Below are 57671 nucleotides of genomic sequence, written 5' to 3'. Positions count from 1 at the left end.
TGAAAGGTTTCGGTGCCAGCATGACCGATTCGTCCGCCTGGCTGATAGAAAATAAATTAACTACCAGCCAGCGGGATAATCTCATGAAAGGTTTATTTGACCATGAGAAAGGAATTGGGATCAGTTATGTCCGCCTGCCAATGGGAGCTACTGATTTTTCACTAGATAACTATACTTATAATGATCTGCCGGAAGGACAAACAGATCCTGAAATGAATAATTTTTCAATCAAATATGCTCGAAGCTATATCATTCCAGCGCTTCAAAAAGCAAAGGCAATCAATCCAGAATTGAAGATCATGGGGACTCCTTGGAGCGCGCCGGCATGGATGAAGACAACAGGTACACTAAATAAAGGAAAATTAAAAGAAGATGCTTACCAGGCATACGCCCTCTATTTTAAGAAATTTATAGAAGCTTATGAAAAAGAAGGGCTGCCAATTGACGCGATTACCGTCCAGAATGAACCTCATCACGAAACACCAGGCTACCCGAGTATGAGGATGGAAGCGTCAGAACAAGCAAACTTTATTAAAAATCATCTTGGCCCTGTCTTTGAAGAAAACAACGTCGATACAAAAATTATCGCCTGGGATCATAACTGGGATGAATATGACTATCCAATCGAGGTATTAAACGATCCTGAAGCGAAAAAGTATATTGCAGGGTCTGCTTTTCACGGTTACGCAGGTAATGTGCAAAATCAACAGTACGTAAAAGATGCCCATCCGGAAAAAGATATTTACTTTACAGAGAGTTCAGGAGGCGAATGGGCTACTGATTTTGGCGGGAATCTTCAATGGGACCTGCAGAATCTAATCATCGGGGCGACAAGAAATTGGGCAAAGACTGTATTAAAATGGAATATTGCCCTCGATGAGTCTTTTGGACCAACGAATGGTGGATGCTCCAATTGCCGTGGAATTGTTACCATTGATCAGGAGACAGGCAAAGTAACGAAAAATGTAGAGTATTATGCGTTTGGGCACGCAAGTAAATTCGTCATGCCAGGTGCCCACCGGATTGCCTCTAACACATTTGGTGATGGCAATATTGAAAATGTAGCTTTCAAGAACCCAGACGGATCGAAAGTGCTGATTGCGCTGAATTCTTCAAAGAAAATGAAGGACTTTAAAGTCCGCTCCGGAAAAAATTCGTTCTCCTACACGCTGCCGGCTGGGGCTGCTGCTACCTTTGTCTGGTCGAAACAACAAGCTGGAGAAAAGTTAACAAGTCCTTATAGTAAAATCGAAGCCGAGGATTACCACAAAATGTTTGGCGTTCAAACGGAAATCACCACAGATGCAGGCGGCGGGAAATATGTAGGGAAAACGGATGATAATGATTATCTGCTTTTCAAAAATGTTGAATTTGTTGATGGTACAGTAAGCTTAGATGCCAGGGTATCTGCAGAAGGAAACGGGAAAGTTGAATTTCGGACAGGAAGCAAAGATGGAACCTTAATTGGAAGTTTAAACGTTTCCAATACTGGCGGGCAGCAATCATGGAAGACTAAATCAACTGAAATAACTGGTGCTAGTGGTGTTCAAGATGTGTATGTAGTGTTTAAAGGATCGGTAAATTTAAACTGGTTCCAGTTCTCAAAGCGTTTTTGGGTGGATTCATTCAATTATTTATCAGATAACGGAGATTTTGAACAAGGAAATTTAACAAACTGGTCTGGCTGGAATCCAGAAGGACAGCCAAGTGCCCAAAAAATCGATACAGATGGGCCTCGAGGAAAATATAAACTAACGCATTGGTCTGGCAATGATTATATGCAAACCACTTACAGAACTGTACAAGTTCCGAACGGTACTTATCAAGCCTCTATTTGGGTCCGGAAAGATACCGGAAATAAGGTTAGGCTTGAAGTAAAGAAATATGGAGGAACTGACTTATTTGCGAATGCCGGAATTGAAGGGATTGGAGATTGGAAGAAAATTACCATCGATGGAATTCGTGTAACAAATGGGCAAGTTGAGATTGGGATTTTTTCCGACAGTCCAGCTGGTAAATGGGCAGCATTCGATGATGTTGAGCTTCATCCCATGACTACCGTTGCGTCTGGTACATCAAAAGGAGAGAATTCTCCGTCTGTTCCAGTCGATCTAGTCTCAACATCGAAGGAAGTGGCCTCGATTGACTTAAGTTGGAAGGGTACAGAGGATGTAGATGGCTATGTCATTTATCGATCAGTAAAAACGAATGGAGTTACAGATGTTTTTAGTGAGAGAACAATTGTTGACAGTAATGCATTAAGTTATGCCGACAAAGGGTTACAAGGCGGCGTAAACTACTGTTACAGGGTGTCTGCTTTTAATGAATCAGGCGAATCTGCGGCAGGAGAACCGGTATGCGCGATAACCGTTAATGGTCAGGATTCCGAAAGCCCGGCAGCACCAACGGGGGTGAGAGCTATGCCTGGAATTGAAAAGATAACGTTATATTGGAATCACAATGTAGAAAAAGACTTTTTACAGTACAACATTTATCAGGATGGAGTGCTGATTGGATCCATTGATCCGGTTACGACCACAACGTACACAATTGAAAATATTCCTAGTGGTAAAACCTATCAATTTGAAGTTACAGCAGTAGATATGGCAGGAAATGAATCGCCTTTAAGTGATGGAGTAAATGTTAGTCCAATTCCCCAAGGAACTCCTGTTAAGTTTCTTAATTCCGGATTTGAAGTAGGAACATTGGAAGGCTGGAGTGAGTGGCATCCTGATGGGCAGGAAATGGCAAATTTCGTTGATACAGATTTCCCGCATGAAGGTGGTGAATACAAGTTAACCCATTGGCAATCAACGGATTATAAACAAACAACCTATCGTACATTGCAAGTACCAAATGGAACATACCGATTAACCGTTTGGGCTAGAACGGGCGGTGGACAGAACACTTTCAGGCTGGAAGTCGGAGACTATGGCGGCGAAGATAAGTACGCAGATATGCGTTCCGCAGAAGGAGGAAGATGGATGCCATTTACTATTGATCCGATCACAGTGACGAATGGACAATTAAAAATCGGCGTTTATTCAGACGCAAAGGCTGGCAATTGGGCTGCGATTGACGATTTTGAATTAGTCACATATGAACCGGTAAGTATGGACTAATGGAGGGATTCTATTTCTGATTTCTCTTTTTTGGACAGAATTCACTTTTTGTGAATCTGTCCCTTTATTTAGTTTTAATTTGCTTGCTATTTGGTTATTAATTTTATTTTGATTTTTTCTGTCCATTGACATTTTTGTACTTCAAAACCGAACACGTTCCATTTAGCGAGTAAGCTTTTTTGTGTGGGGATTTGTGTGCTATTGGATTTTGCCATATTTAAATGTATTTAATTGAAACGTAATAAAACGTTGAGTTTAAAGGATTTTTAAAACCCTATTTTGAGCTGTTATATCACAAAATGAATGGGCGGCATGATGTAATAGCCGCTTTACCCCTTGATATATAAGGGATTTTAAGTAAGATCCTAACGGTTACAAAAATTAAGAGATAATTGACGGGGCTTCCCATAAGTTGAGCAAACTTTTGGGAAGCCTTTTTCTGTTGCGTACGATAGAATCATTCTGTTTTTAGGTTTCTTTTTATGTCTTGCGTCTTGTGAAGATACACATATCATTAATTTCAAATTATTATTTAAAGAGTTAAAACAAGTCGTCGAAAAAGAACTTAATTTCAAAAGTGGAACAGCTGCCCTCCTTCCCTTCCAGGAACGATTCAAAGAGTCGATTTTGGTCAAAATTCCTCACGTCTACACTGATTTATCTGCTTCTCATGTATTAGTTATGGATGGGCAGAAGGAACCAAATTTAGTAAAGTCGAAAAATTGATAAATATAGGATTTAGTTCAAATGAACTAGCTAAAAGCATAATTGAAGTATTTCTTTCTCAATAATTAGAGGTTTCTCATGGGTAATACAAACCTTGTGGGAAGCCTCTTTTTTTATTTCTTAGATATTATGAAGATAAACATTTTACATTGAAGGAATCCTCTTTCTATTGATTGATACAAATGATTATTATTAACCACCTAAACTTAAAACCAATAAGAATTCCACCTTATTAAAAGAGAAACCAATCATAAAAACAGCTATGGGAATAGTTCAAAATTACTAAATAGGATATTTTGGATGCTCTGGAAAAAATTGTTGAATTATGAATAAATATACCCTAAAATGAGGGTCATGGAATTTAAGGTTATAGATTAAGAGAAAATTCCTATACAAATAAGAGATGAAACTGTTCGAGTTCTTTCACGGCATTCTTAAGGGGGAACTAAGTTTATCAAACAAAGTATAGGATTCGAGAGGAAGCTAAGAAATCATTTTTAGAGTACATTGAGTTCCTCTATAATTCCAATTAAATCCATTCAGCATTAGCATACTTTACACTAACTATTAAAGCCAATGCTTATGCTATTTTCATAACATATGATGAAAATTATCATTTAATTAATCTGTATTGAAGGTGTAAGTAGTTGATTGAAAAAGTAAAAAGTATAAGGTTAAGGAAGAAATATCCTTGTGTGATGCAGCATGATGCTGCTGATTGTGCGGCAGCAGTTTTAGCAACAATATGTAAGCACTACAAAAAGGAATTATCCATAATGAGAATTCGTGAAGTAATTGGGACAGATGCATATGGAACGACAGTTTATGGATTGGTTAATGGCATTCAGGAATTAGGATTTAATGCGAAGGCAGTTAAGATATTAATTGAAAATGTAGTGGATAAATATACGTTACCTGCTATTGCTCATGTTGTGACGGAAGAGGGTTTATCTCACTTTGTTGTGATAAATAAAGTAACAGAGGATAACTTGATTATATCAGACCCTGCCAAAGGTGTTTTTACACAATCAAAGGAAGAATTTCAAAAGATTTTTTCAGGAGTATTGATTTTATTAGTTCCTACCAGCCAATTTGAACAATTAGACTACCAAAAGGCAACAATGCTTAGCGTTTTTAAGTCGTTAATTTTCCCACAGAAAAAATTATTGGCTGTTGTTATTTTGAGTTCTTTTGCCTTAACTGTACTTGGAATTATTTCTAGTTTATTTGCAAAGGTTTTATTTGATGAGATTATTCCCTATCAATTGAAAAATTCTCTATTCATGTATTCAATTGTATTCGGAATTATTAGCTTGGTACAAATATTTCTTTCAGCCTTTAGGCAGCATGTTTTATTATTTCTATCGAGAAAAATTGATATTCCAATTTTGTTAGGGTATTACAATCACATCCTGAAATTGCCATATAACTTTTTTTCTACAAGGAAAGTTGGAGATATCTTAACTCGCTTTCAGGATGCAATGACTATTAAGGATATTTTTTCTCAAGTATCAATTTCATTGGTATTAGATATTGTTGTAGCCTCTATTACAGGAATTGTCCTTTGGAATATAAATAGTCGACTTTTTGGGATTATATTGTTGATGGTAGCTTTTAATATTGTGTTGATTTATTTATTTAAAAAGCGCTATAAAACATTAAATTATGAGCAAATGACAGCTTCTTCTATGATGAATTCACAGTTGATAGAGTCTATTAAAAATATTGAAAGTGTAAAATCACATCATGATGAAGAACAGCAAATCGATCAGTTGGAAAATAAATTTATGAAAGTATTGAAGTTAGGTTATAAAGAAGGAGTGCTTAGTAATATTCAAGGAACAATCTCTTCAGGAGCAGGATCGATAGGAAATTTAGTTTTTATGGCACTTGGAGCACTAGCGATTATGGATGGAAAAATGAGTATAGGTGATTTGATTGTATTTCAAACACTAAGTGGATATTTTGTTGAACCAGTGCAAAACCTAGTTTCCTTACAACTAACCTTCCAAGAAGCACAAATTGCAATTCAACGTCTTAGTGAAATGATGGAAGTTGAGACGGAACAAGCGACCGATAAGAAATTATTAGCGCAACTTGATTTCCAAGGAGATATAAGTTTTCAAAATGTTACTTTTCGCTATGGCTCAAGGCCGCCAGTGCTAACTAATTTTCGGGTGAAGATTCCAGCAGGAAAGAAGGTTGCCATAGTAGGTGAAAGCGGCGCAGGAAAATCTACCTTAGCAAAATTATTATTGAAGTTTTATGAGGTAGAAGAAGGAAAAATAACTATTGATAATTATGATGTAAAAGATATTGATCCTTACCATTTGAGACAACAAATTGGCTACGTACCACAAAATGTAGAGTTATTTAGTGGAAGAGTGATTGATAATATCAAATTAGGTTGTCCAGAAGCCACTTATGAACAGGTAATTTCTGCTTGCCGCCGTGCAGGATGTGATGACTTTATTCAAAAAATCCCTGGTCGCTATTATGGTTTTATTGAAGAAGGCGGCGGGAACTTATCAGGTGGTGAGAGACAAAGGATAGCCATTGCTCGTGCCCTTCTACAAAAAAGACAGCTTTATATTTTTGATGAATCAACTAGCAGTCTTGATTCATTTAGTGAGCAGTTTATTCAAAATATGATGATTGAAAAAACAAGGGGAATTACAACTATCATCATCGCTCACCGTTTATCTACTATTATACACTGTGATGAAATTATCTTTATGGAGCAGGGACAAGTCATTGAGCAAGGTAGTCATGAAGAGTTAATCGCATTGAATGGAAAATATAAGCAGATGATAGATTTCCAATATGGAAATATAACGTTGGAAAAGAGAAAAAAAAGATTAGAAGAAACAGAGGAGGAAATGGTTTATGTCTAAACTACAAGTATTGGAAAATAAAAAACTTAAGCTTGTTAATGTCTTTACAAAGGAATTGCGCGGCATTCAAATTGAGGATGTGGAGAAAGAAATAAAAAAGTTTATTAATTTTCTTGAGATTTCTCAAATTCAAACAAGAGGACCGTTGATTACAAAAAAAGCAGGAACAACAGTGCATGATAATGGTGATATTACAATTGACTATGACATCATGGTACAGACAATGAAAAAAATGCCCAACAATGGAAGTTTTAGATTTCATGAGACTATATCTGTTGAAAATTGTGTTTACATTCACTTTGAAGGAACGAATGATGAATTGAACTACGCTCATAATAAATTAAATCTCCATTTGTGGGAAAATGATTTAGTAGAGTCTGGAGATGAGTATATGGTTCATTTATCACTTAATAATAATTGGCTTGAGGTCGATATATTTAAACCCGTGGAGCGATAAATAATGAAATTGTATAACAAGGAAGAGTTAAAAGAAAGCCGAATATTTTTTGATCAACATCCACCGAAATATTTATTTTTTCTTAATTGGTTTCTTGTCATGTTATTGGTTGTTTCACTTTTTGGTGCAAATTTTATAACAAAAAATTACATAGTAAAAGCACAAGGTACAATTGAAGCAGATGATAAGCGTTATGTAACCCCGGTTGCCAACGGAAATATTGCTGAAATCCATAAGCAAGAAGGGGCGCAAGTAAGAAAAGGTGATAAACTTCTTACTCTATCAGTAGGAATAGAAGGTGTACAAGAGGATGAGATTCAAAAACAAATAAATGATTTGGAAGCGAAGAAAGAAGTATACGAAAAATATGAAAAATCATTAATAGAAAAAACAAATTACCTAAAAAACAATGGTGATGAGCAAGCCTATTACGGAAAAGTTGCTTACTACCTAGAACAACTGCATGGAGAAGAAACGGAATCTGAGCATACATCTGAAACAATTAATCAAAAGCGATCAGAATTAGTTAAGTTAAAAGAAGAATTAGAAATAATTCAACATGAGAATCAAGAAAAATATCAAAAAGATTTAGCACGAAAGCAATCTCAATTAAAAAAGCTGCAAAAGGAATTACAAGAGTTGCAGGATAAAGAGACGAATGATGGAATCCTAGTAACTGAAAAAGAAGTAAAGGAGTCAGAAATCGATTCACTTCTTATTGAAATAGAAAATATGAAAGAAACTAGTGATGAACAATTACAATCTGAATTAGATGCAAAGAAATCAGAATTAAAAGGATTAGAGCAAGAAATAAAAGATTTAGAGAGGCAGGGAGAATCAGCACCGGTAAGTAACTCAACGTATAACCAATTAATAAGTGAGTTAGGGACAGAAAGAATCCAAACCAATGATAAAATCACAGAGCTTGAAAGTCAGCGAAATGTGAATAGTGCTAATAGCAATACTCTAACGATTACTGCTAACAAAGATGGTTACTTACACTACCTTGTACCAATAAAAACAGGGGTTGGTTTACAGTCTTTCCAACCAGTCGCACAAATAGCTAATGATAAAGAGGCTGAGTTAATTGTAGAAAGTTACATCCCAGCACAAGATGTTAGTAAAATGAATGTAAATGATCCTGTCAAGGTAGCTATTGCAGGGGTTAATCAAACAAAATTTGGAATGTTAAAGGGAAATGTAAAAGAAATAAGTAATGGTACGATTATTCAACAAGGAGAAAATAATTCGAAAGTAATGCTGTATCAAGTAACTGTTGCTTTAAAAACAAAGGAATTACAAAGTGATAAAGAAATAATCAAAGCAAGAGCTTCGATGCCAGTTGTTGCAAATATTGTTTATGACCATGAATCATACTTAGAATGGTTATTGGAACAATTGAATTTTACTAAATAATTTAGTGAGGTGTATGATATGAGAAGTTATTATTTACAGGGACGAGAACCTCCCTGTGTACAAAAAGAGTTCTAGAGGTTAACAACTAATATATCAAAGGAGATGTATAACATGCAATTAGTAATGCCAGGTAGTTATGTAGAAATGCGTGAAGATGAAATGATGTATTTGGATGGTGGAATTTCAACAAAAGATAAGGCAGCAATTATTGCAATAGCTATCGCTGGTGGAGTTGCTTTAACAGTTGCAATAGCTTATGGTCAGATTGCTCTCGGTGCTAGGATTATGGGGTGGACAATGAAGCAGTTTGTAAGAAAACTTGGTGCTGCAGGAGTTGCAACAGTTGTAGCAGGGTCCTTGGGAGTTTCGTATACAGCAACACTAGCAGTTGTAAAATTTTTAGTGTAGTTGATAGATAATATGAAAAATAAACATAGATTTGTAATGAATATCATTTTAGTAATAACATATATCATTGTTTCTAGTTTTGTATTAGTTCTATACGCTATTAAAGATGCTTTGTCGGAAGTTTATATGGCTTTTATTCCTCTAGCTATTTCTGCCATAGTTTGTATTATATTGAATAGAATTAGTAAAAATGAAGATGCTAGAACGGAATAGTATTCGGGAAATGGTCTGAATATTTAATTTTTAATAGAAATGCTAACGAAGTCCAATAAAACGAAGTAAATGAGGTTTTCCATTAGTTCTTTGAACTTTTGGGAAGCCTCTTTTTTCATTCCCTTTGAATTTGTTGATTAGTTATTAGCAAAAATTTTGATTAAACATGTTAAAAAACTTTTAGGCTGGAGATATAACTTAATTTTAAGTAATAAAACTGTTATGATTATTTAATTAGTAAGTTATACCTATGCAGCTAACTATATGATGATCAACTCATTAAGAAAGGTGGGCAGCTAAATGGTGTCGAAACGACATAAGGACATCGTGTTGTCTTTAATGAAGGAGAAAGAACCTGTTACAGCCGAATGGATAGCAAAAGAACTTGGTGTGAGTGACAGAACCATTCGCACGGAGATCAAAGAACTTCAATCACAATCCACTTCGTTAGGAATCATGATTGAATCGGTTCGGGGAAAAGGATATCTATTATATATAAAGGATTATCAAGTGTTTGAGCAGGAGTTTATTTCTAATGCGAATGATGCAGCAAATGAAAATCAATCTGATTTTTCCGAGCAGGAAATTCGGGTTTTGTATATGTTAAAACGATTTTTATTAGAAAAGGAACCAATAAAATTAGAAAGTCTTGAAGAAGAGCTATTTGTCTCCAAGCCCAAGCTTCAGAACGACTTAAAAGTTGTCCGTGAATTATTGGAGAGTTATCATTTAAAGCTAGTTTCCAGACCGCATCATGGTACCCAGGTAGAAGGCGATGAATATATGAAGCGGCTGTGTTTTTCAAATTATATTTTACGGCGAAATAGCAGCTTAAACATTGACAGTAATTCCTTTTACCTTTTGGATCAAAATCTGTTTGTAAAGATAAAAGAAACAATCATAAAAAAGGTGAATGAATATAAGATTGAGGTATCAGACATTGCACTTGAAAATTTGGCAACCCATATCACTATTGGATGCAAGAGAATTGAAACAGGATTTGTCATAGAAGACCTTGAACAAGATTTAATAGAGAAATATCCATTTGAAAAAATAGTGGCCAATGAAATTGTAAAAGAGGTAGAGGATTTTACGGGTTTGGAGTTTCCAAAATCCGAGATTGATTATATTATTGTTCACTTGTTGGGGACCAAATTAATTCATAAGAATACGTTGAATGAATTTAGTAAATTCGATGAACTAGGCACCATCATTCATTGCATGCTGCAGAGATTAAAAACCGAATTAAATTGGGATTTTCAAGATGACTCTGAATTCATTCAAGCTTTGACTTTGCACATTCGGCCTGCAATGAACAGGTTACGCTATAACATGAACATTCGAAATCCATTATTAGACGAAATTAAACGAAAATATCCTAGTGCCTTTGAGGGGGCTGCTATTGCGAGCAGATGTATCGGCGAATATTTGGAGATAGAGGTAGGAGAACACGAAATTGCTTATATTGCCTTACATATCGGTGTGGCATTAGAAAGAATGAAGACAAGGCAGAAAAAAGCAAAACGGGTACTTGTAGTATGTGCATCTGGAGTGGGGAGTGCCAAGCTATTGTTTTATCGTTTACGAAATGAATTTAAAGATGAAATTGATATTGCGGCCACAACTAATTATTACCAGTTAAAAGAATACGATCTATCATCTATTGATTTTATTGTTAGTACAATCCCCATTAAAGAAGAAATAGGCGTTCCAGTACTAGTCGTAAATACCTTTTTAGGAGAAGGAGATATTGCTAATATTCGGAAGGGAGTATCGTCTGAAATAGAGTGTGAAGGGCATAGCTATTTAGATCTATCCAGAGTTTTTATTCATAAAGACTTTGAGGATAAAGAAAGTGTTATCACTTTTATGTGTAATGAATTATACAAACAAAAACTGGTCTCCAAAGATTATGTGAATTTGGTGCTAGAAAGGGAGGCGGTCGCTCCAACCAGCTTTGGAAATCTTGTGGCCATCCCTCATCCGCTTACACCAGAAACAGAGGAAACGTTTTGGACCGTGTGCACATTAAAGAGGCCAATCGAATGGACAGACAAACATAGGGTTCAATTTATTTGCTTATTGAACATAAGAAAAGAACCTGAGGGTGATCTGGACAGGATGTATCAAAGGCTCATTGCACTAGTCGAAAACAGTACAACGATCCAAAAAGTAATAAAGAGTGAATCAGCTGAAGAAATAATAAAGATATTAGATGAAGCTTAACTCTTGCCATAGAAGAAAGAGGGAATTCCAAAAAGGAATTTCCCTTTTTTAGTTTGGGGATATTATCTAAGGATAATGAATATACAGGACATAAACTTTATTATTATTCTTTCATTATATTTCCGTTACTTACGGAAAAATCCTTTCTGTAAAATTAAACGCTTTCAACATAAACTATAAACATAAAGAGATTAAAGCACTCTTAAAAAAGTTGCTAATTAGCTGATAGATTAATTAATGCTTTGTTTTTCAAAATAACTTTTATGGATAATGGAGGAATATATCGATGAATATTTTATTATGTTGTGCAGCTGGTATGAGTACAAGTTTGTTGGTAACCAAAATGGAAAAAGCAGCTCAAGAACAAGGGTTAGAAGGAAAAATTTGGGCGGTTCCAGCAAATGCAATCAATCTACACATTGACCAGGCTGATGTGCTTCTTTTAGGGCCGCAAGTTAGATTCCTGCTTCCAAAAATGAAAGGCTTAGGTGAAGAAAAGGGAATTCCAGTGGATGCGATCAATCCAATCCACTACGGTACTTGTAATGGTCCAGAAGTTCTAAAAACAGCAATAAATCTAGTAAATAACAAATAATAAAAGGGAGAAATAGAAAATGGGGAAATTCAACAGCATTCTAGAAGAGAAGGTCATGCCTGTTGCTGCCAAGATTGGTGGACAAAGACACTTATTGGCTCTTCGTGATGGTCTTATTGCGACAATGCCATTCATTGTCATTGGTTCATTATTCTTGATCGTAGCTAACTTTCCAATTCCAGGTTATGCAGACTTTATGGCTTCTATTTTTGGTCCAACATGGGCTGCTAAATTAAGTTATCCAGTAGATGCAACTTTCAACATCATGTCAATTATTGCAGCATTCGCGGTTGCATACCGCTTAGCAGAAAGCTATAAGCTTGACGCGATGAGCGCCGGTACTATTTCGGTTGCTGCTTTCTTATTAACAACACCATTTAGTTTCACGTTTACTCCAGCTGAAGCTGACGCAGTAATGGTAACTGGTGCTATTTCAAAAGCTTACTTAAGCAGTAAAGGTTTGTTTGTAGCGTTATTTTTTGCAATATTATCAACTGAAATTTATCGTTTTATCGTTAAAAAAGATATTGTTATTAAAATGCCAGCAGGGGTGCCGCCAAGTGTTGGTAAATCATTTGCTGCATTAATTCCAGGATTCGCTGTCCTTCTTGTAGTTTGGGTCTTGCGTCTATTTGTTGAAATGACTCCATATGAAAGTATTAACAACCTAGTTACCACCCTTTTAGGTGACCCGTTGAAATTGGTTGGTCTTACTCTAGGAGGAACAATTGTTGCTGAATTCTTTGTAACGATTCTATGGTCTACTGGATTACATGGGACAAACATCGTTAAGAGTGTTATGGAACCAATTTGGTTTGGTGCCATGGGTGACAATATGACAGCATATCAAGCTGGTGAACCTCTGCCGCACATTGTCACACAACAATTCTGGGATAACTTCGTTCACATTGGTGGAACGGGTGTCACATTTGGATTAGTTCTTTCAATGGTATTGTTTGCTAGATCTCAACAAATGAAAAGTCTAAGTCGTTTGGCATTGGGGCCTAGTATCTTTAACATTAACGAGCCATTAATCTTTGGTATGCCGATCGTGTTAAACCCAATCATGATCATTCCATTCGTCGTTACTTCACTCGTTACCGTAATTGTCACTTTCATTGCGATGGATATGGGATTGGTAGCCAAACCAGTAGGTATTGCAGTACCTTGGACCATGCCGCCAATTATCTCAGGATATCTTGCTAGTGGCGGAGCTATTTCGGGTGCAGTCATGAATATTGTTAACATTCTAATTTCATTTGTAATTTATCTTCCATTCTTCAAGATTTATGACAATGCGAAGAAGAAAGAAGAAGATGCAATGAATGCAGGTGAAACGAAAGAAAATATCGCGTAAGAAATTAATCGGGCATTAGGTTGCTAGTGCCTGACTCTTATCTTTTAAAAGCATACTAGTACAACCAAAATTTCGCATTATATTCTGGAAAGAGAGCTTTCCTTTCCTAGTAATCAAATGAAAGGCTGTTAATCATCATGAATCAATTAATCATGAATAAAGAAGAACTTTATAATCACGCATTTCAATTAATCCTTCATGCTGGAAATGCAAGAAGCTTTGCGATGGAAGCAATGCAGGCTGCTAAAGAAGGGAATTTTGATGAAGCAGAAGCAAAACTTACCGAAGCAGACGAGGCATTTAATGAAGCACATCATGTTCAAACTGAGTTAATCCAAAAGGAAGCAGGCGGAGCGAAATTCGAACTTCCTCTTATTATGATTCATGCACAAGACCATTTGATGACATCAATGACTCTTAAAGATATGGCGAGAGAAATCATTGATTTGCATAAACTGATCAAAGGCCTAATAAAAAAGTGACAATGATTATTTAAACGCCCAACTTATTTTGGGCTTTTTCTATTTATACGATATCTTGAAATGATATAAAAGAACGTAATTACCCTAGAATATTTTAAACATAATAGAAAGGAAATGAACTTTAATGAAAAAAACATTCCCTGATAATTTTTTATGGGGCGGAGCCACAGCTGCAAACCAATATGAAGGCGGGTACAATGAAGGCGGAAGAGGACTTGCAACAAGCGACTTTATAACAAATGGCACTGCAGACCGCCCAAGAAAGATTACGATCAAATTAAAAGATGGGACAAAAACAATGGTAAACCGAAGGCCTACTGGGGATCCAAAAATTGATACCATACCAGAAGGCGCATATGGTTATATAGATGAGAATGTCTATTATCCAAGCCATAATGCAGTTGATTTTTACAACCATTACAAAGAAGATATTTCTCTCTATGGAGAAATGGGTTTCAAGTGTTTCCGGTTATCTCTTAGTTGGTCTCGTATTTTCCCAAAAGGTGGAATTGAAGGGGAACAACCAAATGAAGAGGGGTTGAAATTTTACGAAGATGTTTTTAAAGAGTGTAAAAAGTATAATATCGAACCATTAGTCACTCTTTATCATTTTGAAACTCCTGCGTATTTGGCAGAGAATTTCAATGGCTGGGGCGGTCGTGAGACGATTGATTGTTTTTTACGAATGTGTAAAGAAGTATTTACCAGATATAAAGATCTAGTAAAGTATTGGATCACCATTAACGAAATTAATGTATTAAATGGTTACGCATTTATGGGAACTAGGGAGGCTAATGCGCAGGTACGTTATCAAGCAAAGCATCATATGTTTGTTGCGAGTGCCCTTGCTAATAAGCTTTGTCACGAGATTATTCCTGATGCAAAGATTGGCTGTATGGTTGCATTAAGCTGCATTTATCCGAAAGATTGTAAACCGGAAAATATATTTGGAGCTTTGGATTATCGAAGAGGAGCTTTGATTTATTCTGATGTCATGATGAGGGGTTACTATCCATCTTATGCTGATCGCTTTTTTGAAGAGATGGGGGTCACCATACAAAAGGAACCAGGGGATGACGATGTTATCAAGGCGTATCCTTCGGATTATTTAGCATTCAGTTATTACCGCAGCAGTGTATACCATACTGAAATCGTACAGAATACTGATACAGGCGGACAAATGGGAGATGTAAATCCATTCGTAGAAAAAACAGAGTGGGGTTGGGCGATTGACCCTATTGGGCTTAGATACACCTTGTCTGAACTTTATGACCGATATCAAAAACCTCTCTTTATTGTTGAAAACGGAATGGGAACCATTGATAAAGCGGATGAGAATGGATATGTGGAGGATGATTATCGAATCCAATATTTCCGGGATCACATTGCAGAAATGAAAAAGGCCGTTACTTTAGACGGTGTTGACTTAATGGGCTATACACCATGGGGCTGCATTGATTTGGTTTCAGCAGGAACTGGAGAAATGAAAAAACGATATGGCTTTATTTATGTAGATATGGACGACGAAGGAAATGGAACATTAAAAAGAACAAAGAAAAAATCATTTGATTGGTATAAGAAAGTGATTGCAACGAATGGAGAAGACCTTAGCTTTTAGATTTAGAACCTTTTACAAAATGAAATTCCTAACAAAGCGGATGTTTAAAGAAGCTTCTCATAAGTAGAGTAAACTTGTGAGAAGCTTCTTTTTTCGTATCTTATGTTACAATGAAGCTGTATTTTAAATCAATACAATCATATTAGTGGATTAATGAGAGTGAGGGGCAGAAAAGAATGTACTCTGGTCTAGCATATTTTGTTACCATTTTTGTCATTGTAATATCCGTATTTACTACACTATATATCAAGAATGAACTAGAACGATTGATACGAGAAAAAAATGTGCTCCCATTTCATATATGTAATGTCATTATTATCTTAATGGTTTCTATGCTGGCACATGCTGTCATGACGATTTATATCATTGGGAATGAATTCAACTGGTTTCCACAATTAATTATTCTCATGTCCATGATCTTACCGATTTATTTTTTGGGACACATTGCATTTGAAAAATATAAATCAATTTATCGCAAATATATACCAACGGAGAACAGGAAAGTGGTTGTCCTTAACGAAAAGTATTTAAAAAAGAAAAAACTGCCTTCAAAATTCAAAGATTATAATTCTTTTTCTAAGGAATAGGAAAAAAGGAAAAACAACAACCAACATTTTTCGATATTTCCTCGACAATAATTTTTAATAAAAAAAAGATAATAGCTTGGTATAAAAGGGTTTACCGTCCTTTTAACCAAACGATTAGTTAGTATTCAAATTGCTGCTTTATGCCTGAATATGCAATTTGTTAGTTTCTATTGTCAGTTTTAATGCTAAATCCTCACACCTCCCATTTTTATTCGACAATTAATTCTGTCGTATACAGCCCAAAGTTCGTTTGTTAAAAAGGTTTGTCTGCTATTTAATCAAACGTTTAATTAGTTAATTTGGTTTTAACCAAACGTTTGATTAGAAATGGTTTATATACTGCCAAGTCTGTGTTTTAATCTCATTAGTTAGGCAAAATTTGTCGAGAAGTAGACCAGTAAAAAAGGTGGTAACAAAGGATCACAGGGGACGGTTTTCGTGGAATGAACTAGCTCCATTATGAAAAATAACACCCCCCCATGGCTTACGAAGTGATTTATGATACTATAATGACATATGAATTTGTAATGTTATGAGGTTTGAGACGATGAGTACAATACTAGATATAGCTAAGCTTGCAGGTGTGGCGAAAAGTACAGTTTCTCGATATTTAAATGGCGGCTCTGTTGGAGAAGCGACAAAGAAGAAAATTGAACAGGCCATCAAAGAAACTGGGTATTCTCCGAATCCTTTTGCGCAGAGTTTAAAAGCGAAGAAAACAAATATTATTGGCACAATTGTCCCGCGGCTTGATTCCTATGCTTCTTCACAAACATTAATTGGCATTGATGAACAATTAAAGAAAATGAATTATCAAATGCTGATTTCCAATACAAGTCAAAACTTGGAACGAGAGATTGAAAGCATTTATAGCTTCGCCAATCAAAAAATGGCAGGGATTATTTTGCTTGCTACTGAAATCACAGACCTGCATATTGAGGCATTTAAAACCCTCAAGGTTCCAGTACTGTTAATTGGACAAGAGCATGAAGACTTTCATAGCTTGATTCACGATGATTTTCATGCTGGTTTTGCGATGGGACGGTATGTCCTTAAAAAAGGATATCGAAAAATTGCCTATCTAGGCGTAACAGAACGGGATATTTCAGTAGGTGTAAAAAGAAAGCAGGGGTTTAAAAAAGCAATACAGGAAGCAGACGATTGTGATGTTCGCTTCTATGAGACACTATTCAACATTCCAGCTGCACAAGCTAGTGCAAAGCAAATTATCCATGAATTCCAACCTGAAATCTTTGTTTGTGCAACGGATAATATCGCTCTTGGCGTCTTGAAGGCATCGTATTCAGAGGGAATTGCCATACCGCAGAACTTAGCACTTACAGGTTTTGGAGGTTATGATGTGACGGGAATTATTCATCCCGGCATAACAACAGCGAAGTTCTTTTACAAAGAAGCGGGAGAAACAGCTGCAAGACATATTGTTGAGTTAGTCAATGAATTGCCTGTTGAAAAATTAACTGTTTCTAAATTTGAAATTATTGAGCGAGAAAGCGTTGACAATCTCTTTAACACTCCCCTATAATAAAAACAACGAAACCGGTTCCAATTAAGAGGACCTATCTACTTGGTAACAAGTGGACTTGGTTTCTCTTACAATATTTTTTTAGCTTTTGATGGAACCGGTTCCTATAGTGGGAGTTAATTATTTTTTTGCTCTTTTATGGAACCGGTTCCGAAAATTAGATAAATGGAGAGGGAGATTAGGATGGATCATAAAAAAATAGCTCGGGAAGTATTAGATGCCATAGGCGGTCAGGGAAACCTATCAGCTGCAGCACATTGCGCCACACGCTTACGGCTTGTTTTACATGATGAATCAATCGTTGATCAAACAGCTTTGGACAACATGGATGTCGTGAAAGGGACCTTTTCAACAGGAGGTCAGTTTCAAATTATTTTAGGATCTGGGACTGTGAATGTGGTTTATAAACACCTAGCAGAGATGTCAGGTCAAACAGAAATGTCAACGAGTGATGTAAAAGACGCAGCGACGAAGAAATTAAATCCAATTCAGCAATTCGTCAAAATGCTGTCAGACATTTTTGTTCCAATTATTCCAGCGATTGTAGCTGGCGGTTTATTAATGGGGATAAACAATGTCTTAACTGCCCCTGACTTGTTTATTGAAGGAAAGTCCTTGGTGGATGCAAATCCAGAAATGGCAGATTTAGCAGCACTTATTAATACCTTTGCAAATGCTGCCTTTGTCTTCTTACCGATATTAATTGGTTTTTCGGCAACGAAGCGGTTTGGAGGAAATCCTTTCCTTGGGGCTACTCTTGGAATGCTGATGGTTCATCCTGATTTATTGAATGGGTACGGTTATGGTGCAGCAGTACTGTCTAATGAAGTCCCAGTTTGGAATCTATTTGGTTTAGAAATAGAAAAGGTAGGCTATCAAGGAACCGTATTACCTGTGCTTGCCGCGTCTTATATTCTAGCAAAAATTGAAACTTCATTACGTAAGGTTGTTCCATCGGCTTTAGACAACCTATTAACGCCGCTATTTTCTATCTTTATTACAGGGGTTTTAACGTTTACCTTGGTAGGGCCGCTGACACGCTCAGCTGGTAATCTATTAACAGATGGGATTGTCTGGTTATATGACACAACAGGCGTCATTGGCGGGATCATATTCGGCTTATTGTATGCACCAATTGTAATTACAGGTATGCATCATAGCTTTATTGCAGTAGAAACACAGTTGCTAGCAGATATCGTAAAGACTGGTGGATCATTTATCTTTGTCATTGCTGCGATGTCAAACATTGCTCAAGGAGGAGCGACTCTTGCGGTTCTAAAGACAACGAAAAATGCCAAAATAAAAGGAACGGCTTCCGCAGCTGGGATCTCTGCATTACTTGGGATAACTGAACCAGCGATGTTTGGGGTTAATTTAAAATTACGCTATCCATTTATCGGTGCCATTATTGGTTCGGCCGTTGGATCTGGATTTGTTACTTTGTTCAAGGTTAAAGCGACTGCACTAGGGGCAGCGGGAATACCAGGAATTATCTCAATTCGTCCAGATACCATTATTTCTTATATTATTGGTATGGCCATCGCGTTTGCTGCAGCATTTATTGTTACGATTATTTTAGCGAAAAGAGAAGAGAAAAAAGCAGGTAAACAAACATCTGATCAAGCAGCAGCATAATAAAATTGGAAAGGAGAATCCCGTGATTCTCCTTTGTGTATTAGGAGTGAACAGCATGGAATGGACAAAAGAGCAGCGATATAGAACCATGGATGAGGTTTCTAAAGAGGAAATAGAGGCGTTGGCCAAACAAGTAAATCGATGTCCATGGCGTCAGTCTTTTCATATACAGCCGGTGACAGGATTGTTAAACGACCCAAATGGATTTAGTTATTTTAATGGTGAATATCATTTATTCTATCAATGGTTTCCGCTGGGACCGGTTCATGGGTTGAAACATTGGTATCATACGAAGTCTAAAGACTTGGTTCTCTGGGAAAATGTAGGGATGGCTATTAAGCCATCGAATGAGTTTGATTGTCATGGGGTGTATTCCGGTAGCGGAATTGAGCACGATGGGAAATTATACTTCATGTATACGGGCAATACGCGTGATGATGAATGGGTTCGGCATCCCTTCCAATGTTTGGCTGTTATGAGCCCAGATGGCAGTATTGTCAAAATGGAAGAGCCTGTGATTAAAGAGGTTCCAAGAGGTTATACTGATCATTTTCGCGATCCAAAGGTTTGGAAAAATGGAGACCACTTCTATGCAGTGATCGGTGCTCAAAGAGAAAATGAGACTGGAAGTGTCGTCTTATATCGCTCTTGGGATTTAAAAGATTGGCAGTTTGCAGGTGAAGTGAAGACGGGGTTAGATGAAGGTTTCGGTTATATGTGGGAATGTCCGGATTACTTTGAACTGGATGGACAAGGCATATTCCTATTCTCCCCGCAAGGGTTAAAAGCGGAAGGTGACAGCTATCAAAATATTTATCAATCAGGTTATGTAGTTGGAAGTCCAATAGATTTAGAAGAAATCGAATTAAAGCATGGACCATTTCATGAGCTAGATCATGGTTTTGATTTTTATGCACCGCAAACAACGGTGGATCATCTGAACCGCCGAATCTTAGTCGGATGGATGGGATTGCCGGAAATTGACTATCCTACGGATAAACATGGTTGGGCACACTGTCTTACCATTCCTCGTGAGTTAACAGTAAAAGAGGGAAAACTTGTTCAGCATCCAGTCGCTGAGCTGACATTGCTGCGTGGAGAAAAGGTAGAAACGAGTCAAAAAGTTGAGAATGAGAGTATTTGTTTGGATAATTTTGAGGGTGACGTGTATGAGCTTCAAGCTGAGTTCTCTGAAAGTACGGCTGAGGAGTTTGGTTTGGAACTTCGGGTTGGAGAAAATGAGAAGACCGTAATTAAATATGATGCTGTTGCGAAAAAGGTTGTGTTTGACCGGACTGAGACAGGTCAATCCTTCGGTGAGGAGTATGGTACAGTTCGAAAATGTAAATTGGAAGCTGAAGAGATTTCATTTCGAATCTTTGTTGATGTTTCCTCTGTTGAAGTGTTTGTAAATGATGGAGAGGAAGTATTTACTGGAAGGATTTTTCCTGGTGAAAATAGTAATGGAATATCTGTATTTGCACGTGGTGGACATACGAATGTGAAGGCTGTTAAATGGGATCTCAAATAATCTTTTAGACGTACTGGAGGTGACAGAATGGGAAAGTTATTTTCGATTGGTGAAGTGTTAATTGATTTTATTCCTCTTCAAAAAGGGGTTGCCTTAAAGGATGTCATTGCATTTGAGAGAGCTCCAGGGGGAGCGCCGGCAAATGTGGCAGCGGCTGTTGCCATATATGGGCAGGAGGCAGTGATGATTTCTAAATTAGGGAACGACGCGTTTGGCGACTTTTTAGTCGAAAAGCTCGTCCAGGCCGGCGTCAAGACAGATAAAATATACCGGACTAATGACGCGAACACGGCATTAGCTTTTGTCTCATTAAAAGAAAACGGGGAACGTGATTTCTCATTTTACCGTAATCCTTCTGCTGATTTACTTCTCAGTGAGGAGGAAATCGAGGAAACATGGTTCCAGGCAGGGGATATACTCCACTTTTGCTCGGTTGATCTAGTGGAAAGCCCTATGAAACAGGCTCATAAAAAAGCCATTGCCGCTGTTTCAGATGCAGATGGCTTGGTCAGCTTTGACCCAAATGTACGGCTGCCGCTTTGGAAAGATCCAAATGACTGTCGTAAGGCAATTCTTGAATTTTTACCTTTTGCAGATATTGTAAAGGTTTCGGATGAAGAGCTTGAATTTATTACGGGTATAAAGAACGAGTCAGAGGCATTACAATCCTTATTCATTGGAAACGTGAAGGCAGTTGTCTACACAAAGGGAGCTGCCGGAGCGGATTTGATATTAAACGAGCAAAAGTTTGAATCGAGCGGATACTCTGTTGAACCAATCGACACAACTGGAGCAGGTGATGCGTTCATTGGCGGATTTTTATATAAACTGCTAGAATTGAATGCCAATCCGGATAACATTGAGAATGTGCTGCGAGACCACCACACATCAATTCTTCAATTTGCCAATGCCAGCGGCGCTCTTACCACAACAGGAAAAGGAGCGATTTCCGCATTGCCGACAAACGAGGAAGTTATGGAACTTATAAGGGACCGCAAGTGACCGCGGGGACGGTTCTTGTGGACTTATTCTGGATTTATTGAAATAATTTAATAGACTTAAATCTAGTTATCAATAATAAAGTATTAAGTAAATCAAGTGAGGATTCCATTAGTTCTTTGAACTTTGGAATCCTTTTTTTAATGTCTTTTAACACATGGAGAAGATAATATTCGAGGTTAATAAAAAACGACTGGGTCTTCTGGCGTTGTTTTTTATAAATTATGGTGGACGTCCGGTACAAAATAACCAATTTCTTCTTTTTTATAGAATAATAAAAAAATAGCTTTTATAATAAATAGGAAAATAGAGGTAAATGGGAATAGGGTGACCATGGGGACGGTTCTTTTGGCAACACTAGCTATATTTGTGACCATGAGAACCGTCCCCCTGCCCCCGAAACAAAGTCGTAAAAGAGCAGGTGATGTTGTGAGTATTAATGTGAATTTGGCTGCTTCGCAGGCAAATAAGATCAACAATTATTCTTCTAAATTACTTGAAGTTAAAAATTCCTTAAATAGGGTTAAAGGAAATCTAAATAATGGCTGGAACGCACAAGAAATGATCTACATAAATCAAACGATTGATAGCATTAATCGGGAAGTGGCTGCACTTTCTTCTAGGCTAGATTCAATCGGAACGGATATTCTCTCAGGTGCTCAGCAAATTCAGCGTCAAGAAGAAGCTGAGGAAAGAAGAAAGGCAGAGGCAGAAACGAAGGCAAAAGCTGAAGCAGAGAAAAAGGCAAAGGCTATGGGTAACTAAATTAGCAGGGTAATAGGAGGTGCACTACATTGCCGCCAATAAAAATTCAAACAGAATATGTAAAACAGACTGGTGCCAGTATTGGTCCTATGTCACAAAAGGTTTCAGAGGTTAGTAACGGCCTCAGCGCTCTTAGGTATTCGATTGATCATAAAATCATGAATCGTGGGAATTTACATTCAAGATTCAATTCGGCTATCACGTCAGCTAATCAATTAGAAATGCGGATTAGAGACTTAGATCGGTTTATTATCCAATCTATGGATCGGTATTGCCAAACTGAGACGGAGTTAACAAAAAAATCGGAATCTGCTATAACCCCAGAATCGAAGAAATCAACCATCGCCAGTATATTGAATGTCTTCAATTATATCAATGGAAAGCTTAGTATTGGGGATGCAGCCCTAGTTGGGACACAGCTCTTTACTATTGCGCTTAGCGCTGGGATTTCCCGGAGGCTAAACATTCATTACATAGGCGGAAAACCAAAGTTTTGGAAGAAAATTAAAGGTGATTATAAATTTTCAGTAGGGGCTCATTCTTCCTGGAAAAGCAGAGGAAGAGGAAGATATGGCTCTAAACTGGCACGTGCTATCTATAATTTTTCAAAATCAAACCCAACCAATCCGGTCTTAAAACAACTTCATAAGGTCGTAGCTTCTTATGATAATCCCTCAGCTCTATTAAAGCATGCGGCTGGTTTTCCGAAAAATGTAAATCAGTTAAAGGCGGATACCTTATCTGGTACATTCCATAAACGAATAACTACCGGTACAAAGGAAATTGCTGAGCATGTAATTGATGCAAAGGGATGGACTAAGGCGGCAAGGAAAGTCCCTGTGGCCGGTATGGTCATTTCAGTTGCTGCCAACGCAGCAGAAATTTGGGATCCAGACAATGCGGATAAGACCCGTGGAGAAAGACTGGGACGAACATTCGCCGGCATAACAAGCGATTTAGCCGCAATCGGGGCAGGGGCTAAGCTCGGTGCAATGATTGGCAGTGTGGGAGGCCCGGCTGGAATCGTAGTCGGTGGTGCCGTTGGTGCCTTAGTTGGCGGAGTCGGAAGTATTGTCTTTGAAGACAAGATTAAAGATGTTGGCGAAAAGCTTGGAGGAGCAGTTGAAAAAGGGATAAAGGATATAGGTGAGGGGATTACGAACACCTTTAAGTCCGTTGGAAGCTGGTTTAACTAGGCAAATCTCATAATAAAGGATTAGGAAAACATGACTTTAGAAACATTAGAACTTATTGAAGAATTACTAATCTATTATCTAGGTGTTCAAGTTATTTTCAGTATCCTAGTATTCTTACTGGGCAGTATTATGCTTGATATTTATGAAGCAGGTGTTTATGAACAACCAAAAAATGTATTTCAAAAAACGTTTACGTTTGTGATTAATGCTTTATTTGGTATAGGACCATATCTAAACAAGAAATTTATAAAGTATCCTTTTTTTAAAAGGAAGTTCTTTATGTTGATTTCGATTGTTATCCAACTTTTTGCTTCTGTTATTGTCTATTATATAGTGAAGGCTCTTCTCCGGGCGATTTTTCTATAACCGCGCCATATTTGAAATTATGATAAAAAAACAGGTGCTAAAATGATAAAAGGATTGTGAAATAATGGATTATATTATGACGTGTACATCAGCAGAGCTAGCACTTTTAGTAACATTAAGCGGGTATCCTGGTGTAGCAAAGGGTATTGCTGAGGCTTCTATTGGAGAAAAGGGTCCAAAAGAATGGGAAGCGATTATGGAGGTAACTACTCAACAGTTGATCCTAAAACAGCTTTGGGATGACGAAAGAGAGTTAAAGGGAGAAATCCCATTAAAGGATGAAATCCAGCATTTTATTCAGCAATATGTCACATCGAAGTGGATGATCCGCTGCTCCAATAAAGGGCAATCGAACATTCTAATGATTCACCATATTGAAAAGGATACCTGGATGACCCATATCATTGATCGAGACATCATCCACGAATTTGCGTATATCAAAGGTGTTGATATTCCAAATATAATCCGAAACTATTATTCATTTTCGGAAGAGGGTATTGAAACAACTAGGTTGTTCCATCTCTCCGATCAGGCATTTGATTTGCTAAGTGATTATCAAAATGCGGGAAAAGTAAGGAAAATAAGCAGTTTTTCACCTGAAGAAGAACAGAGCTTTCAACTGTTTCTTGCTGACCTAGAATCTCAAGGCTGGTCCCTTTATAATATTTCCATGTTTTATCAACCAAGTATTGAAAGAGACCCGAGTCTCGAAAATATTGTTTTCTTCCTTCCTTCTGCAAAAGGAATATGGGTTGTAGAATATACAGACCATCCGGCTGTACCAGTAAAAGTTGCCTTGAAAACGTTTGAGCAGTGGTGTGATTTGTTAGAGAGTGTGGGGTTTGAAGCAACAGGTGTGAAATAGATTATATAGAAAATCCATATGAGAATTCTCATGTGGATTTTTTTGTAATGAAAAAATCCCTTCTGTGGTTCTTTCTTCATATGTGTTTTTTAAAAAAGTTGTAGGAAGAATAGTCTAGACCGGCTTTGTACCAGTCGTTGTGCAGGTGAGAGTGGATTTTGTCAAATTGTGTCTAAAGTATGACGGACCAAATTGAAAATTACTTTATAATACAAATATAGGAAATTTGTTTTCTAAAGGGCTAATTTAGCTTTGAAATAGGGAGAGAATTGTTTTGATAGTAACGCTGTTTGATAGAGGCAGAGCATTTAATCTTGTTTTACCTGAGAAAATCACGGGGAGATATATTCTCACCAGTGTTGATAGAGATGGTAATACGATTGATTTAATGGCAGTTGAAGCAGAATACGGTAAATGGTATGTAAAATCAAATAAATATGCTTATCTGAAAGGCACTGCTGGTGAAAAAGTAGGAAAAGTCCCAGTAGAGCCTTTTATGACGTATACAATCTATCGTGATCAAGATTCGTCGGCACTAATGTATGTGGAACCTGCAAGTGAAGGACGAATCGAATTTACGCGGCATATGGTTTCAGCAAACAGTATTAAAGTTGGACGGGGTAAGGATAATGATATTTGCTTCACTGAAAAATTAGTGTCCAGTTCCCACTGTACCATTGAATATGATGGGAATGGTCAAGCTGTAATCCGGGACCTTAACAGTTCAAATGGCACATATGTCAATGGTGAAAGAATAAATGAAAAAATGCTCTCAATTGGTGATGTGATTTCCATCATGGGCTTACGAATTATTTATAATGGACGTTTACTCTCGTTAAATAATCCTCATCAATTGGTGTTTTTAAATCGAACTGCCTTTAAACCCTTTATTGTCGATCAGCCAATTGTCCAAGAGGATGAGGGTCTCGATGATTTCTTTAGGGAAGAAGAACAGGAAGATTTGTTTTTTCGTTCACCGAGGTTTAAACGGGATATTGAACGTAAGACAATTAAAATTGATCCGCCGCCGCAGCAAAATAATTCTGATGAAACTCCATTAATGCTGATGCTTGGTCCGTCGATTACGATGGGAATGGCGTCTTTGTTTACCGGAATATTTGCGGTCCAAAATGTGATGCGTACAAATGGGGATATTATGTATGCCATGCCTACGCTTATCATGTCATTAAGCATGATGATTGGGATGATTCTATGGCCAATCCTAACAAAGAGGCATGAGAAGAAAAAGCGGATAGAGCAGGAGAAAATACGCCAGGAGAAATATAGTAAGTACATAGAAGAGATGAAACAAGTCGTGGCAGACGAATGCCAGTATCAGAGTGAGATTCTGCATGAAAATCATATTCCCCTTTACCTTTGTTTAAAAAGGATCCGCAATCGTGAACGTAATTTATGGGAACGGACAATAGGACAAAATGATTTTCTTAAAATTAGAGTTGGTTTAGGTGACCTGCCATTAGATGCAGAAATCAAATATCCAGAGAAGAAATTTACACTTCTGGATGACAACCTCCAAGATGAATTGTACCAGTGGGTAGAATCTCCTCAAATCCTAAAACAGGTGCCTGTCACCCTGTCGCTTATAGAAGAGCGGATTAGCGGGATTATTGGGAAACGGGATTTAGTTGTTGAGTTTGCGAAAGGAATTATTTTTCAATTAGCGGCTTTACATAGTTACGATGAATTAAAATTAGTGTTTATCTACGATAAGGAAGAACAAGACTGTTGGAAGTTCATCAAGTGGCTGCCGCATGTTTGGGATGAAGGCAAGAATGTCCGCTTTATTGCCTCCGATGCGAATGAATTAAAGGAGCTTTCTGCTTATCTTGAAAAGGAAATCACCCATCGAGCCAGCCTGGCCGACAGTAATGAAGCAGACATCAAGCAGCATTATGTTGTTTTCTCGATGAGCAAAGAGTTAGCAGGAAAGGCTGAAATGGTGAATTTACTTTTAAAAGAAAAGAAAGAGATTGGCGCAAGCTTAATTACCTTATATGACAGTTTGGAGATGCTTCCGAAGGAATGTACCAATGTTGTTGAATTAAATGACAAAATCAGCAAAATCTTCGATAAAGACGATATCTCAGGAAAATATCAAAACTTTGCTGCCGATATCTTCCTGCAGCAGGACGCAGAACCCATAGCCGTAGAGCTGGCAAATATCCAGCTGGCTTCTTCTGTGAAAGCTTACACACTTCCAGATATGATCACCTTTTTAGAAATGTTTGGCGTTGGAAAGGTAGAGCATTTAAATGCGCCGACGCGGTGGAAGGAAAATAATCCGGCACAGAGTATTGAAACAGAGATCGGCGTAAACCAGTCAGGGGAACACTTTAAGCTGGATCTCCATGAAAAATATCATGGCCCGCATGGTTTGATTGCAGGTATGACGGGTTCCGGTAAGAGTGAGTTTATTATGACGTTCATCTTATCGTTAGCCGTAAACTACCACCCAGATGAAGTTGCATTTATATTAATCGATTATAAGGGCGGGGGAATGGCAAATGCCTTCTTGAACCTGCCGCACCTAGCTGGGACGATTACCAACCTGGACGGGGCAGCAGTTAAACGCTCATTAATTAGTATTCAAAGTGAGTTAAAGCGGCGCCAGGCAATTTTCAGTGAAACAAGTAAGGCTTTAAATGAAAGCAATATTGATATTTATAAGTACCAAAAGTTGTACCGCGAAGGTGCGGTAAGAGAGCCATTACAGCATTTATTCATGATTTCCGATGAGTTTGCTGAATTAAAAACACAGCAGCCGGAATTTATGGATCAGCTTGTCAGTGCCGCAAGGATTGGACGCAGTTTGGGTGTCCATTTAATATTAGCGACCCAAAAGCCTTCCGGGGTTGTTGATGACCAAATTTGGAGTAACAGTAAATTCCGTATAAGTCTTAAGGTGCAGGAAAAGGCGGACAGTATGGAAGTCATTAAACGACCGGATGCAGCTGCATTAAAACAGACAGGACGTTTCTACTTACAGGTCGGATATAATGAACTGTTTGAACTTGGCCAATCTGCCTGGGCAGGAGCCCCTTATTATCCTGCAGATAAGGTAGAACGGACAAAAGATGATGGAATTACGGTTATTGATAATTTAGGGCGCGTGATGAAATCAGCAAGAATTGATAAGCGGAAGGATAGTGGTGAAAAAACAACTAGTCAAATTGATGAAGTCACCAACTATCTAGCAAATCTAGCAAAACAAGAAAATATTAAAGTGAAACAGCTTTGGTTAGATCCGATCCCAGCAAATATTTATTTAGATGAATTAAAAGAGAAGTATGATGACAATGACTCACAGGTGTTTGATCTTAATCCTGTTATCGGGGAGTATGACGACCCAGCCAATCAACGTCAGGCACAGTTAAGGCTGCCAATCACCCGAGAGGGAAATACCGTTGTATATGGTGTAGCAGGAAGCGGAAAAACAACATTCTTGACCACGCTTATCTACTCCATGATGGAGGAACACACACCTGAAGAGGTAAATCTTTATTTACTAGACTTTGGGTCTGAAACGTTAAGCTGGTTTCGTGAGTCCCCGCACGTTGGCGATGTACTGTTGTCACATGAAGGAGAAAAAATTGATAATCTCTTTAAAATGTTGAATGGTGAAATTGCAGCAAGAAAAAAGCAATTCGCAAATTATGGAGGAGACTTCAAAACTTTCAATCAGCTCTCTAGCGATAGAGCACCTTCAATTGTACTGATGATTCACAATTACTCTGCTTTTTCAGAGATGTATGAACAACATGAGGAAGCTATTTCCTTTTTGACTCGTGAAGGAACGAAATATGGAATCTATTTTGTCGTGACAGCGTTAAATACGGGCGCGATTCGATATAGGCTTCTGCAGAACTTTAAGCAAATGTATGTCCTGCAGCTTAATGATACAACTGAATATTCCGGTGTGTTAGGGAATGTTGATGGTGTTTATCCATCGAAAAATAAGGGCCGGGGAATATTCAAAACAGAAAATGTGTACGAATTCCAGGTGGCACAAATTTCAAAAGAAGCACATGATTTGTACAGCTTTGTAACAGGTTATTGCCGTAAGTCTCAGCAAACATGGAACAAAAATTCAGCTAAGCGAATTCCAATTCTTCCAGATAAGGTAGATATCCATTATCTACAGGATGAAATCCGCTTTAATAAAACCAGCAAAATTCCGATTGGAGTCGAGAAGGACTCACTGAAAGTCTATTCTTATGACTTTACTGCTTCAGAGGTCAGTCTCGTAACGTCGCTTACGGGTGATGAATGCTCTAGTTTCATGCAGGGACTTGCAGAAGTGTTTGTGCAAAAAGACAAGAGAGAAGTAATTGTTCTCGATGCTCCTGGCAGCTTTGTAAATTCAAGCGGCAGTACCTATCAATATGTAACTGAAACAAAACACTTAGAAGAGAAGATTGTGTATTTATTTACGATCTTAGTGTACCGCAACAACACTACGAAGGACGCTATAGAACAAGGAAAAGAAGCACCGGTGTTTGAAAATATCACCTGTATCATCCATTCTTTCACGGAATTGAATGCACAGCTCTCTGAGGACGGGAAAGATAAATTGAAGGTCTTTTTAGAGCGAGTAAATGGACTAAACGTAAGTATTATCTTCTCCGATCCTATCGACAAACTAAGCTCATACACGTACGAACCTTGGTTCCAAAAACAAATAGCGCTGAGCGAGGGTATATGGGTAGGAAATGGTATTGCTGAACAGTACACGCTAAAAATAAATAAAATTACCAATGATATGTATGGTGAACTTAATGAGGACTTCGGTTATGCAGTGAACAAAGGAAAGGTAAAACTAGTAAAACTTTTGACCACTGCAGCTAGTGATGAGGAGGCGGTGCAATATGCATAAGATTTTGACAGAGGTTTATAACCCGGCTTCAAACACCACTTATGATGTATTTATACCGCTGAAAAGTCCTGTATATGAAGTGGTCTATCTCTTGACACATACAATCTCTGACCTTTCGCAAGGACAATACAAGGCAGCAGAGCAAAGTGTTCTATGTGACCGAATAAATGGAAATATATTTGATATCAACAGGACCATAGAAGAACTTGGTTTGAAAAATGGATTCAAGCTGATGTTACTCTGACGGGGTGTACTCATCTCAAATTTCCGCTAAAGGAAGGTGCACAATGAAAATAACAAAGAAGGTACGATCCATCCTTCTTCCATTCGTTCTATTAATAGGAGTGACGGGCTGTATGAAAGAGAATTCTTCAGAGAATGGAATACTGACATATTTAGAAGAAACCTATAATGAAACCTTTGAAGTGGAAACCTTCAAGGAAGGCAGCACTATTTTTAAGAGCATGTACGGTGCCGATAAGGTGATTGTTCATCCGAAGGGTAAGCCTGAACATGTCTTTGTAGCAGGTGAAGACAGAGACCATGAAGGGGAATATTACGATAACTATGTGTTGTCTAAATGGTCGAATGAACTCACAGAAAAGCTAAAACCTGAAATTAGCAATCTTCTGCCCGAGGACGCTGAGTATAGAGTTTTGTTATTTGTAGAGGACGGAAAATATGATAGTTCCATGAAGGATATGTCTGTCGATGATTATCTAACAAATGTAAACAATGAAGTAAGTATTGAGTTAAAGGCAGCCATAAAAAGTGCAGGGAAGCCAAATGTAACGGATTATAATGAGTCGATTTATCAGCTGTTACAGGTAGTAAAACAAATGAATGTGAAATCAAGCCGCGTTTCAGTAGGATTTGTTGACAGCAGCGTGGATATTTCCGACTATATTCGAACCTCAAGTGTAAACAATACACCTTGGTCAAATTTGGATGCGAAGGTTTACGCAGCCATTATGGTTGATAAACGATTTGCGATAGCTGATTCAAGTCAAATAGCAAACTATTATAAAGAGTTTAAGGAGTGATTTCATGTCACTTTCTAACTTAAATGAAGAAGAGAAAAATGTTTTAATCCAGCTATCCTATTTTGACTTACCAGGAGATTTAACTGGCTTGAGTGTGAAGGAAATATGGGAAGAAGCAATGCTAGTTCCAAACAACGGCGGAGAGGCAAGAAGAATCAGGCTCGAGGAATATTTTACTTCTGATTCCTACCAAAACTCAAGGCTTGCTGAGGTTACACTCCAGGGGTATCAGAACAACAATCCAATGATGGGCGGAGAGTCGGAATCAGGATTTGTTGGTTATGCATGGGGTGACAAAACCGGTAATAAAGCAGCGGTTTATCGAGGCAGTGAAGACCCGACTAATTGGAACCATTTGAAAACAGATTGGGGATCTAATGTATCCGCTGGGATTGGTAACGAAATTAAGCAGCAAAAGGAAGCCAATCATTTTTATGAGGAATTTGTAAAGAGTGCAGCGGGAGAAAGGTTAATCGTCGGTCATTCAAAGGGCGGCAACTTAGCTTCATATGTTTTTGTAAATAACTTAACCGAAAACCCTAAAGGCTATGTGGTCAACGGCGCTCCATTGTTTTGGCCGAGTTTAACACAGGAACAACAAGAAGCATTAAAAAGTAATAGATTTGATTTTATTGTCTATGAAGGTGATTTTGTACATGACCTGGGCTATGCACCGTATGTGGATAAGACAGTAGCAATTAATAAAGATGACTATGATGATCCGTTTTATCCACATTATGAAACGAGTGTAGACTTCGTTAATGGTTCATTTGCAAAGTCTCAAGATGGATCAATCCATCTATCAAATAATATTAATACAGAGGTTATTAAGTTTACGATTGTTTACGGCGTAAATGAAGTGAGAGAAGCCTATAAGGCGGCAGCAGCCATGACAAACGGAGCATTAATGGTTATCCATGCTGCTTGGAAAGGGATACAGGAAAGAGCCGCACTTGTTATTGATTCTTGTATAACGTTTGTCGAAGGCTTGAGGGACGTTAGTGTTAATGCAATCAGCCATTTGAGGAATTTCTTTGATTCCGTTCTTAATTTTACGAGAATTTCACTTAATAGAAGAGTTGGTGCTGCCGGCGGCGCAAGCTTCCCTGTCGAGCCTTATTTGCATGTGAATCTGCAGCGGTTAACCTATTATGCCGAAAGGTTACAGGCGATAAAACGAAAAACAAACAGTTTAAATGGCAGGATTGATGATCTATATTTTGAAGCAGGATTTTTTGGGCTGGATAACGTGTTGAAAGCAGACCTTTTAACGACGTTTAACGGTACAATCAATCAAAATATTACCTACTTGAATACAGTGAAAGGTCTGCTTTTGGCAACCGAGTCCATTTTAGCGAATAAAGCGCGGGGTGTTCAGTAATGGGTCGGGGGAAATAAATGGATAAGAATGTTAAAGGTAAGGTTACTAGTATAATTGCTGAAATCAATGAGATTGCTAGAGAGTTAGAAGATATTTCTCATGGTCTTGGCCGGGAGTTTAAAGGAATTGGCTCAGTGAAGAGTGCACAAAGCCTGCAGCAAGCGGCAAATAAGTACCGGAAAGTGTCAAATGAATTAAGGAAAATCTAGTGAATTCAAAATAGACCGCACTTTAAAGGAGGTGAAAAAAATGGCAAGAGCAATTACAGTGGATCCATCAAAGCTAGACACTGCTGCAGCGAAGATTGATCAGCAATCAGCTGATTACGAGCGTGTTTATAAAGCCCTTTTCAACGAGGTTGAAGGGATGCAGGCAGCTTGGCAAGGTGCTGATAACTTAGCATATGTCAACCAAATTAAAGGATTTATGGATGATTTCAATCAAATGACGAGTTTGATGAAGCAATACTCTGAGTTCTTAAAAGTAAGTGCCCGTACTTATCGTGAAACTCAAAATGAAATCATTAATGCAGCGAAACGTTTAACAAACTAATAGAATATTAAGGAATGTGAGGTGGTACCGATGGCAGTAGAAGGAATCAAAATATCTCTAAATGAGGTTAGCAGCACAGCCAATCAAATCCGTAATTTAAACCAGCAATTAACAGGCAGATTGGATGAAATGAAGAGAGAAATGAATGCTTTAGCAAATACATGGAATAGTGATGCATCGAATACGATTAGAAATAATTTCAATGCACTTACACCAAAGTTTGATAACTTCCGTGAAATTGTGGACAGCTATGCGAAGTTTTTAGATCAAACTGTAAATGCCTATAACTCTACAGAATCAGCGATCAACTCGAACGCAAGTGCATTTAAATAAGCCTCTTGGTTGTATAGTTCCTAACTCTCTTTTTTTAAAAAAGGAGGGTTAGGAACCACAACATTTCTAAGTGCTAGTGATAACGGGTATTATTGAAACCCTAAAGATGGAGACGATAACATGAAAACCGATTTGGAGACTCTATTTAGAGAGACACTCACGAAAGAACAGCTGATGACTCATTTAATGAACATTATTGAAAGTTTAACGGAGTTAGAGAAAAGAAGCGTAGACATAGAAAATATTTTGCTGGATAAGAAACATATTTTTCTTGATCACTTTTCAAATAGATTAGTATTTATGTGCTCTCCCATAAAAGATAATGTCTTTGAAAAGGTATCAATGAAGGAATTTATTAAAGAGCTAATTGCCTCAACTTCCTATGATGAGAAGGACGATTTGCATTTTTTTATTAAACTTCATAATTTCCTTGCAGGTAAAGAAGAGTTCCAGCTTCAGAAGTTTAAAGAAAAATTGAAGGAGTTCTCAACTGGAATCAGCGAGCGAAATATAACAGATACGGAACACAACTCCAATTTTTACAGTCCCGGAATCATCACGCGTGCTTTGGCACTCGGGGATGAGGGAACGACGGTTTTAGGAACACTTCATGAGCTGGATGATTATGAAGAAGGTACTACAGCATTAGGGATCGATAATGAAAGTCTGCTAAGACCCTACCTAATAGAGGCAGAAACAGGTGTGAAGATTGTTATAAACAAAGAAATATTTAAAATCGGGAGAGATCCAAAACAAGTAGATTATACTGCATCCAGTAAAGTAGTGGGGCGGATTCATGCTGAATTGATAACAGCAGATGGCGAATATTTTTTAATTGATAAGCATTCAAGAAATGGCAGCTATCTTAACGGAGTGAAACTGTCAGCTAATGAAAGGGCAAAAATTAAACACGAAGATATCATCAAGCTGGCAAATCAAGAATTTGTTTTCAAGGTATTTTAAAAGGGGGGGCAGCGAATGGCATTCTTAACAGCGCACCATACGGATGTTGGCATTAAAAAGAAAACCAATCAAGATGCCTTGTTACTCAAGACTGCTAAAACTCCAAAAGGTCCAGTCGGTCTCTTCATCGTCTGTGATGGGATGGGTGGTTTGTCACACGGTGAGCTGGCCAGTGCGACGGTCATTAGAGGGATGGCAGATTGGTTCGATGGAGAAATGCCCAGACTTTCACGCTCGGAAAACATCGAGGAAGAGATTTATTCAGAAGTAGAGAAGTGCATAAAACAATTGAATGAGAAAATCCTTCACTACGGTGAAACCTCTAAAGTGAAATTAGGGACAACCCTGACAGCACTTTTGATCGTTCACAATAAATATTTTATTGCACAAATCGGCGATAGCAGGGCATATAGCATTTCCAGATCAATTAAACAGCTGACAAATGATCAAACATTAGTAGCTCGGGAAGTAGCCCGTGGGAATATAAGTGAAGAACAGGCGAAGGTTGACCCGCGTAGAAATGTGCTGCTGCAATGTGTCGGAGCAACTAAAGAAATTGAAGTTGATTTTTCAACAGGTGTTGTCAATAAAAACACGGTATTTATGTTATGTTCGGATGGGTTCTACCATCAGATCACAGAAGAAGAGTTAGCTCTGACTCTTAAACCCGAAACGGTAAAGAATGAGCAGGAAATGATGGGGAAAGTTGTTCAGTTAGTTGAGTTAGTAAAGGCTAGGAATGAAACAGATAATATAACAGTTTTAGCAGCAAAAGTTTTGTAAGCAGCGGGGGCGTTTTACTTGATTGAAATTGGAGCGGTAATCGATGAAAGATATGAAATATTAAAGGAAATTGGCCGCGGCGGAATGAGTATCGTGTATTTGGCAATGGATAACAGGCTGAATAAATCGTTAGTGGTAAAGGATATTCGAAAACGCGGTTCTAGTAATAACGAACTTCTGATTAACAGCTTGATTGTTGAGGCCAATATGCTCAAGGTTCTTGACCATGGAGCATTGCCCAAAATCTACGATATTATCGAATCGGAGGGCGATATCTATGTGGTCATGGACTATATTGAAGGGGAGTCTCTTAAAGAGAAGCTGAAACGAGATAAGACGATTTCAGCAACTCAGGTAATTGACTGGGCAAGACAGCTGAGCGGAGTTTTAGAGTATTTACATACAAGAAAACCGTATCCAATTATTTATCGGGATATGAAACCGGATAATATTATGCTTACCCCTGAAGGGAAAATAAAGCTGATTGACTTTGGTATCGCAAGGGAATTTAAGAGTGAGAGTTCTACAGATACAACTAATTTAGGAACAAAATCCTATGCAGCACCCGAGCAAATGTCAGGCAAACAGACTGACGCGCGCACGGATATTTATAGCTTAGGGGTTACCTTGTATCACCTTGTCACCGGTAAGAGTCTAAATGAACCGCCATTTGAGCTTAAACCAATTCGTCAGTGGGATCCAACCCTTCCAGAAGGTCTCGAACATATTATTATCAAAGCTACACAGTCGGAACCCGCAAACCGCTATCAAAGCTGCAGTGAGCTATCCTACGATCTTGATAATATAAACAAACTGACTGCTGGGTATAAAAAGAAGCTGAAGAAGAAATTCTCAATCTTTTTCATTCCGGTAATCCTGTGTCTAGCCTTTACAACCATAACGCTCCTTGGATATAAGGGTGTGAAAAATACCCAGTTCCAGGATTATATGAGTCTAATCAATGACAGCTCGGTTTATGTAATGGACGGAGAGGAAAAGAAAGCCATTGAGATATTAGAAAAGGCGATTACGAGTGTAGATAAGCGCCGGGCAGAGGCATACATCAATTTACTAGATTTATATAGCAATCGAAATGAGAGTGATACGGGATTAGCGAAGATAGAAGCTTATATCGAGGATGAGTACGGTGATATCCATGAGAATGATGAAATCCGTTTTAAGATGGGGATGACGTACTTCGATATCAAACGCAACTACTCAGAGGCATTAAAGCATTTTAATCAAGTCGACCCAGAAGAAATCCCAGACGCAAAGTATTACGAAGCCTTAGCGACAACAATGATTTCGATGAATATTGACTATGAAAAGTTTTCCGAGAATCTGTTTGAATTTGAAAAATATAATGACACTCTTCCAAATGAACGTAAGAAAATAGATAACTATAATTCCTTAGCGAATATTTACATCTCGTATAAAGGACAAATTTCCGATGCTAATACAAAAGCTATAGAAATAATAGAAAAAGCCTATGAAGTTCTCCGTTTAGTAGAAAATGAGAACTTATTGCTGAGGTATGAATTGGATTTTGAACAAAAATTGGCACAAGCCTTTTATAGCAGAGGAGTTAATTCAAAAGACAAAGAGACTGCCAAAGAAGATTATGAACAGGCAATCCATCACTATCAGAACCTTTTAGATTTAAATGCGGAGAATGAAGAAGAAATTCTAGTCAAAATAGGTGTGATTTATCAGGAAATGGGTGACACAGCCGTTGCTGTTAAGCAATTCCAAGACGCAATTAAAAACGCGCCAAAGAGTATCGATGCCTATGTTAAACTTGGAAATCTATTATTAGATATCGAACAAAGTAAGGAAGAGGGCATCCGAAACTATCATGATGCGAAGCTTGTATATGATGAAGTAAATGCGCTGGATGGAGCAGGAGAGGATGAAGCTTTTAAGAAATTAAAAAGGAGGTTCGATAACCTGAGTATTAACTAGAAAGGAGACGGGAAATGGAGTACCAGATCATGCTTTACGGAGGAATGGCAGGTGCTGTGATTACCCTGATTATCTCAATTATTCTCTACATTAAAATGGGGATTGCGCAAGTGATTGAGGACTTAACAGGTGTAAGCCTGCGGAGGAGATTACAGAGTAAGAAAAAAGCACGGGTTGATTCAAATGAAAAGCGCATGACAAAAGAAATTATGTTGAAAAAGCAGTATGCCGGGGAGGCTTTTGCTAGTCAAGAAACAGAACTTATGAGCAGTGGTGTTCTTGAAACCGCCTTGCTTGATGATGGAAATATTGAAGAAACCACTTTGTTAACAGCAGACTTCGATGAAACTACGGTTCTATCTGAAAGCGAAGAAGAAACCTCATTATTACTAGAAGATGATTATTTCAAAAAAGAAGTCGATGTGATCGTTGTTCATACCACCACGGTCATCTAAGGGGAGTTTAATAGAATGGCAGATCGAATAGCTAGAAGGTACAAAAGTAACAAGAAGGTCATTTGGACATTAAGTATTATCCTTTTGCTCATTTCAGTGTTTGTATTTAGTACAAATGTCTTTTCGTTGGACGGAGCTAAGCGTTATATCGTGTTCAATGAAGACAAATGGGATATGGAGTCGCTTAATCAGCCAGACTGGATAACAAATAAAGATAGTATAACCTTTAAGGTAGATTTAAAGGAAGACTTTGAGAATAACAGTCAGGGTGAAGGTGTTTCGGGAGCGGAAGCACCATTTACGGTTAAAGCTGATTATCTAGGCAGTAAAATTACATCAGCCAGAATTGAAGAAATAAAGGATTCTGAGTCCGTATTTTTGGGAGAGTATTTAGTTACCATCCCATTACAGCCGGATAGCCCAGAGGGCAGCTTGCGTGTACAAGTGAATTTTGCTGAGGAAAATTCGTGGAACATCCCAGCATCAACGAATACCTTTTCGATATATCGAGATGCCGTTAAACCTGTAGTGGATGTATCTACGTGGTTTGAAAATGGCAGATTTGAAGACGGAGAGTTTACAAATAGGCCCGTCTGGATGAGTATTAAAGTAAGTGATAGCAATTTTATTCCTGGTGAGGATACCATTTCAATTTTAAAAGATGGGATTGCTTACGAACCTTTACAAGCACCCGTCTGGAAAAATAATGAAACGTACCTTGCCTTTGAGCATACTGGATTCTATGAAGTGAGTATTGCTGCTAGAGATAAAGCAGGAAATAAGAGTGATCCAAAAAAAGTAACTTTTGGGATCGTGAAACAAGGTCCTAGATTAACGATAAAAGATAAAAATGACAGTGGTTTTTATAAACAGGTGGAGCTGAACGTTGAAAGTGACATTTTCATTTATGATGCCACGGCGAACATTGAGAAAAGTGTCAATGGTGAAAAGACAACCGAAGTGAAAAGCTTTGAGAAAAAAGGTAAGAATGCTGTCCTTTCTCTTATGGAAGATGGTGAATACAAGGTAAGTGTCACCGTAAAAGACCGGCAAAATCTTGATCCAGGACATCAGTTAGGAGTTACAAGTTTTACGATTGATCAAACAGCACCGAGCCTTGCTATTAACGGTGTTAACGATCAAGGTGAATACAAGGAATCCAAAGAAGCTGAGATTAGTGTGAACGATGCGAATATCGATGAAAATAAAACCGAGCTTAAGGTAACAAGAGGAAACCAAGTCATAACTTATAAAGGGAAAGATGCTTATAAAAAACATTCCTTTACTGACGAAGGTGTGTATGTACTTGAGTTGAGCGCCACCGATAAAGCAGGTAATGCAGCGGCTAAAAAAGTGACGTTTATTATTGATAAGTCTGCCCCATCTCTGGATATCACGGGAGTAAAGGGAGGAGAAATTTACAACTCAGATAAAAATAAAAAAGAAGTAACAGTATCAGTTGAGGATTTAACGCTTGATTTAACGCAAACTTCTTTAAAAGTAGAGAAAGATGGAGCTGCTTATTCTGAAAGTATCCAGTTAAATCGCTTAACAGTTGAAAAGGCAGCGGCGAAACATACCTTTACGGCTGAGGGAAAATATAAGATTACCCTCACTTCCACTGATAAGCTTGGACAAGCTGCACCAGCAAAATCAGTATCGTTTACGATTGATAATACCAATCCGAAAAGTGTTGTTACCCTTGATGGTACAGTTATAACCGAAGATGAGATAGTAGTGGATGGCGAGAAAACAGTAAAAGTAACGGTAACTGATCAACATCATGAGTATTACAAAGTAAGTATAAAGAAAAATGGAGAAGAGTTTAAGATTGACCCATTCATTCAAGATGGTGAGAATGTTTCTACAAAACATTTATTGAAAGAAGATGGAGTCTATGAAATATCAGTAGAATCTAAAGATAAAGCTGGAAATGAAAGTATCCTAACCAAAACGATTACGATTGATACAGGAAAGCCGGATATTCATTTTAAAGGAGTTATACATCAAGAGCATTACAATAGTGAAAGTGTGGATGTAGCTGTCATTGTCAATGATTTCACATTTGATAAAAAGAAAACAACTCTTGAAATGACTAGAACAAATGGTGACAAAGTCACCGAGCTTAAACCAGGCAGCTGGAACATCTATGATTACTTAAAGTGGCTTTATAAAGGTGAAATGAACCTTTCTTTCGAGGAGGAAGGCGATTATCGAATTAAAGTAACTGCAGAAGATAGATTTGGAAAATCAAGTTCTAAAACAATAGAGTTTACCATTGATCGAACAGCTCCAAAGGTTGATATCAGTGGAATTAGCAAAGGTGCTTTTGTTAAAAGCGGTGAGGTGGTTATCGGAGTTAACGAATACTACTACGAAACCAATCACGTAACCGTTACAGTTCAAAAGGGTGACAGTAAAAAGGAAGAAAGCTTTAAGAATACGGGTGAAACATCGGAGCTCGTACTGCCATTTACCGAAGATGGAGATTATCAGATTAAAGTAAGTGCAGAAGATAAGGCTGGAAACAAAGCCTTAGTTGAAGCAAGCGACTTGGAGTTATCGTTTACAGTCGATAGTGTCAAACCTGTCATCAGTATCATCGACGAGAAAACAAAAGAAGAGGTAAAGAACCATTCATACGACACGGAAACGAAACCCGTTTCCATTGTGGTAAATGAACACAATTTTGCTAATAACAAGGTTCAGTATGAGGTAATAGAAAAAAATACCGTTACAAACGAAAGCAAAAGTGTATGGATTGGGGATTGGCGGAACGCCGCTGAAGTATCAAGCCTTACCTACAATTTTAAGGATGACTATGAGTACTTCATCAAGGTGATCTCAGAAGATGCTGCGGGGAATAAAGCAGACGAAAAATCCGTGACTTTTACTATTGATAGTATTAATCCGGTTGCAGCCAGTGACGGTATTGAGAATGATAAGAATTACCAGAGTACGAAAGCGTCATTTTGGGTAAAAGATACCAACATCGACATTGCGAATACAAAGCTTAACGTATTAAAGGACGGGGTGCCTTTTCACATAGGTGATATGGCGCTAAGTTATCCAACAGAAGGTGCACTAAGCTATACGTTTAAAGAAGAAGGAAATTATACAGTGACATTGGAAACCACTGATAAGGCGGAGCGAAAAAGCGTCCTTGGACCAATAAGTTTTATTATTGATTCTACCAAGCCTGTTGTAAAAGTAGAGGGAGTTGACGAGCACTCCTTTAATCCAGTGAACAAAAACGTCACGGTATCTGTAAATGAGAAGAATTTTTCCACAAATAAAGTTGAATTGGCAGTAACAAAAGATAACAAGAAGTATGAATTGGGGCAGTTTATTACGAATCAAAAGCCGCTTTCTACAATTAGCCATAACTTTACACAAGATGGGTTATATTCAATCCTTGTTAAATCGACAGATAAGGCTGGTAATGGACCAGTCACGGTAAACCGCACTTTTACAATAGATAAAACGAAACCAGCTATCGACATTACGGGTGTCAATCAAGATGCATATTACAATGAAGATAAGCGGGTTAATGTCGCAATCCGTGATGTTAATTTAGACATTAACAAAATAACCGTGACAAGAGATGGTGCCCGCTATAATATGGGAGCATTCTCACTCAGCCAAACACAGGCATCCTTGGTTCACAATTTTAGTGGAGAAGGAAAGTACCATATCTTAGTAGAAGCTGTTGATAAAGCTGGAAATAGCTTCTCCGAGCAGATGAGTTTTACAATTGATAAAACGAAACCGGTCATCACCCCTAAATTTAAAGGACAAACAAGAGTTATTAAGGACGGGGAATATATTAATGAAATTTTCACACCGGAATTTGCCTTAGAACAGAGTGATGATTCCATTGTTTCCGTTACTTTAAATGGTGAGAATGCAGGGAGAACGGCTCTAACTGCATCAAAGGAAATGGCTTATCACTATAACGTGTTAGCACGAGATAAAGCAGGAAATGAAACGACATTAGAAATTAGGTTTACCGTGGATACGACAAAACCGGCTTTATCGATCTCGGGAATCCTTGATGGATACTTTAATGAAAATGTAGCTCCAGTCGTTACCTATTCTGATGTTCATTTAGATCCAAATAGAACATCTGTAACATTAAATGGTGCTCCTTACAAAAACGGTACAAAACTAGAATTGGAAAAAGACTATGTTTTAAAAGCAACCGTAACAGATTTAGCCAACAATGTAAGTTCAAGAACAATTGTCTTTACGATTGATAAAACGTCACCAGTTATCAAGTTTAAAGAACCTATTTCCAATATGTACTTTAATAAGGATCTAATACCAGAAATGTTGATCGAGGATTTGAACGAATATGACATTATTGCTTTGACTTTGGATGGGAAGGAATATAATCTTGGCGATCCGATTACATCTGATGGAAAACATGTTTTATTCTTTGAGGTAAAGGATAAGGCGGGGAATATCAAGCAATTAAGTGTTGAATTTATTATTGATAAAAAGGCTCCAAAGGTAATTTACGAAGGTATTAAGCAAAATGAGCAATATTATGAGGCTGTTAAAGCCGAAATTCGCCTTGATAATCCAGCAGATTCAATCAAATCCATTTTGGTAAATGGCAAGCTGCATAACTTTGATGAGTCAGCCGATGAGAACGGTATTGCCGTGTTTACAACTACTTTCTCAGAAATTGATTCGTATAAAGTGGAAGTAACAGCGGTGGATGAAGCGGGAAATGAAACGACTGCCGTCATCCCATTTGAAATTATTGAGAAAACAGCTTTAGTGAAGTTTTATGAAAATAAACCATTGTTTGCAGGCTCATTAATTGGGCTATTCGGAGTAATGGGACTAGGAATTACTGTTTTGGTTAGAAGAAAGAAAACCGTTCAAGTTGAGGAATAGAGTTCAAAGAGGGCTGTAAATGATGAGAATATCATTTGCAGCCTTTTTCTGTATACTGGAGGAAAAATATGCGCGTTAGATATGAAACATTCGCGGTACTCTTCCGTCTAATATTTATTGGAATTTTTTGTATTGCGTGATTTTTTACAGGAAATCTACAGAAAAAACGAGAATATAAAGATATAATGTCATTAAGACGCTAGAGGAGGATGTTACATGGCCCGTGAACAAATGAACCCGACCATAGAAAAGATTCTAATAAATATAGAAAAGGTTATGATTGGAAAAAGGAATGTAGCTGAACTTAGCCTGATCGCTTTACTGGCTGAAGGTCATGTGCTGCTAGAGGATGTACCTGGTGTGGGGAAGACGATGATGGTTCGTGCACTGGCGAAGTCCGTTAATGCTAACTTCCGGAGAATCCAGTTTACACCTGACCTGTTACCTTCAGATGTGACTGGAATTTCAATTTATAATCCAAAGGAGATGGAATTTGAATTTCGTCCAGGACCGTTGATGGGGAATATTATCCTTGCAGATGAAATTAACCGTACCTCTCCTAAAACCCAGTCTGCTTTACTAGAAGGGATGGAGGAGGCAAGTGTAACGATTGATGGAGTTACACATCGATTGCATAAACCTTTCTTTGTTATGGCCACTCAAAATCCAATAGAATATGAAGGTACTTATCCATTGCCGGAAGCTCAGCTGGACCGCTTTTTATTGAAGATGAAAATGGGCTATCCTGATGTAGATGAAGAAATAGAAGTTCTTAACCGGGCACAAAAGGTTCCGCCAATTGAAGAACTATATCCTGTCATTGACCTTGATGGATTAATAGCTTTGCAGAAGGAAATAAAAGAGGTTTACGTGGATGAGACAATCAAACGGTATATCGTGGATATTGTTAATCAGACTAGACGCTTCTCAGGGGTTTATCTTGGGGCTAGTCCAAGGGGCTCAATCGCTTTAATGAAAGCGGCACAAGCCTATGCCTTCATGTATGGCCGTGACTTTTGTCTTCCGGACGATATTCAATATTTAGCACCATATGTTTTGTCGCATCGAATTATTTTAAAATCAGAAGCTAAGTTTGAGGGAATAACGGCAGAAGAAATCGTCAACCGAGTGATTGCAAGAATTCCGGTTCCTGTCCAAAGGCTTGTGAAGTAATGATGAAAAAGCTGTGGAATCCATTCAAAAAAGTATGGAGATTTGTCGTCTTACTATTTTTGATACTGCTTACGTTTTCCTATGCTATGTTTCAAGGAGGGTTTGTAAGCTGGTTTTTATTTTATAGTTTTTTGCCTTTTGGCATCTATTGTGTTGCCCTGTCATTTTATTCTCTAAATGAGCTGGAGATTACGCGTGAGATACCAAAAACAGACTATAATGCGGGTGAATCTTTAACGGTTACTGTAACTGTGAAGAGAAACTCAATCTTCCCTATCTTCTATTTGCTGATTGAAGATAAATTAAGTGACGCACTTTTTCATCGAGAGCAGAATAAGAAAGCACGGGCGCTACTATTACCTGGATTTAGGAAGGAATTTTCCTACGAATATCTGATTGATGAACTGCCGCGTGGTGAACATATATTTGACAGCTTTATTGTTCGAACCGGTGACATTCTTGGTTTAGTAGAAAAAGAGAAGGTTCATTCTATAGAGAGTAAAGTTATCGTCTATCCAGCTTATACGGAATTGGTTTACCGGCCATTTGAGACACATTTCGATCAAGGAATGACTGCCTCAAGAGAACGAGTCCAGCGTGATACTACACTAGCTATTGGAGTAAGGGATTACCAGCCTGGTGACCGCTTCTCATGGATAAACTGGAAAGCCTCAGCCAAACGTAACGAAATCATGACAAAGGAATTTGAGCAGCGCCAATCACATGATGTGTTTATTGTAATGGATTGTTTTTTGGATAAGCACTTTGAGGGGATTGTTTCCTTTACAGCATCGTTATTACGAGCCGTTCTAAAAAAGGGAGCACAAACAGGTCTCTTAACGATTAGCGGAGAGAGAGCATCCTTTCCTATTAGGGGAGGGGAAGATCAACTGCATCAGCTCTTTTATCATCTGGCTAGGATAGAGGCAAAAAGTTCTTCCTCGTTTGAGAAGGTGTTAGAGACAGAAGGTATGTTTGTCCAGCAAACAGTGTCCTTCTTACTAGTTACCGCAAAGTTAACAAAGCCTTTAATTGAAAAGGCAGGCTTTCTAGGACAAAGAAAGGGAAAGATTACTCTTTTTTTGATAAAAGGAGAAAAAGAGGCTCCTACTGAAAGTGAAAGATCACTTATCGCTCTTGCAAATGCTAGAAATGTCAGAGTCCTTATGGTTCATGAAGGTGAATTTGCTTCAGCCTTTTCGGAGGTGAAAGTACGATGAAACGAAGTTTTCAATCTTTTCTTGTTCATTTATTGGGGTTTTTGCTTTTATGGGAATGGCTTCGTCCGGTGGAACAATTAACCAAAACGGACCATATTGAAATGTTTGTTATTTTTATTCTTCTTTCATTTGTTCTATCCTTTTTAAGGCTAAAGTGGATTTGGCAAGTAATAGTAAAGCTTTGGTTTATCCTCTTTTCTGTTAATCTATCTCATTATGAAACAGGATTCTTTCAATTAGGCTGGTTGTCTTCCTTTTTTAGTGATTTGGCAACTAATTTTAGCATGATTTTTGCTTTAAATTGGCTGGGGTTAACAAATGAATTTCGAACCCTTTTGTTTTTTATATTGCTTTGGTTAATGGTTTATTTAGTGAATTATTGGCTATTGAACCGAAAAAGGATTTTTATATTCTTCTTCATGACCCTTATTTACATAACGGTTTTGGATACTTTTACGCTTTATAGTGCGAAAATAGCGATTATTCGAACCGTTGTTGTGGGATTTGCTGTCATGGGAATGTTAACTTACTATAGAATCTTGGTGAAGGAAGAAGTTAGGACAAATTCAATTTTGACTCGAAAATGGATGAGACCATTAGTATTAATGATTGCCTTTAGTGTTATCCTTGGGATTGTTGCTCCAAAGTTCGAACCAATTTGGCCAGACCCCGTTCCTTATCTTCAGGCAGCTGGTAATAAAGACGGAGAGAATCCAAATGGAAAAGGTGTTTCTAAAGTTGGATACGGTACAGATGATACTAAATTAGGCGGACCTTTTATTGGGGATGACAGTACCGTGTTTAAAGCAGAGGCGAAGCAAAAGAATTATTGGAAGGTCGAAACAAAGGATCATTATACAGGAAAAGGCTGGATTCCTTCTAGCTCAACTACTATTCAAATAGGCGGGGATGAGTTAATACCTGTCAGCCCTATTCCATCAGTGGTAAAAACCAGGGAGGAATCTGCAAGATTATTCTTATTTATGGATTATGAACACCTTATTTATCCTGCAGGTATCCAAAGAGCTCAATTTGAACGCAGCTATACTATGGAGATTGATGCAACCATGGAAAAGATTTCGATCTTTGGTTTTAATTCAAAACCAATTGCTCCGGATGCTTATGCTGTCGAGTATAAAATTCCACAATATGAAGCAAGTGATTTAAGAAAGACGAGTGTTGTTGACCCAGCGCTAATTGATGCTGATTTCCTTGCTCAATATACACAGCTGCCTGAGAATCTTCCTGATAGAGTCAAAGAATTAGCGGAGAGCATTACAGAGGGAAAAACAAACTGGTTCGATAAAGCAAAAGCGATTGAGCAGCATTTTAGTGGAGCTGATTTCCGTTATGATCAAAAGAATGTAGCTGTACCCGAGGAAAATGATGATTATGTAGATCAATTCTTATTTGATACCAAAACAGGATATTGTGATAATTTTTCAACCTCAATGGCGGTTCTGCTTCGAACAATTGGTATTCCTACCCGATGGGTGAAAGGATATACCGGTGGAGAGTTTCTAGAATATAGTGAAGGTGATACTTCGAAATCCATCTATGAAATCACCAATAATAATGCACATTCGTGGGTAGAAGTTTATTTTCCAAATCAAGGCTGGGTTCCTTTTGAACCAACGAAGAGCTTTACCAATAATGTCTCGATTAATTATACAAATCCAGACGGTACACCTGCTGCTGAGGAAACAACAGCACAGCCGGCCCCAAAACCGCAGCAGAACCTAGAAGAAGATAGCACAAGTACAACGGGTGAGAATCAATCCTTTTCATTCGATGGTATTTGGCTAAGCGTTAAAATATTTTTTAATAATCACTGGAAAATGATCTTGCTCTTATTTGCAATGGCTGCTGCCTCAGGCGGTCTATTATATCGATTACGGGGAAAGTGGATTCCGTATTTATACTTGCTTCAGTTCAGATTCAGGAGGAAGGATGAAAATATCGGCAAGGCTTACCTCATCCTGTTAGAGCAGCTAGAGCGATACGGACTAAAACGTAATAATGGTCAAACACTTAGAAGTTATGCCAAGTATATTGATAACTTCTTTGCTTCAAGGGAGATGTCAAAGCTGACCGATCGGTATGAGGAATATCTTTATCATCAGAAACTCCCAGAAGGAAGCTGGAAGGATTCGCGTGAATTGTGGGAAAATTTAATTAAAAAGACAATTGCTTGACCGGTAAAACAACCTATTGATACAATAAGGCATAAATTTTTATATGATTTTCCCTTCATATATCCTCGAAGATTGGTTCGAGAGTCTCTACCGGGTCACCGTAATGACCTGACTATGAAGGCAGAAATTTATGCTATAGCAATTGCTAGAAAGCTAGAATTCTGCCTTCCTGGTTTATATGGAGGGGGAATTCTAGTTTTTTTTTTGTAATAAAAGTAAATACTAACCTTATTATTTTAAGAAGAGGTGGCCGTGGTGACAAATACAGATTTGGTTGTTGTTTTAGATTTTGGAAGCCAGTATAACCAGTTAATTACCCGCAGGATTCGCGAGTTTGGTGTCTACAGTGAACTTCATCCTCATACAATTACCGCTGAGGAAATTAAAAAAATGAATCCAAAGGGAATCATTTTTTCAGGCGGGCCGAATAGTGTATATGATGAAGAATCATTTCGCTGCGATGAGGAAATTTTTGAATTAGGTCTGCCGATCTTAGGCATTTGCTATGGAATGCAGTTAATGACTGTTCATTTTCAAGGAAAAGTTGAAAAGGCGAAAAACCGTGAATATGGAAAGGCAGTATTGAACGTGCAAAATCAAACAAAGCTTTTCCATGATATGCCGAATGAGCAAGTGGTTTGGATGAGCCATGGAGATTTGGTTGTCGAAGCACCAGCAGGTTTTACGGTCGACGGTACGAACCCATCTTGTCCTATTTCGGCAATGAGTAATGAGGAACGAAAATTATACGCTGTTCAATTTCACCCAGAAGTTCGTCACTCCGTTTATGGAAACGAGCTGCTTAAGAACTTTGTTTTTAATGTGTGCGAGTGTAAAGGCGATTGGTCGATGGGTAACTTCATTGAAGTGGAAATGGCAAAGATTCGTGAGCAGGTTGGAGATAAGAAAGTACTTTGTGCCCTTAGCGGCGGAGTAGACTCTTCTGTTGTTGCTGTACTTATCCATAAAGCAATCGGAGACCAGCTGACCTGTATTTTTGTGGACCATGGACTTCTTCGTAAAAATGAAGCAGAAAGCGTCATGAAGACCTTTGCAGATGGCTTCCATATGAATGTTATCAAAGTGGACGCTAAAGACCGTTTCCTGTCTAAACTTGAAGGTGTCTCAGACCCTGAGAAAAAGCGGAAAATCATCGGCAATGAATTCATTTATGTATTCGATGATGAAGCAACAAAGCTCGAGGGTATTGAATTCTTAGCACAAGGAACGCTTTATACCGATATTATTGAAAGTGGAACTGCCACAGCACAAACGATTAAATCGCATCATAATGTAGGCGGTCTGCCTGAGGATATGCAATTTAAATTAATAGAACCATTAAATACCCTTTTTAAAGATGAGGTCCGTGCCCTTGGTACGGAACTTGGAATTCCAGATGACATCGTTTGGAGACAGCCATTCCCTGGACCAGGTCTTGGAATTCGTGTCTTAGGAGCAATTTCTGAAGATAAACTCGAAATTGTCCGCGAGTCAGATTGGATTCTCCGTGAAGAGATAAAGAAGGCTGGACTGGATCGTGAAATATGGCAATACTTTACGGTACTCCCTGATATTCGCAGTGTTGGTGTAATGGGCGATGCCAGAACATATGATTATACAATCGGGATCCGTGCTGTCACTTCTATCGATGGGATGACTTCTGACTGGGCTCGGATTCCATGGGATGTGCTCGAAGTGATATCGACGCGGATTGTGAATGAAGTTCCTCATGTTAACCGGGTGGTCTATGACATTACAAGTAAGCCGCCTGCAACCATTGAATGGGAATAAATATTGGATAATAGTTCTAAAAGCGAACGTTTTTAAATATAATTTTAAAAACGTTCGCTTTTTGTATTTACAAAGAGAAAGTTCCTTGGTAATATAAAGGGGAAGTAAATAATTTGTCGATTTATCTCGTATAATCTTGGGAATAGGGCCCAAAAGTTTCTACCGAGCCACCGTAAATGGCTTGACTACGAGGCAGTGTTATGAAAAGAGGTTGTTCCTCTATTTATTTACACTAGCCCCAAGTCAAGCGTTCCGGTAGATATCGGAACGTTTTTTGTTTTATAAAAGAAAGATTTATAGGGGGAAAAGTAAATGCAAAAATATTTTATGTTTAAAGAATTGGGGACGAATTATCGCCGTGAGATTATTGGCGGCATGACTACCTTCTTGGCAATGGCCTATATATTAGTGGTAAACCCGCTTACGCTGACACTATCAAGTGTACCGGACTTACCAGATGCACTTAGAATGGATTATGGAGCAGTATTTGTGGCAACAGCTTTAGCTGCGGCAATCGGGTCCCTTATTATGGGGTTACTCGGAAAGTACCCGCTTGCTTTGGCACCAGGTATGGGATTAAATGCCTTCTTCGCTTATACGGTAGTACTAGGCAGCGGTATTCCATGGCAGCATGCGTTAGGTGCAGTATTCATTTCAGGTGTATTTTTCTTCTTATTAACACTTACAGGATTACGCGAGAAGTTAATTAATGCGATTCCAATTGAGTTAAAACATGCGGTTGGGGCAGGTATTGGTTTATATATTACCTTCATTGGATTGCAAAGTGCGGGTATTGTAGTAAATAATGATGCGACACTTGTTGGATTAGGTGATTTAACAGCTGGACCGACGTTGCTTGCTATTTTTGGAATTATTGTTACGGTTATTTTGATGACTAGAGGATTTAATGGAGCAGTTTTTGTCGGAATGATTATTACGGTTATCGTCGGAATGATTCTTAACTTGATTGACACTCCTGATAAAATTGTTGATACCGTTCCAAGTATAGCACCTACCTTTGGAGCTGCGTTTTCTTCTTTAACTGATAGTTCGTTCTACTCAATGGCAATGCTCGGAATTATCTTGACTATATTGTTTGTTGATTTCTTTGATAATGCAGGGACACTAGTAGCGGTTGCGAATCAAGCTGGAATGATCAAAGACAATAAATTACCACGTGCAGGCAGAGCTTTAATTGCTGACTCAGTGGCAACAACTGTGGGTGCAGTCCTTGGTACTTCAACAACAACATCTTATATCGAGTCATCTGCCGGGGTAGCGGCGGGTGCAAGGACAGGATTTGCTTCACTTGTTACAGCAGCATTGTTTATTCTATCATTATTTTTCTTCCCGTTACTGTCAGTAGTTACAGCGGCAGTAACAGCACCAGCTTTAATCATTGTTGGGGCTTTAATGGTGGGTTCTTTAGGAAAAATCGAATGGACGAAATTTGAAGTGGCAGTACCAGCCTTCCTTACTATGATTGCGATGCCTTTGACATATAGCATTGCAACAGGTATTGCTGTTGGATTTATCTTTTACCCAATTACGATGATCGTTAAAGGCAAAATGAAAGATGTTCATCCAATTATGTATTTCTTCTTCGTCATTTTCGTTCTATATTTCATTTTCTTACAATAGTAATGCAAAAAAAGTCTGTGATCATCACAGGCTTTTTTTTTTTGCTGTGAAACTTTTCACAAAATATTTCTATTTTCCATAAAAATAGATAAAAATTCCCATTTTCTGCTGTATGATAGAGGTATATAAGGAAATTGTTGGGAGTGTTGAAAATGGACATTTTAAATGTTCAAGGACTGAAAAAAAGCTTTGGAAAGATGGAAGCAGTGAAGGGTGTGTCCTTTGCGGTTAAGAAAGGCGAGTCTTTTAGTTTGCTTGGTCCTAATGGTGCGGGGAAGTCGACCACGATCAATATGATCACCGGTTTATATCCACCTGCCTCAGGAAGTATCCAAATTGCAGGTGTGGATGTTGTCAAACATCCAAAACAAGCCCAAAAGTCGATTGGTGTTGTCCCTCAGGAAATCGCACTTTATGAGACATTATCAGCAAGAGAAAATTTGAAATTTTGGGGGAGGATGTATGATTTATCCGGCAAAGCCCTTGAAAAAGCTGTGGATGAAGTCCTTGAAATCATTGGACTGTCGGACCGTGCTAAGGATAAAGTCAATACTTTTTCTGGCGGAATGAAGCGAAGGGTAAATATTGGTGCAGCCATTTTACATAAACCAGAAGTATTAATCATGGATGAACCAACGGTCGGAATTGATCCACAGTCAAGAAACCATATCCTAAACACAGTAAAATCCTTAAATCAAAATGGGATGACTATTATTTATACTAGTCACTATATGGAAGAAGTGGAATACCTTTGTGAACGGATTGGGATCATTGACCATGGGGAGTTAATTGCTTGCGGCACCCTGCGAGAATTGAGGGAGACCATCGGTGACCGTTCAAGAATAAACATTTCTCTAGAAAATGAAAGGCCATTTCATATAGAAGCTGCTAGTTTAATAGATAATCTCGTTTTGAAAGAAGATGTTGTGATGAAGGATCGTTTACTTACCGTTTTTCATAAAGAACCGCAATCGATTCTAAGCGAATTAATCCAGTTAATTACAAAAAACGGAACGAAGGTTACTTCGGTGGAAATTGTTGAACCCAACCTGGAAAGTGTCTTTTTGCATTTAACTGGACGAAGTTTAAGAGATTAGGGGGGATACCGATGACTTACTGGTGGCTGGCATGGAAAGATTTACTGATGATTGTTCGTGATAAACAGGCTTTATTAACGTTAATTGCGATGCCTCTCTTGTTAATTGCTATTTTAGGGTCTGCATTTGGCGATATGATGGATGGGGATCAAGATGTAACGATTGAAAAATTCTCATTAGGAATTGTTAATTTAGACCAGGGACAGTTAGGCGGAGTACTATCAGAACAGGTTTTTAAAAAGGAACTAGCTGACCAAATAAAGGTTGTGTATTTTCAAGAAGATGATATGTATCAGAATATAAAAGACCATAAACTTGATGTAGGAATTGTTATTGATGAGAACTTTACTGCTTCCTTGATGGCGGGAGAACAAGCGCGTGCAAAGCTAATATCAGTCCCTGACCCTGGTATTAAAACGACCATCGTCTCAAGTGTAATCGAGCAGTTTACACAAACGATACCAATTCAGGCAATGTCGGCAAATATGGCACTGCCTGTGCAAGGTAATGCCCTCTCAGAAGAATCCGCCCAAGTATTACTCAATGAAAAATCAATTAATTCAGGTTCCAATCCAGTTAGTTCTTTTCAGTACTATGCAGCTGCGATGGGGGTAATGTTCCTGCTAATGACTGTCGTTCAGGGCGTTTCAGCATTGATTCTTGAAAAAGAGCAAGAGGTATATAAACGCTTGCTGATATCAAATCTAACCTACATAAATTATTTAACTGGAAAAATGATTGGTTTAATTGTTATAGCTTTACTGCAGGCATTTGTCATTATTATTGGTACAAAGCTTATATTTGGGGTTGATTGGGGTGGTTCTATCGCTGGTGTTGTATTAATGACATTTGCCTTTGTTATAAGTGCTTGTGGCTTAGGTGTATTGGCAGGCTCTTTTATCAAAACAGAGAAAGCCTTTAACGCGGCAGGAATGTTAGGGACGCAAATCCTTGCTGCCTTAGGCGGAAGCATGGTGCCCCTGTATATATTTCCGGATTGGTTAGTATCTGTTTCTAAAATATTGCCGAATGGTCTCGCACTACAAAGTTATTTGGATTTAATGTCTGGATCGCCTTTTAGAGAAATAATACCTGCAGTATTAAGTTCGATTGGATTAGGGCTATTGTTTTTTGCAATAGGATTATTCCGCCTTTCAATGGAAAGGAGGGGTAAGTATGCGTAGGGTCTGGGCAATAGCATGGCCTCATATAAAGGAACTTTTTAAATCACCTGGAGCTGTTATCATGATGTTTATTCTTCCGGGTTTATTCGGCTGGATTTTTGGTGGGATTTCAATGGAGTCACAGCAAACAAAACCAGTGGTAGACGTTGTAATGAATGACGAAGAAAATAGTACTGAAATCTTTAATGTATTGAAAAAGAATGAACATTACCGGTGGAATAAAGAAACATTACAAAAAGCAAAAGCTCATGTAAAAGAGGAGGATACAGTCGCTGCAATTGTCATTCCAGCCAATATCCAGGGGGAAATTGAAAAAGGGCAGCCTGTGTTTGATGTGATTCTTCGCAGCAGGACAGAAAATTACATTGCTTTAGAGCCGCATTTGCAAGGTGCTGCGAACTTAATTTTTACCTCTTATCGGACCATGGAGGGAAGTGATTCCCTTCGTATGACGGAATTATTGGAGGCAGCCGCATCGAGTAAGGGAGTGGCCATTGAACAGCAAACGGTCCAAAAGGATCAAAATAGTACAGTAGAAGTCAATTTAATGTTTGTTGGTTTTGCTATTATGTTTATGATGTTTGGTCTTTCTGGTGCTGCCTCGACAATTCTAGATGAAAGAATCGGCGGAACTTGGGGGCGGCTGATGGTAACCCCCGCAAGCAGGCTGCAGATTAGTTTAGGATATTTAATTGCATATTTTGTTATGGGCTGGATCCAGTTTGCAGTGTTAATGGCTGCCATGACCCTGCTATTTGACACCGCTTGGGGAAAATTAACCTATATGATCCCATTTGCTTCATTAGTGATACTATGTGTAGTTGGCTTTGGTCTTATGATTGCTGGGATTGTAAAGACAAAACAGCAAGCAGGTGCCATTGGGGCAGTGCTAATAGTGAGCACCTGTATGCTTGGAGGAGTTTATTGGCCAATTGACCTTGTTCCAGAGTTTATGCAAAAAATTTCTTTAGCTGTTCCCCAAAGCTGGGCCATGTCAGGTTTTAAGGAAATTATCAGCGGCAGTCTTCATTCTGCTGCACTCATAAAGGATACACTAGCGTTATTCGGGTTTACGGTGGTTTTCTTTGTAATAGCATTGAGAGGAATTACGTATAAATAATGGTTGTCGAATATTGTCGTTGACATCTTGTTTTGACTCTTATAACATGGGATACAAAGATAAATTGGACGAAAAGGGGGAAGGGTCATGGTGAAGCTGTTGATTGATAAAGTGTTAAATAACAATGTTCTAATAGCTGAACACCCTTCCTATGAAGAAGTAGTTTTGATCGGAAAAGGAATTGGTTTCAGTCGCAAACATGGAGATTTTATTGAAACCGATTCCGTTGAAAAACTATTTGTGCTTAAAAATGAAAAGGAACAACAAAATTATATTAAATTACTTCCTTTTATTGATAATGAATTATTAGAAGTGATTATATCTGCTATTGGTCTGATTAAGCAAAGAACAAATACCCATTTAGATGAACATATTCATGTAGCGTTAACAGACCATCTAATGTTTGCGATTTCTAGAGCAAGAAACGGACTGGAAATAAGTAATCCGTTTCTGGTTGAAACGAAAACGCTTTATCGTCATGAATATGAAATTGCTACTGAGGTTGTACAGCTAATCAATGAAAAGACAGGAGCTAACCTGCCTATTGGAGAAGTTGGTTTTATTGCTCTCCATATTCATAGTGCAATGACTAAAAAGAACCTATCTGATGTAAATCAACATTCCCAGTTAGTCAGCAGGCTGGTAAAAATGGTTGAAGAGCAGTTTGAAATTGATATAGATAAAGAAAGCATCGACTATATGAGGCTTGTGCGTCACCTTCGTTTCACGATTGAAAGAGTCGTGAAAGGGGAAAAAGTAGAGGAACCAGAAAAAATAAATTCCCTATTGAAACAAGAATATCCAGTATGCTATAATCTTTCATGGAAGCTCATTAAAGTGATGCAACAAACATTGAAATTAAAGGTATTTGATGCAGAAGCGGTGTACTTAACCATGCATTTGCAAAGAATACAGAAAAAATTTAAATAGCATTTATTTTTTACGTGTTACTGATTCGATCAGGCATGAGTGAAAAGTATTAATTGAACTAAAGGTTTTTGGGTAATCTATACCCGTAGCCTTATTCAATTGAACTTTTACTCATGCCTTTTTTGTGTTTTTGTGGTAAATGAAAACGCTTAATGAGCGATATTAAAAAGTTGGAGGTAGATTTTATGTTTAAAAAAGCTTTTGGCGTCTTACAAAAAGTCGGTAAAGCATTGATGCTGCCGGTTGCTCTTTTACCTGCAGCAGGTATTTTGCTTGCTTTGGGAGCAGCGCTTAGAAACCCAGCGCTTTTAGAGTTAGCTCCTTTTCTGGATAATAGCACGGTTGATATGATTGCTGCTGTTATGCAAAAAGCTGGAGATATCATCTTTGGTAACCTCCCGCTGCTATTTGCGGTTGGTGTTGCTGTTGGTTTAGCAGGGGGAGAAGGTACGGCTGGTCTAGCGGCGATTATTGGTTACTTAATCATGAATGTAACGATGGGTACCGTCCTTGGTATTTCAGCGGAAGATGTAAATGGTCTAAGTTACGCGAATGTTTTAGGAATTCCGACACTGCAAACTGGAGTATTTGGCGGTATTATTGTCGGTATACTAGCAGCAGCAATGTACAATAAGTTTTTTGAAATCGAATTACCATCTTATTTAGGGTTCTTCGCTGGAAAACGCTTTGTTCCAATTATTACGGCAGCTTCTGCTCTTGTTTTAGGGTTGTTGATGATTTTCATTTGGCCGCCAATTCAAAATGGTCTAAACGCATTCTCGCAAAACATGGTTCACGCAAACTTAACGATTTCTGCTTTTATCTTTGGAGTAATTGAACGTTCATTAATTCCTTTTGGATTACACCATATTTTCTATTCTCCTTTCTGGTATGAATTTGGAGAATACGCGACAAAAGCAGGAGAGGTAGTTCGTGGAGATCAACGTATTTTCATGGCACAAATCACAGATAATGTACAAAACTTAACAGCTGGAACATTCATGACAGGTAAATTCCCGTTTATGATGTTTGGACTTCCAGCAGCAGCGTTAGCGATTTATCATGAAGCAAAACCTGAAAAGAAAGTTTTTGTAGGAGGTTTAATGGCTTCAGCTGCTCTTACATCATTCTTGACAGGTATTACAGAACCAATTGAATTCTCATTCTTATTCGTAGCACCAGTACTATTTGGTATTCATGCGATTTTTGCTGGTTTCTCGTTTATGGTTATGCACATGTTAGATGTAAAAATCGGGATGACTTTCTCTGGTGGATTAATTGACTATATTCTATTTGGATTAATCAACCCGCAAACGAATGCATGGATTGTTATTCCTGTAGGTCTTGTATTTGCAGTTGTTTATTACTTTGGTTTCCGTTTTGCGATTCGTACCTTTAATCTAAAAACTCCAGGACGTGAGCTTGAGGAAGAAGAAAATCAAGCGCCAACTGGTAAAGCTGGTTCAGGTGACTTAGCTTCTAATATTTTAGAGGCGATGGGCGGTAGAGATAATATTGCACATTTGGATGCATGTATTACACGTCTTCGTGTTTCTGTTAATGATATTAAAGATGTAGATAAAGACCAGCTTAAAAGGCTTGGTGCTGCGGGTGTACTTGAAGTAGGAAACAACATCCAAGCAATCTTTGGGCCTCGTTCCGAAACCATTAAAGGACAAATGAAAGATATTATGGCTGGTAAAAAACCTCGGACAGCAGTCAAAGCACCAGAAAAAGGTGTGGAACAGCAGATTGAGGAAATTAATCCAGATGCACTTCAAAATGCACGCGGTACAGAAGATCAAGGATTTATGGCACCTCTGAAGGGTGAGTTAAAACCAATTACAGAAGTTCCAGACCAAGTGTTTGCTGGAAAAATGATGGGAGACGGCTTTGCGATTGTCCCAGCAGAAGGCACTGTTGTATCACCTGTAAACGGAAAAATTGTTAACCTATTCCCAACCAAGCATGCAATTGGGATTCTATCTGATACAGGTAGAGAAATCTTGATCCATGTTGGAATTGACACGGTTAACTTAAAGGGACAAGGATTTGAAACATTAGTATCCGAGAATGACATTGTTGAACAAGGTCAGCCGTTACTAAAAGTTGATCTAGATTATATTAAAGAACATGCTACATCCATCATTACACCAGTTGTCTTCACGAATTTGGCAGAAGGCGAAAAGGTAGTAATTGAAAAGCCAGGTAATGTTGATTTAAAACAGTCAGGTATTATTAAAATTACCAAATAAGAAAAAAAGAAAGCCGGTACTCTTAGCTGAGTGCCGGCCTTTTTGTTTTTTTGGTACAAGGGGAAGTGCGGTGGTTGCTCAAAGGGGAGTTGAGAGCTTGTGAGCTTGGGGAAAGTGAGGGGGTGGTCTCTTATAGGGGAGCTGAGAGCCTGTGAGCTTAAAAAAGTGAGGGAGTGGTCACTCATAGAGCTGATGAGAACCTGTGAGCTTATATAAATTGAAGGAGAGGTCACTCATAGGGAAGATGAGAGCCCGTGAGCTTATAAAAAGTGAGGGAGTGGTCACTCATGGAGATGAGAGCCCGTGAGCTTATATAAATTGAAGGAGCGGTCGCTCATAGGAGAGATGAGAGCCCGTGAGCTTATATAAATTGAAGGAGCGGTCACTCATAGGAGAGATGAGAGCCCATGAGCTTATATAAATTGAAGGAGCGGTCACTCATAGGAGAGATGAGAGCCCATGAGCTTATATAAATTGAAGGAGCGGTCACTCATAGGGGAGATGAGAGCCCGTGAGCTTATATAAATTGAAAGAGCGATCACTCATAAGAAAAGAAAGCCTGCTTTCTATATTTATATTGAAGTAAAAAAGTGAAGGTAAATTAATTTAAATATATTGTTGACGGTTAGATGGTAATGGTGTTATTATATTTTAGCGGTCGTTAATAACGAGTTAACAACACGCAAGCGTTAAAAACTTTTTAAAAAAGAGTTGACGCAAAGTAAATCAAATGATATAGTAATAGAGTTGCTTCTGAGCGAAGTTGTTCACGAAGTAAAAGATGTAATATTGC

The 57671-nt window shown here is 38.2% G+C and carries 42 protein-coding genes and 2 riboswitches (1 of these 44 running past the window's edge); all 42 genes read left to right on the top strand.

The genetic code is table 11. The features are described from left to right. Positions 1-3122 carry the 3' portion of a carbohydrate-binding protein gene (locus tag SFC47_RS22140; protein ID WP_411256718.1) on the top strand. Its footprint begins 235 nt before the window's first position, so 3122 of the gene's 3357 nt are visible here — the last part of the coding sequence; its start codon lies off the left edge, out of view; the stop codon is at positions 3120-3122. 456 nt (positions 3123-3578) lie between these two features. Beyond that, on the top strand, positions 3579-3848 hold the full coding sequence (locus tag SFC47_RS22135; RefSeq protein ID WP_411256743.1) for an AarF/UbiB family protein: 270 nt from the start codon (positions 3579-3581) through the stop codon (positions 3846-3848). 647 nt (positions 3849-4495) lie between these two features. Continuing rightward, positions 4496-6742 (top strand): peptidase domain-containing ABC transporter, encoded by a 2247-nt coding sequence (locus tag SFC47_RS22130; RefSeq protein ID WP_411256716.1) that lies wholly within the window; start codon positions 4496-4498, stop codon positions 6740-6742. Next, the gene (locus tag SFC47_RS22125; protein ID WP_411256714.1) at positions 6735-7199 is read left to right on the top strand and encodes an AraC family transcriptional regulator; all 465 of its coding nucleotides are present in this window, start codon (positions 6735-6737) and stop codon (positions 7197-7199) included. Before SFC47_RS22130 ends, SFC47_RS22125 begins: the two co-directional genes overlap by 8 nt. A 3-nt stretch (positions 7200-7202) precedes the next feature. Then, positions 7203-8615, top strand: a complete 1413-nt coding sequence (locus SFC47_RS22120) for a beta-barrel domain-containing protein (RefSeq protein ID WP_411256712.1) — start codon at positions 7203-7205, stop codon at positions 8613-8615. Between the two features lie 111 nt (positions 8616-8726). Beyond that, positions 8727-9023 carry a hypothetical protein gene (locus SFC47_RS22115; protein ID WP_411256710.1) on the top strand — a complete coding sequence of 99 codons (297 nt, stop codon included), beginning with the start codon at positions 8727-8729 and terminating at the stop codon, positions 9021-9023. A gap of 513 nt (positions 9024-9536) precedes the next feature. Next, entirely contained in the window at positions 9537-11462 is a 1926-nt protein-coding gene (locus SFC47_RS22110; protein WP_411256709.1) for a BglG family transcription antiterminator, read from the top strand. A 286-nt stretch (positions 11463-11748) separates the two neighbouring features. Then, positions 11749-12057 (top strand): PTS sugar transporter subunit IIB, encoded by a 309-nt coding sequence (locus SFC47_RS22105; protein WP_411256707.1) that lies wholly within the window; start codon positions 11749-11751, stop codon positions 12055-12057. Positions 12058-12076: 19 nt separating this feature from the next. Next, positions 12077-13414, top strand: coding sequence for a PTS cellobiose transporter subunit IIC (celB, locus tag SFC47_RS22100; RefSeq protein ID WP_411256705.1), 1338 nt, complete (start codon positions 12077-12079; stop codon positions 13412-13414). Between the two features lie 152 nt (positions 13415-13566). Then, positions 13567-13896, top strand: coding sequence for a PTS sugar transporter subunit IIA (locus SFC47_RS22095; RefSeq protein ID WP_411256703.1), 330 nt, complete (start codon positions 13567-13569; stop codon positions 13894-13896). 124 nt (positions 13897-14020) lie between these two features. Continuing rightward, the gene (locus SFC47_RS22090) at positions 14021-15514 is read left to right on the top strand and encodes a family 1 glycosylhydrolase (RefSeq protein ID WP_411256701.1); all 1494 of its coding nucleotides are present in this window, start codon (positions 14021-14023) and stop codon (positions 15512-15514) included. Between the two features lie 176 nt (positions 15515-15690). After that, the gene (locus tag SFC47_RS22085; protein WP_411256699.1) at positions 15691-16101 is read left to right on the top strand and encodes a hypothetical protein; all 411 of its coding nucleotides are present in this window, start codon (positions 15691-15693) and stop codon (positions 16099-16101) included. Between the two features lie 547 nt (positions 16102-16648). Continuing rightward, positions 16649-17644, top strand: a complete 996-nt coding sequence (locus SFC47_RS22080) for a LacI family DNA-binding transcriptional regulator (protein WP_411256698.1) — start codon at positions 16649-16651, stop codon at positions 17642-17644. 183 nt (positions 17645-17827) lie between these two features. After that, positions 17828-19279: a sucrose-specific PTS transporter subunit IIBC gene (locus SFC47_RS22075; protein WP_411256697.1), complete on the top strand. Its 1452-nt coding sequence runs from the start codon at positions 17828-17830 to the stop codon at positions 19277-19279. A gap of 55 nt (positions 19280-19334) precedes the next feature. Next, on the top strand, positions 19335-20810 hold the full coding sequence (locus SFC47_RS22070) for a glycoside hydrolase family 32 protein (RefSeq protein ID WP_411256695.1): 1476 nt from the start codon (positions 19335-19337) through the stop codon (positions 20808-20810). 27 nt (positions 20811-20837) lie between these two features. Then, on the top strand, positions 20838-21812 hold the full coding sequence (locus tag SFC47_RS22065; protein ID WP_411256694.1) for a carbohydrate kinase family protein: 975 nt from the start codon (positions 20838-20840) through the stop codon (positions 21810-21812). 345 nt (positions 21813-22157) lie between these two features. After that, positions 22158-22574 (top strand): hypothetical protein, encoded by a 417-nt coding sequence (locus SFC47_RS22060; RefSeq protein ID WP_411256693.1) that lies wholly within the window; start codon positions 22158-22160, stop codon positions 22572-22574. A gap of 29 nt (positions 22575-22603) precedes the next feature. Further along, positions 22604-23770 carry a hypothetical protein gene (locus tag SFC47_RS22055; RefSeq protein WP_411256692.1) on the top strand — a complete coding sequence of 389 codons (1167 nt, stop codon included), beginning with the start codon at positions 22604-22606 and terminating at the stop codon, positions 23768-23770. A 30-nt stretch (positions 23771-23800) separates the two neighbouring features. After that, complete coding sequence (locus SFC47_RS22050; RefSeq protein ID WP_411256691.1) at positions 23801-24136, top strand: hypothetical protein; 336 nt, start codon at positions 23801-23803, stop codon at positions 24134-24136. Between the two features lie 64 nt (positions 24137-24200). Further along, positions 24201-25001, top strand: coding sequence for a hypothetical protein (locus SFC47_RS22045; protein ID WP_411256690.1), 801 nt, complete (start codon positions 24201-24203; stop codon positions 24999-25001). 274 nt (positions 25002-25275) lie between these two features. Then, the gene (essC, locus tag SFC47_RS22040) at positions 25276-29895 is read left to right on the top strand and encodes a type VII secretion protein EssC (protein ID WP_411256689.1); all 4620 of its coding nucleotides are present in this window, start codon (positions 25276-25278) and stop codon (positions 29893-29895) included. Continuing rightward, a complete protein-coding gene (locus SFC47_RS22035) occupies positions 29888-30139 on the top strand; it encodes a ubiquitin family protein (RefSeq protein ID WP_411256688.1) in 252 nt (83 codons plus the stop codon). Before essC ends, SFC47_RS22035 begins: the two co-directional genes overlap by 8 nt. A 43-nt stretch (positions 30140-30182) precedes the next feature. Then, positions 30183-30938: a hypothetical protein gene (locus SFC47_RS22030; protein ID WP_411256687.1), complete on the top strand. Its 756-nt coding sequence runs from the start codon at positions 30183-30185 to the stop codon at positions 30936-30938. Between the two features lie 4 nt (positions 30939-30942). After that, entirely contained in the window at positions 30943-32319 is a 1377-nt protein-coding gene (locus tag SFC47_RS22025) for an Mbeg1-like protein (RefSeq protein ID WP_411256685.1), read from the top strand. Between the two features lie 17 nt (positions 32320-32336). Next, entirely contained in the window at positions 32337-32528 is a 192-nt protein-coding gene (locus tag SFC47_RS22020) for a hypothetical protein (RefSeq protein WP_411256684.1), read from the top strand. 40 nt (positions 32529-32568) lie between these two features. Further along, positions 32569-32871 (top strand): WXG100 family type VII secretion target, encoded by a 303-nt coding sequence (locus tag SFC47_RS22015; protein ID WP_411256683.1) that lies wholly within the window; start codon positions 32569-32571, stop codon positions 32869-32871. Positions 32872-32901: 30 nt separating this feature from the next. Then, complete coding sequence (locus SFC47_RS22010) at positions 32902-33204, top strand: pore-forming ESAT-6 family protein (RefSeq protein WP_411256681.1); 303 nt, start codon at positions 32902-32904, stop codon at positions 33202-33204. Positions 33205-33324: 120 nt separating this feature from the next. Further along, positions 33325-34167 (top strand): FHA domain-containing protein, encoded by an 843-nt coding sequence (locus SFC47_RS22005; RefSeq protein WP_411256680.1) that lies wholly within the window; start codon positions 33325-33327, stop codon positions 34165-34167. 15 nt (positions 34168-34182) lie between these two features. After that, positions 34183-34950: a PP2C family protein-serine/threonine phosphatase gene (locus tag SFC47_RS22000; protein WP_411256678.1), complete on the top strand. Its 768-nt coding sequence runs from the start codon at positions 34183-34185 to the stop codon at positions 34948-34950. An 18-nt stretch (positions 34951-34968) separates the two neighbouring features. Further along, complete coding sequence (locus SFC47_RS21995; RefSeq protein ID WP_411256677.1) at positions 34969-36912, top strand: protein kinase domain-containing protein; 1944 nt, start codon at positions 34969-34971, stop codon at positions 36910-36912. Between the two features lie 14 nt (positions 36913-36926). Continuing rightward, positions 36927-37367 (top strand): hypothetical protein, encoded by a 441-nt coding sequence (locus SFC47_RS21990; RefSeq protein ID WP_411256675.1) that lies wholly within the window; start codon positions 36927-36929, stop codon positions 37365-37367. 15 nt (positions 37368-37382) lie between these two features. Continuing rightward, positions 37383-42272, top strand: coding sequence for an Ig-like domain-containing protein (locus tag SFC47_RS21985; protein WP_411256674.1), 4890 nt, complete (start codon positions 37383-37385; stop codon positions 42270-42272). Between the two features lie 216 nt (positions 42273-42488). After that, positions 42489-43445 (top strand): AAA family ATPase, encoded by a 957-nt coding sequence (locus SFC47_RS21980; protein ID WP_411256672.1) that lies wholly within the window; start codon positions 42489-42491, stop codon positions 43443-43445. 131 nt (positions 43446-43576) lie between these two features. After that, positions 43577-44665, top strand: coding sequence for a DUF58 domain-containing protein (locus SFC47_RS21975; RefSeq protein ID WP_411256670.1), 1089 nt, complete (start codon positions 43577-43579; stop codon positions 44663-44665). Further along, positions 44662-46860, top strand: a complete 2199-nt coding sequence (locus tag SFC47_RS21970) for a transglutaminase TgpA family protein (protein WP_411256669.1) — start codon at positions 44662-44664, stop codon at positions 46858-46860. Before SFC47_RS21975 ends, SFC47_RS21970 begins: the two co-directional genes overlap by 4 nt. A gap of 35 nt (positions 46861-46895) precedes the next feature. Beyond that, positions 46896-46995, top strand: a riboswitch (purine riboswitch). 120 nt (positions 46996-47115) lie between these two features. Next, positions 47116-48651, top strand: coding sequence for a glutamine-hydrolyzing GMP synthase (gene guaA / locus SFC47_RS21965; protein ID WP_411256668.1), 1536 nt, complete (start codon positions 47116-47118; stop codon positions 48649-48651). A gap of 106 nt (positions 48652-48757) precedes the next feature. Beyond that, positions 48758-48859, top strand: a riboswitch (purine riboswitch). A 104-nt stretch (positions 48860-48963) separates the two neighbouring features. Next, entirely contained in the window at positions 48964-50292 is a 1329-nt protein-coding gene (locus SFC47_RS21960) for an NCS2 family permease (RefSeq protein WP_411256667.1), read from the top strand. 152 nt (positions 50293-50444) lie between these two features. After that, entirely contained in the window at positions 50445-51389 is a 945-nt protein-coding gene (locus SFC47_RS21955; RefSeq protein WP_411256666.1) for an ABC transporter ATP-binding protein, read from the top strand. Between the two features lie 11 nt (positions 51390-51400). Continuing rightward, complete coding sequence (locus SFC47_RS21950; RefSeq protein ID WP_411256665.1) at positions 51401-52573, top strand: ABC transporter permease; 1173 nt, start codon at positions 51401-51403, stop codon at positions 52571-52573. Next, positions 52566-53693 (top strand): ABC transporter permease, encoded by a 1128-nt coding sequence (locus SFC47_RS21945; RefSeq protein ID WP_411256664.1) that lies wholly within the window; start codon positions 52566-52568, stop codon positions 53691-53693. Before SFC47_RS21950 ends, SFC47_RS21945 begins: the two co-directional genes overlap by 8 nt. 87 nt (positions 53694-53780) lie before the next feature. Beyond that, the gene (gene glcT / locus SFC47_RS21940; RefSeq protein ID WP_411256663.1) at positions 53781-54623 is read left to right on the top strand and encodes a glucose PTS transporter transcription antiterminator GlcT; all 843 of its coding nucleotides are present in this window, start codon (positions 53781-53783) and stop codon (positions 54621-54623) included. A 185-nt stretch (positions 54624-54808) separates the two neighbouring features. Continuing rightward, entirely contained in the window at positions 54809-56878 is a 2070-nt protein-coding gene (gene ptsG, locus SFC47_RS21935; protein WP_411256662.1) for a glucose-specific PTS transporter subunit IIBC, read from the top strand. Positions 56879-57671 lie beyond the last annotated feature (793 nt).

This window comes from Neobacillus niacini (assembly GCF_046591715.1).
Taxonomy (GTDB): Bacteria; Bacillota; Bacilli; order Bacillales; family Cytobacillaceae; genus Neobacillus; species Neobacillus niacini_L.
This window is presented reverse-complemented; position numbering and strand designations above follow the sequence as displayed.

What these genes read in the sequence shown, in the direction of transcription:
- SFC47_RS21985 (WP_411256674.1), top strand. Translation starts at nt 37,383, where the DNA reads ATGGCAGATCGAATAGCTAGAAGGTACAAAAGTAACAAGAAGGTCATT.
- SFC47_RS22080 (WP_411256698.1), top strand. Translation starts at nt 16,649, where the DNA reads ATGAGTACAATACTAGATATAGCTAAGCTTGCAGGTGTGGCGAAAAGT.
- SFC47_RS21950 (WP_411256665.1), top strand. Translation starts at nt 51,401, where the DNA reads ATGACTTACTGGTGGCTGGCATGGAAAGATTTACTGATGATTGTTCGT.
- SFC47_RS22015 (WP_411256683.1), top strand. Translation starts at nt 32,569, where the DNA reads ATGGCAAGAGCAATTACAGTGGATCCATCAAAGCTAGACACTGCTGCA.
- SFC47_RS22105 (WP_411256707.1), top strand. Translation starts at nt 11,749, where the DNA reads ATGAATATTTTATTATGTTGTGCAGCTGGTATGAGTACAAGTTTGTTG.
- glcT (WP_411256663.1), top strand. Translation starts at nt 53,781, where the DNA reads ATGGTGAAGCTGTTGATTGATAAAGTGTTAAATAACAATGTTCTAATA.
- SFC47_RS22020 (WP_411256684.1), top strand. Translation starts at nt 32,337, where the DNA reads ATGGATAAGAATGTTAAAGGTAAGGTTACTAGTATAATTGCTGAAATC.
- SFC47_RS22025 (WP_411256685.1), top strand. Translation starts at nt 30,943, where the DNA reads ATGTCACTTTCTAACTTAAATGAAGAAGAGAAAAATGTTTTAATCCAG.
- SFC47_RS22010 (WP_411256681.1), top strand. Translation starts at nt 32,902, where the DNA reads ATGGCAGTAGAAGGAATCAAAATATCTCTAAATGAGGTTAGCAGCACA.
- SFC47_RS22085 (WP_411256699.1), top strand. Translation starts at nt 15,691, where the DNA reads ATGTACTCTGGTCTAGCATATTTTGTTACCATTTTTGTCATTGTAATA.
- SFC47_RS21970 (WP_411256669.1), top strand. Translation starts at nt 44,662, where the DNA reads ATGAAACGAAGTTTTCAATCTTTTCTTGTTCATTTATTGGGGTTTTTG.
- SFC47_RS22090 (WP_411256701.1), top strand. Translation starts at nt 14,021, where the DNA reads ATGAAAAAAACATTCCCTGATAATTTTTTATGGGGCGGAGCCACAGCT.
- SFC47_RS21955 (WP_411256666.1), top strand. Translation starts at nt 50,445, where the DNA reads ATGGACATTTTAAATGTTCAAGGACTGAAAAAAAGCTTTGGAAAGATG.
- SFC47_RS22005 (WP_411256680.1), top strand. Translation starts at nt 33,325, where the DNA reads ATGAAAACCGATTTGGAGACTCTATTTAGAGAGACACTCACGAAAGAA.
- SFC47_RS21990 (WP_411256675.1), top strand. Translation starts at nt 36,927, where the DNA reads ATGGAGTACCAGATCATGCTTTACGGAGGAATGGCAGGTGCTGTGATT.
- SFC47_RS22120 (WP_411256712.1), top strand. Translation starts at nt 7,203, where the DNA reads ATGAAATTGTATAACAAGGAAGAGTTAAAAGAAAGCCGAATATTTTTT.
- SFC47_RS22095 (WP_411256703.1), top strand. Translation starts at nt 13,567, where the DNA reads ATGAATAAAGAAGAACTTTATAATCACGCATTTCAATTAATCCTTCAT.
- SFC47_RS22070 (WP_411256695.1), top strand. Translation starts at nt 19,335, where the DNA reads ATGGAATGGACAAAAGAGCAGCGATATAGAACCATGGATGAGGTTTCT.
- SFC47_RS22125 (WP_411256714.1), top strand. Translation starts at nt 6,735, where the DNA reads ATGTCTAAACTACAAGTATTGGAAAATAAAAAACTTAAGCTTGTTAAT.
- SFC47_RS22075 (WP_411256697.1), top strand. Translation starts at nt 17,828, where the DNA reads ATGGATCATAAAAAAATAGCTCGGGAAGTATTAGATGCCATAGGCGGT.
- SFC47_RS22045 (WP_411256690.1), top strand. Translation starts at nt 24,201, where the DNA reads ATGGATTATATTATGACGTGTACATCAGCAGAGCTAGCACTTTTAGTA.
- SFC47_RS22065 (WP_411256694.1), top strand. Translation starts at nt 20,838, where the DNA reads ATGGGAAAGTTATTTTCGATTGGTGAAGTGTTAATTGATTTTATTCCT.
- ptsG (WP_411256662.1), top strand. Translation starts at nt 54,809, where the DNA reads ATGTTTAAAAAAGCTTTTGGCGTCTTACAAAAAGTCGGTAAAGCATTG.
- SFC47_RS21980 (WP_411256672.1), top strand. Translation starts at nt 42,489, where the DNA reads ATGGCCCGTGAACAAATGAACCCGACCATAGAAAAGATTCTAATAAAT.
- SFC47_RS22000 (WP_411256678.1), top strand. Translation starts at nt 34,183, where the DNA reads ATGGCATTCTTAACAGCGCACCATACGGATGTTGGCATTAAAAAGAAA.
- SFC47_RS22035 (WP_411256688.1), top strand. Translation starts at nt 29,888, where the DNA reads ATGCATAAGATTTTGACAGAGGTTTATAACCCGGCTTCAAACACCACT.
- SFC47_RS22115 (WP_411256710.1), top strand. Translation starts at nt 8,727, where the DNA reads ATGCAATTAGTAATGCCAGGTAGTTATGTAGAAATGCGTGAAGATGAA.
- SFC47_RS22030 (WP_411256687.1), top strand. Translation starts at nt 30,183, where the DNA reads ATGAAAATAACAAAGAAGGTACGATCCATCCTTCTTCCATTCGTTCTA.
- celB (WP_411256705.1), top strand. Translation starts at nt 12,077, where the DNA reads ATGGGGAAATTCAACAGCATTCTAGAAGAGAAGGTCATGCCTGTTGCT.
- SFC47_RS22050 (WP_411256691.1), top strand. Translation starts at nt 23,801, where the DNA reads ATGACTTTAGAAACATTAGAACTTATTGAAGAATTACTAATCTATTAT.
- SFC47_RS21960 (WP_411256667.1), top strand. Translation starts at nt 48,964, where the DNA reads ATGCAAAAATATTTTATGTTTAAAGAATTGGGGACGAATTATCGCCGT.
- SFC47_RS22110 (WP_411256709.1), top strand. Translation starts at nt 9,537, where the DNA reads ATGGTGTCGAAACGACATAAGGACATCGTGTTGTCTTTAATGAAGGAG.
- SFC47_RS21945 (WP_411256664.1), top strand. Translation starts at nt 52,566, where the DNA reads ATGCGTAGGGTCTGGGCAATAGCATGGCCTCATATAAAGGAACTTTTT.